General features: G+C 58.7%; 37 protein-coding genes and 1 pseudogene. 18 read left to right on the plus strand and 20 right to left on the minus strand.

Annotated features, from left to right (window positions below; all coding sequences use genetic code 11):
• From gltS to ABI171_RS00800, 3 genes are all read left to right on the plus strand, one after another.
• On the plus strand, positions 1-888 hold an 888-nt coding region (gltS, locus tag ABI171_RS00790), incomplete at its 5' end, for a sodium/glutamate symporter (RefSeq protein ID WP_348090723.1).
• A gap of 150 nt (positions 889-1,038) precedes the next feature.
• Positions 1,039-1,620, plus strand: a complete 582-nt coding sequence (locus ABI171_RS00795) for a GNAT family protein (protein WP_348090724.1) — start codon at positions 1,039-1,041, stop codon at positions 1,618-1,620.
• A gap of 49 nt (positions 1,621-1,669) precedes the next feature.
• Complete coding sequence (locus tag ABI171_RS00800) at positions 1,670-2,686, plus strand: transporter (RefSeq protein ID WP_348090725.1); 1,017 nt, start codon at positions 1,670-1,672, stop codon at positions 2,684-2,686.
• A gap of 470 nt (positions 2,687-3,156) precedes the next feature.
• Here ABI171_RS00800 and ABI171_RS00805 read toward each other — a convergent pair whose 3' ends face one another.
• Positions 3,157-3,939: a substrate-binding domain-containing protein gene (locus ABI171_RS00805; RefSeq protein ID WP_348090756.1), complete on the minus strand. Its 783-nt coding sequence runs from the start codon at positions 3,937-3,939 to the stop codon at positions 3,157-3,159.
• 219 nt (positions 3,940-4,158) lie between these two features.
• On the opposite strand from ABI171_RS00805, the gene ABI171_RS00810 reads away from it, so the two are divergent.
• Together ABI171_RS00810 and rarD are read left to right on the plus strand one after the other, a co-directional pair.
• On the plus strand, positions 4,159-4,362 hold the full coding sequence (locus tag ABI171_RS00810) for a hypothetical protein (protein WP_348090726.1): 204 nt from the start codon (positions 4,159-4,161) through the stop codon (positions 4,360-4,362).
• Positions 4,363-4,405: 43 nt separating this feature from the next.
• A pseudogene (gene rarD / locus ABI171_RS00815) lies at positions 4,406-5,322 on the plus strand (EamA family transporter RarD).
• Positions 5,323-5,339: 17 nt separating this feature from the next.
• Here rarD and ABI171_RS00820 read toward each other — a convergent pair.
• The gene (locus ABI171_RS00820; RefSeq protein WP_348090727.1) at positions 5,340-5,762 is read right to left on the minus strand and encodes an ACT domain-containing protein; all 423 of its coding nucleotides are present in this window, start codon (positions 5,760-5,762) and stop codon (positions 5,340-5,342) included.
• A gap of 156 nt (positions 5,763-5,918) precedes the next feature.
• Between ABI171_RS00820 and ABI171_RS00825 the strand changes: the two genes are divergently transcribed.
• From ABI171_RS00825 to ABI171_RS00835, 3 genes are all read left to right on the plus strand, one after another.
• Positions 5,919-6,629: an HAD hydrolase-like protein gene (locus tag ABI171_RS00825; RefSeq protein ID WP_348090728.1), complete on the plus strand. Its 711-nt coding sequence runs from the start codon at positions 5,919-5,921 to the stop codon at positions 6,627-6,629.
• A gap of 64 nt (positions 6,630-6,693) precedes the next feature.
• Positions 6,694-7,323 (plus strand): glutathione S-transferase family protein, encoded by a 630-nt coding sequence (locus ABI171_RS00830; RefSeq protein WP_348090729.1) that lies wholly within the window; start codon positions 6,694-6,696, stop codon positions 7,321-7,323.
• A 111-nt stretch (positions 7,324-7,434) separates the two neighbouring features.
• On the plus strand, positions 7,435-8,829 hold the full coding sequence (locus ABI171_RS00835) for an MFS transporter (RefSeq protein WP_348090757.1): 1,395 nt from the start codon (positions 7,435-7,437) through the stop codon (positions 8,827-8,829).
• A gap of 2 nt (positions 8,830-8,831) precedes the next feature.
• Here the strand turns inward: ABI171_RS00835 and ABI171_RS00840 are convergent, their stop codons facing one another.
• From ABI171_RS00840 to imuA, 3 genes are read right to left on the minus strand one after another with little or no spacing between them, the layout of a single operon-like run.
• The gene (locus ABI171_RS00840; protein WP_348090730.1) at positions 8,832-12,014 is read right to left on the minus strand and encodes an error-prone DNA polymerase; all 3,183 of its coding nucleotides are present in this window, start codon (positions 12,012-12,014) and stop codon (positions 8,832-8,834) included.
• A gap of 34 nt (positions 12,015-12,048) precedes the next feature.
• Complete coding sequence (locus ABI171_RS00845; RefSeq protein WP_348090731.1) at positions 12,049-13,539, minus strand: DNA polymerase Y family protein; 1,491 nt, start codon at positions 13,537-13,539, stop codon at positions 12,049-12,051.
• The gene (imuA, locus tag ABI171_RS00850; protein WP_348090732.1) at positions 13,472-14,257 is read right to left on the minus strand and encodes a translesion DNA synthesis-associated protein ImuA; all 786 of its coding nucleotides are present in this window, start codon (positions 14,255-14,257) and stop codon (positions 13,472-13,474) included. Before imuA ends, ABI171_RS00845 begins: the two co-directional genes overlap by 68 nt.
• Before the next feature lie 322 nt (positions 14,258-14,579).
• On the opposite strand from imuA, the gene ABI171_RS00855 reads away from it, so the two are divergent.
• Entirely contained in the window at positions 14,580-14,834 is a 255-nt protein-coding gene (locus ABI171_RS00855) for an XRE family transcriptional regulator (protein WP_348090733.1), read from the plus strand.
• Here ABI171_RS00855 and ABI171_RS00860 read toward each other — a convergent pair.
• The 3 genes from ABI171_RS00860 to ABI171_RS00870 all read right to left on the minus strand — a co-directional run bounded on the left by ABI171_RS00860 (position 14,816) and on the right by ABI171_RS00870 (position 17,203).
• The gene (locus ABI171_RS00860) at positions 14,816-15,529 is read right to left on the minus strand and encodes an amino acid ABC transporter permease (RefSeq protein WP_348090758.1); all 714 of its coding nucleotides are present in this window, start codon (positions 15,527-15,529) and stop codon (positions 14,816-14,818) included. The genes ABI171_RS00855 and ABI171_RS00860 overlap by 19 nt on opposite strands.
• A 2-nt stretch (positions 15,530-15,531) precedes the next feature.
• Positions 15,532-16,284 carry an amino acid ABC transporter permease gene (locus tag ABI171_RS00865; protein ID WP_348090734.1) on the minus strand — a complete coding sequence of 251 codons (753 nt, stop codon included), beginning with the start codon at positions 16,282-16,284 and terminating at the stop codon, positions 15,532-15,534.
• A 103-nt stretch (positions 16,285-16,387) separates the two neighbouring features.
• Positions 16,388-17,203 (minus strand): ABC transporter substrate-binding protein, encoded by an 816-nt coding sequence (locus ABI171_RS00870; RefSeq protein WP_348090735.1) that lies wholly within the window; start codon positions 17,201-17,203, stop codon positions 16,388-16,390.
• Between the two features lie 227 nt (positions 17,204-17,430).
• Here ABI171_RS00870 and ABI171_RS00875 point away from each other — a divergent pair, with 227 nt between their 5' ends.
• On the plus strand, positions 17,431-18,189 hold the full coding sequence (locus ABI171_RS00875) for an SDR family oxidoreductase (RefSeq protein WP_348090736.1): 759 nt from the start codon (positions 17,431-17,433) through the stop codon (positions 18,187-18,189).
• Positions 18,190-18,220: 31 nt separating this feature from the next.
• Here the strand turns inward: ABI171_RS00875 and ABI171_RS00880 are convergent, their stop codons facing one another.
• Positions 18,221-18,790, minus strand: coding sequence for a flavin reductase family protein (locus ABI171_RS00880; protein ID WP_348090737.1), 570 nt, complete (start codon positions 18,788-18,790; stop codon positions 18,221-18,223).
• A 321-nt stretch (positions 18,791-19,111) separates the two neighbouring features.
• Complete coding sequence (locus ABI171_RS00885; RefSeq protein ID WP_348090738.1) at positions 19,112-19,384, minus strand: hypothetical protein; 273 nt, start codon at positions 19,382-19,384, stop codon at positions 19,112-19,114.
• 172 nt (positions 19,385-19,556) lie between these two features.
• On the opposite strand from ABI171_RS00885, the gene ABI171_RS00890 reads away from it, so the two are divergent.
• The 4 genes from ABI171_RS00890 (at position 19,557) to ABI171_RS00905 (ending at position 24,219) form a co-directional block, all read left to right on the plus strand.
• Entirely contained in the window at positions 19,557-19,739 is a 183-nt protein-coding gene (locus ABI171_RS00890; RefSeq protein WP_348090739.1) for a hypothetical protein, read from the plus strand.
• 9 nt (positions 19,740-19,748) lie between these two features.
• On the plus strand, positions 19,749-19,901 hold the full coding sequence (locus ABI171_RS00895) for a hypothetical protein (RefSeq protein ID WP_348090740.1): 153 nt from the start codon (positions 19,749-19,751) through the stop codon (positions 19,899-19,901).
• Positions 19,902-20,151: 250 nt separating this feature from the next.
• A complete protein-coding gene (gene mgtA, locus ABI171_RS00900) occupies positions 20,152-22,911 on the plus strand; it encodes a magnesium-translocating P-type ATPase (protein ID WP_348090741.1) in 2,760 nt (919 codons plus the stop codon).
• A 120-nt stretch (positions 22,912-23,031) separates the two neighbouring features.
• Positions 23,032-24,219 (plus strand): porin, encoded by a 1,188-nt coding sequence (locus ABI171_RS00905; protein WP_348090742.1) that lies wholly within the window; start codon positions 23,032-23,034, stop codon positions 24,217-24,219.
• A gap of 58 nt (positions 24,220-24,277) precedes the next feature.
• Here ABI171_RS00905 and ABI171_RS00910 read toward each other — a convergent pair whose 3' ends face one another.
• The 7 genes from ABI171_RS00910 to ABI171_RS00940 all read right to left on the minus strand — a co-directional run bounded on the left by ABI171_RS00910 (position 24,278) and on the right by ABI171_RS00940 (position 31,926).
• A complete protein-coding gene (locus ABI171_RS00910; protein ID WP_348090759.1) occupies positions 24,278-25,288 on the minus strand; it encodes an SIS domain-containing protein in 1,011 nt (336 codons plus the stop codon).
• A complete protein-coding gene (gene nagA / locus ABI171_RS00915; protein ID WP_348090743.1) occupies positions 25,281-26,408 on the minus strand; it encodes an N-acetylglucosamine-6-phosphate deacetylase in 1,128 nt (375 codons plus the stop codon). Before nagA ends, ABI171_RS00910 begins: the two co-directional genes overlap by 8 nt.
• On the minus strand, positions 26,405-27,325 hold the full coding sequence (locus ABI171_RS00920; protein WP_348090744.1) for a BadF/BadG/BcrA/BcrD ATPase family protein: 921 nt from the start codon (positions 27,323-27,325) through the stop codon (positions 26,405-26,407). Before ABI171_RS00920 ends, nagA begins: the two co-directional genes overlap by 4 nt.
• Before the next feature lie 43 nt (positions 27,326-27,368).
• Positions 27,369-28,490: a sn-glycerol-3-phosphate ABC transporter ATP-binding protein UgpC gene (gene ugpC / locus ABI171_RS00925; RefSeq protein ID WP_348090745.1), complete on the minus strand. Its 1,122-nt coding sequence runs from the start codon at positions 28,488-28,490 to the stop codon at positions 27,369-27,371.
• Positions 28,491-28,530: 40 nt separating this feature from the next.
• Positions 28,531-29,424, minus strand: coding sequence for a carbohydrate ABC transporter permease (locus ABI171_RS00930; RefSeq protein WP_348090746.1), 894 nt, complete (start codon positions 29,422-29,424; stop codon positions 28,531-28,533).
• Between the two features lie 12 nt (positions 29,425-29,436).
• The gene (locus ABI171_RS00935) at positions 29,437-30,360 is read right to left on the minus strand and encodes a sugar ABC transporter permease (protein ID WP_348090747.1); all 924 of its coding nucleotides are present in this window, start codon (positions 30,358-30,360) and stop codon (positions 29,437-29,439) included.
• A 303-nt stretch (positions 30,361-30,663) separates the two neighbouring features.
• Positions 30,664-31,926: an ABC transporter substrate-binding protein gene (locus ABI171_RS00940; RefSeq protein WP_348090748.1), complete on the minus strand. Its 1,263-nt coding sequence runs from the start codon at positions 31,924-31,926 to the stop codon at positions 30,664-30,666.
• 414 nt (positions 31,927-32,340) lie between these two features.
• Between ABI171_RS00940 and ABI171_RS00945 the strand changes: the two genes are divergently transcribed.
• From ABI171_RS00945 to ABI171_RS00955, 3 genes are read left to right on the plus strand one after another with little or no spacing between them, the layout of a single operon-like run.
• Positions 32,341-33,696, plus strand: a complete 1,356-nt coding sequence (locus ABI171_RS00945; protein WP_348090749.1) for an ABC transporter substrate-binding protein — start codon at positions 32,341-32,343, stop codon at positions 33,694-33,696.
• Positions 33,693-34,406, plus strand: a complete 714-nt coding sequence (locus ABI171_RS00950) for a response regulator transcription factor (protein WP_348090750.1) — start codon at positions 33,693-33,695, stop codon at positions 34,404-34,406. Before ABI171_RS00945 ends, ABI171_RS00950 begins: the two co-directional genes overlap by 4 nt.
• Positions 34,407-34,410: 4 nt before the next feature.
• Positions 34,411-35,898 carry an ATP-binding protein gene (locus ABI171_RS00955; protein ID WP_348090751.1) on the plus strand — a complete coding sequence of 496 codons (1,488 nt, stop codon included), beginning with the start codon at positions 34,411-34,413 and terminating at the stop codon, positions 35,896-35,898.
• A gap of 19 nt (positions 35,899-35,917) precedes the next feature.
• Here the strand turns inward: ABI171_RS00955 and ABI171_RS00960 are convergent, their stop codons facing one another.
• The 3 genes from ABI171_RS00960 to ABI171_RS00970 all read right to left on the minus strand — a co-directional run bounded on the left by ABI171_RS00960 (position 35,918) and on the right by ABI171_RS00970 (position 38,375).
• On the minus strand, positions 35,918-36,343 hold the full coding sequence (locus ABI171_RS00960; RefSeq protein WP_348090752.1) for a cupin domain-containing protein: 426 nt from the start codon (positions 36,341-36,343) through the stop codon (positions 35,918-35,920).
• A gap of 197 nt (positions 36,344-36,540) precedes the next feature.
• Positions 36,541-37,437: a LysR substrate-binding domain-containing protein gene (locus tag ABI171_RS00965; protein ID WP_348090753.1), complete on the minus strand. Its 897-nt coding sequence runs from the start codon at positions 37,435-37,437 to the stop codon at positions 36,541-36,543.
• A gap of 512 nt (positions 37,438-37,949) precedes the next feature.
• Positions 37,950-38,375, minus strand: a complete 426-nt coding sequence (locus ABI171_RS00970) for a DUF4019 domain-containing protein (RefSeq protein ID WP_348090754.1) — start codon at positions 38,373-38,375, stop codon at positions 37,950-37,952.
• A gap of 332 nt (positions 38,376-38,707) precedes the next feature.
• On the opposite strand from ABI171_RS00970, the gene ABI171_RS00975 reads away from it, so the two are divergent.
• Positions 38,708-40,797, plus strand: a 2,090-nt coding sequence (locus ABI171_RS00975) for a TonB-dependent siderophore receptor (RefSeq protein WP_348090755.1), incomplete at its 3' end; no start/stop codon positions are given.

Genomic DNA, 40,797 nt, shown 5'->3' on the forward strand with positions numbered 1-40,797 from the left:
GACGCGATCGGCATCGGTATGGCAAAGATGATGGGGCTCGATCCGTTGATCGGTTTGCTGGGCGCTTCTATTTCCCTGTCCGGCGGTCACGGTACGGGCGCAGCCTGGGGACGGGTGTTTTCCGAGCGTCACGGTTTGGCGGCGGCAACTGAAATTGCAATAGCCTGCGCCACTTTCGGCCTGATACTGGGCGGTCTGATCGGCGGACCGGTGGCGGGTTTCCTGGTCAAGCGGGTCAAACTTCCGAGCGCCGAGGCCGCGAAGGCGGATCACGACCGCACGCCGCTAAGCTTCGAACAACCTAAGGCCGAGCAACTGATCACGCCGCAAGCCTTCATCGAGGCGCTGGCGCTGATCGCCGTGAGTCTTTCGGCGGGCACCCTGATTGCCGGCCGGCTCAACGGCACTGCGTTTGAATTGCCGACTTTCGTCTGCGTGCTGTTCGTTGGCGTCCTGCTGAGCAACGGTTTGTCGCTGCTGGTCGGCTACAAGATTTTCGAGCGCGCCATCCTGGTGTTGGGCAATGTCAGCCTGTCGTTGTTCCTGGCGATGGCGTTGATGAGTCTGCGCCTGTGGGACCTGGCGTCGCTGGCCTTGCCGGTGCTGCTGATCCTGGCGGTGCAGGCTGCGGCCATGGCGGCTTATGCCGTTTTTGTAACGTTCCGCATCATGGGCAAGAACTATGACGCTGCGGTGCTGGCAGCTGGCCATTGCGGCTTCGGCCTGGGCGCGACGCCGACCGCGATCGCCAACATGCAGGCGGTGACCGACCGCTTCGGCCCATCGCCGCTGGCGTTCCTGGTGGTGCCGATGGTGAGCGCATTCTTCATCGATATTGCGAATGCGATTGTGATCAAGTTGTTCCTGGCGTTACCGATATATAACTAGCCCAGGACAACGCATCGTGGCGGGTCCGGATGAGGCGCAAGCCGGATCGAGGCAAGAGGTGCACATTTGCGGTGTCTATGCCAACCCTGTGAGCCTCATGTATATTGATGATTCTCATAGCCCATATGAATATCCGTCATCAGCTCAGAAATGCCTCTACCACTTATCGGCCCCCAAATTCAGCTCCGGCTTCTGCAGGAATCCGATGCAGCCGCACTCGTTGCGGCCGCAGCGGATGGGGAGCTATGGAATCTTCCCTTTACCGTCGTGCCTTCGGCGCTGACTGTCGACGCCTGCATCGAGACTGCTCTCAAGGGTTACCGGGCCGGCACCGTGCTGCCGCTTGTCACGGAAATGAAAGCCGGCGGCCAGGTCATCGGCGCTACCCGGTTCTGGAAAATCGACCGCATTAACCGCAAAGTGGAAATCGGCCACACCTGGATTGCCGCATCGTGGCAGCGCAGCTTTGTCAATACGGAAGCCAAATATCTCATGCTGCGTTACGCATTCGAGGAACTGCGCTGTGTCCGGGTCCAGTTCCAGACCGATGAAATCAATGCGAAGTCGCGTGCGGCGATTCTGCGGCTCGGCGCCCAGCAAGAGGGCATCATTCGTCACGAAAGAATCATGCCGGACGGGCGCAAGCGTAACTCTGTGCGCTTCAGCATCATCGATGACGAGTGGGCGGCGGTGAAGAGCAATCTGGAGGCGCGCTTGCAGCGCCAGGCGTAAAGGCCGGATGAATTGTAGTTACCCTGTTTTTTGACTGACTGGAGAAACGATGCAAACCGTCACACTACCTTACGGCTCGGATCAGAGCGGCCTGGTATGCGGTTATTTATTCAGTGACGGCGGATGCGGTCAGGCGATCGAATCGGAACAGGCGGAAGCCTGGCTGGCCGAGCGCGAACAGCACTCCGGCCAGTTCATCTGGCTGCACTTCAACCTGGCGAATACCGCCAGTGAAAAATGGCTGGGAAAACATACCGGGCTGGCGCAAGAGTTTTACCAGAATCTGCATGAAGAGCAGCGATCAACCCGCATCGAGCTGGTCGACGATGTCCTGATCGCAGTCATCAATGACGTTCTGCATGATTTTTCCTTCGATCCCGCGGATATTTCCACACTCTGGCTGCATGTCGATAAACAGACCGTCATCAGCGCGCGCCTGAAGCCGCTGAAGGCAGTCGATCGCCTGCGCAATGCGGTCAAGAGTGGCGACGCGATTCGTTCTTCGGTCGAATTGCTGACGCATCTGCTACGTGACCAGGCCGACATACTGTCGAAAATTGTGCGCGACGCGATTCAACGGATCGACGGCATCGAAGACAAACTGCTGGCAGGAACCCAGAATAACAAACGCGCCAACCTGGGCGAGTTGCGGCGCGTGCTGGTGCGCTTGCAGCGTTTGCTGGCGCCAGAGCCGGCAGCGCTGTTCCGTCTGCTGCAGCGGCCGCCTGGCTGGATTGCCGAGCTTGATTCGCAAGAGCTGCGTCATGCCACTGAAGAATTTTCAGTCGTGCTGCATGACATGGCCACTCTGCAAGAACGCATCAAGCTGTTGCAGGAAGAAATGGCCGCACGCGTCAATGAAAGCAATAACCGCAGTCTGTTTGTACTGACCATCGTGACGGTGCTGGCGCTGCCGATCAATATCATTGCCGGTCTGCTTGGCATGAATGTGGGCGGGATTCCGCTAGGACAGGATCCGCAAGGTTTTTGGATCATCGCGGGAATCGTGGCGACTTTCACGGCGGTTGCCGGCTGGCTGGCGTTCAGGAAGCGTGGCGATGATTGAGATCCGCCATGGTTCCGGCCAATTCAGTCAAGGATAAAAATGACACAGATATTTCATCGGAACAGCTTTTGAAATCAATTAATATATTTGCTTCGAGCAGGGATATTTGCTGATCCGGGGATCCGCTGCGGGAGAGCTTGGCTTGATTGTTTATCGTTTCTTGAGATTAAGCTGTGGCAAATGCAGTAGTACATCTTGCGCGGCCACGCTCCTGCAAGCATCAGTCTTGCAGATTTAATTACGTCCCTGTATGCGCGCCGGTTTCTGCTCAAATTTCTGCTCAATGACGATACCGTCCAGAGTCCGCTGGCATTCACTCACGTGAATCACGCCAAGCTGTATCCGGGTGCAGATGTGGGTGGCGACATGTGGGTAGCGTTTACTGGCGCCAGCAATAGCCGGTTGTATCGGCGTGGATATCGCCGTTTTCTGTTATTCCCCCATGCTGTCAGGTGCATGCCTGGTTAATGTCATTTGGGCGCGGATGACATCGAATCCAGGCCGCTGCGCCGGATCTCATCCTGCGCAGCCGGCGACGCCAGATAGTGGATCAGGTTTCTGGCTGCCTCAGGATGTGCGGCATTGCTGGGAATGCCGGCGGCAAAGGTGGTAATGCTTTGCGCTTCCTCTGGAAGTTTCCCGGCGAAGTCCGCGCCGCTCACCGGCAGCAGTTCACTGACCTGCTGGAATCCCAATTCATATTCGCCTTTGGCGACCAGGCGGGCTACCGGATTTCTTTGAATCATGTGCGCCTTGCCTTTAACCTGGTCCTCAATCCCGAGCAGCTTGAACAGCCTGGTTTCTATGTAGACGCCGCTGGCGCTGTCTGAATAGGCGATGGACTTTGCGTTCAACAAGGTTTGCCGAAGGGCGGCCATGGTGCTGATATCCGGTTTGGCGGACCCCGCCCTGACTACCATGCCAATCCGCGAATCCGCCAGGTTTTGGCGGCTGTCGGCAAGCACTTTCCCTTGCTTGATCAAATCATCCAGGGCGTAACCGACCATGATCACGACGTCGGCCGATTCGCCGCGCGCCAGCCGGTTGGGAATTGCTTCGGGAGCGCTTCCCATCGACGGCCCCCAGGTCGTTTTCAGGGTATTGCCGGTAGCTTGTTCGAATGTGGGGCCGAGCGCCTTGTAGGCAGCGGTAAAGCCGCCGGAATTCATGACGTTGATGTCTTCGGCCCGGGCATTGCCGGAAATCTGGGCAATGCCAAGGACAAGTCCGGCCAGCCAGAAGGAAAATTGCATTTTGCGGCGCATGGCGATTTCCTGTTGTTAATTTACCAATGACGGGATTTTTAATGATAGCATGACAATATATTATCTAGAAGTCCGGCCATCGTTCTGATGCGCTGACAAGCCCGGAGGCGAGTAAAATACCGGCGGCAGAGAACACGCCGCTGGCGTCGGGTCGTGAGCGTAGTGTTGTCAGACTGCTATAACATGATGGTTTTTACTGGAAAAATGATGGCAAAGAAAAATGAAGAGCTGGATCCTGAAACACTGGCGCTGATCAATTGGTGCATCGAAGTAGAAGGCTTTCTGGTGGCGGGCGGCGCGACGATCGAGCAGGCGCAGGAACATATCGAAGAGCAGGTGGAGTGGTTTACCGATCAGTTCTATGACGGCTTGACGCCGGAACAGGCTGCCAAAGAAGCGTTGGCGGATTGAAAACCGCGCGATTGCGGCTGCAATTGTTACCGGGCCGGATTCAGTGAGCCAGCATGAAATAGGACGCGGCATCGGCTTGTCGGTCGGCGCCTCGATGCTGTTCGCCCTGTTGTCCGGCTATACCAGGTTGCTGGCGCCGCTCGATGGCTTGGATATCTTTGCCTGGCGGGTGGTGTGGACTTTGCCCGGCGCGCTGGCGCTGCTGGTCTTGCGCCGCCGCTGGCCACAGGCGCGTGTCTTGCTGCAGCGGCTGCGGCGCGAACCCCTGACTTGTCTCGCCTTGCTGGTGGTGGCGTCTTTGCTCGGGGTGCAACTCTGGATTTTCTTATGGGCGCCATTGCACGGCCGCGCGCTGGAAGTCTCGCTGGGCTATTTCCTGCTGCCGTTGACGATGGTGCTGGTCGGCCGTTTCTACTATCACGAACGGCTGGATATCTTTCAATGGCTGGCGGTCGCCTGCGCCGTGGTCGGTGTGCTGCATGAGCTGTGGATGACGCGCAGTTTTGCCTGGCCGACGCTGGTGGTGGCGCTCGGCTATCCGCCTTACTTTATTTTGCGCCGCAAGATCAATGCCGATCCGGTGGTGGCGTTCGCGCTGGAGCTGGCCTTGTTGCTGCCGCTTGCGCTAGCCATGCTGTATGCGCGCGATTCCTTCGTCGTGATTGCTCACCGGCCGGACATGTGGCTGTTGTGGCTGCCCGGTCTGGGCCTGTCACGGTGGCGTTGGGTGCTTATCTGGGCGCCAGCCGGCTGCTGCCGATGGCCTTGTTCGGCATCCTTGGTTATGTCGAGCCGGTGTTGCTGGTCGGTGTTGCGCTGGTCTTTCTCGGCGAAGCTTTGGCGCCGGGACAACTTGCGACCTATATCCCTATCTGGTGCGCGGTGGCATTGACGGCCGTCCACAGCGTCCGCCTGTTGCGCAAGGAGCGCAGTACGCCACGTTCCGACGCGGCGCCGTAACCCTCCGCAGGACTGGCTTAGGCTGCGCTGTTGCCCGCGTGGCGTTGCGCCAGCGCGGTCAACACTGCCAAGGCCTGGTCAGCTCGCGCGACCGGTACAAATACATGATCGTGACAATAAGCGGCAAGCACATTGGCGCTGATGCCTGATGTTGTCAGCTCGGTCGCCACCGCGGCGGTGAGCCCGACCGCGGCAAGGCTGGAGTGGACATTCAGCGTAATCATGGCGAATACGCCGTCATAGGCTAGCCCGGCGCTGTCGGCGGCTGGTTGCCGCAGGATCAGCGTCAGGCCTTCTTTTTCCTGGAACGATGCGACCGGCTCCAACGCCGCATGGGCGCCATAGCGGCCATCCGGGATGCAGCAGAAAACATACAGGCCATCGCTGGCGAGCGGGCTCATGGAGCCGAGCAGGGTATCGAGATCGGTGATTGCGCTCATCGGCTGGAAGGAAGGGATTTGTCAGCCGCCATGATACACGCACAATACACGCACGCTACACGGCCAGCCTCCGAAGTCATCGTCCTGTCATAAGACTGCTATATGTTGACGGCAAGAATCACCTTGGACGCCTTGGCTCTCCCTGACGGATAGATCATGTACAAAAACAGCAAGCGATTAATCATTCTTGATGCAGACGGCACGACGATCGATGCCTATAGCGCCATCGACAAGACGTTTTCCCGGCACGGCATGGAGATCGGCGATGAAGAACGCTTCCAGAAGCGGCGCCGTTTGTTCAAGTATCTGGGCGGCTTGAAAGAGTTTCCGGCCAACCTGAAAAAACAGATCGGCAAGCAGAACCGCAAGCAATTGATTGCCACGCTGACCGAGGTTTACCGCGAAGAGGCCAAGCTCTATCCCGGTATTGCCGAACTGGTGCAAAGCCTGATCGCGGCGCCCGACATTGCGGTCGGCCTGGTGACGCGCAACATGACCAACGATCCGGAGCAAACGCTGCGGCTGTTGTTCCGACGGCATGATATCGATATCGACGCTTTGGATTTTTTTGCGCACGTGCCATTGCACCTGGAAAAAATGCAGGAATTCCGATCGATCAGGGAGCGCATGGATATCAACCCGGCGCGTGGCTACATCTGTGGCGATGAGCACAAGGATTACCTGGCCGCGATCGGCTCCGGCATGCATCCTTTCATGGTTTCCTACGGTTTTGAGAGTTACAAGCGGCTGATCAAGAAATTCAGCGTGCCGGATGAAATCATTTCCCGGTCACCCGAAGAGTTTTGCGGGCGGGTGCGGCATGCCATGGACTTGCCGGATTTCCTTGAGCAGAAGAGCGCAGCGTAATCCGACCTGACGGCGCAACTCCCTGTTAGAATTTATCTTCCAAAAGATGGATTGGCGGGGATGCATGTATACACTCTATGGCTTCAAGGGCTGCGGCTCCGCAGCAGTGGAACTTGCGCTGGAACTGGCCGGGCTGCCTTACCGCCTGGTCGACGCCGCTTCCTGGGAACCCGGCTCGGCAGTCGATGAACTGCAACAATGCAATCCCCTCAGGCAGATTCCCACACTGCAGCTGCCGGACGGCAGCGTACTCACCGAAAGCGCGGCGATCCTGCTGCATCTTGGACTCAAGCACCCATCCGCACGACTTTTGCCCGACAACGAAGGCCAGCGCGCGCAGGCAATCAGAGGCCTGGTGTTCATCGCCGCCAACTGCTATGCCGCGATTGGCGTGATCGATTACCCGGAACGCTGGTGCGTCAATGCCGATGAAACGATCAAAGAACAGATCCGTCAGGGCGCGCGCGAGCGCCTGTATCGTTATTGGGAAATCTTTGCCGATACCTATCCGTCCAGCCCCTTCCTGAACGGCGACCAGCCCGGCGCGCTGGATCTGCTGGCGGCGGTGGTCACCAAGTGGTCGGGAGCAAGGGGGCATATTGCTCAGGCAAGGCCGGCTTTCCTGAAACTGATAGAAAGTATAGAAGCACATCCCAAAGTAGCACCGGTATGGCAGCGTCATTGGAACAGTTAATTTCGCCATAGATTTCTCGCAATACCCATCCGTTGGCACAGACTACGGATTTACACAAGAAAACGGAGACCCATCGTGCAGTCACAAAACGCGTTGTCTGAAGACCAGTTGATGAAGAAAGTGGCGTGGCGTTTGATGCCATTGCTGATCGTGATGTTCCTGGTGTCCTTCATCGATCGCCAGAATGTCGGTTTCGCCAAGCTCGACATGGTGCACGCCCTGCACATGAGCGAGGCCGCCTATGGCCTGGGCGCCTCGCTGTTTTTCATCGGTTACCTGCTGTTTGAAATCCCCAGTACGCTGGCGTTGCACAAATACGGCGCGCGGGTATGGCTGGCGCGCATCATGTTTACCTGGGGTGCGGTAACGATACTGCTCGGCTTCACCAGTTCGCTGCCCATGTTTTATGTGCTGCGCTTCATGCTGGGGGTGGCTGAAGCGGGGTTTTATCCGGGGGTGATCTATTACATCACGCTCTGGTTTCCACAGATATACCGGACCCGGGTGCTGGGCGTGTTCACGCTGGGGAGTGCTTTGGCCAACATGCTGGGCGCACTGGTCGGCGGCTTGCTGTTGAACCTGAACGGCACGCTGGGGCTGGCCGGCTGGCAGTGGGTATTCATCGCCACCGGCGCGCCGGCGATATTGTTGACATTGATCGTGATGGCGTATCTGCCGGGTTCGATCGATGAAGCCAATTTCCTGTCTGCCGCGCAGAAAGACAAGCTGAATGACATGATGCGGCGCGATGCGCCCGCCAACGCCACGCATGGCAATCCGCTGGCGGCCTTATGGGATGTGCGGGTGCTGCTGTTTGCCGCCACGTACATGCTGATGTCGACCTCGCTGTACGGCGTCACCTACTGGCTGCCGACGCTGGTAAAAGGCTTTGGCGTCAGCTCCACCATCAACGGCTTGCTGAACATGATGCCGTGGGGGCTGGCGGTATTGTTGCTGCTGTGGTTGCCTGGCAAGCTACGCCATGACCGCGTGGTGTACAAGGCGATTGCAGCCATCGGCTTGCTGGGACTGGTGTGCTTCGCCTCCAGCGCGCTGCTGGATTCGAATGTGCTGCGCTTTGGCGCGCTGATGGTCGGCGGCGCTTGCATCACCTTACTGTATCCGTGTTTCTGGTCCTTGCCGCCAAAATTCTTTCAAGGTGCGCGCGCCGCCGCCAGTATCGCCGCCATCAATTCGATCGGCAACCTGGGCGGATTCTTTGGCCAGAACCTGATGCCCTATGTCGGCAAGGTCACGCATAGCAATGTTACGCCGATGCTGGTGCCGGCGGCTTGCCTGGCGGTGCTTGGGGTGGGCGGGCTGGCGGCGATGAACTGGCAGCGCAAGCGCGATGCGGCCCAAACCTTGGCCCAAGCCTTGGCGCATGACGAAGGTCTGCAGCGCGCGGTGGCGGTGCAGGAAGACGGCAGCGAAGACCCGGGGGCAGGCATCGACCAGATGCTCGACCTGCATCCCGATCATATGCACATGCCGCCGCAGAAATGAAATCAGTGAAAGTCGCGGCTGCTGGTGTCCAGCTTGCCCAGCAGCGGCGACAGGTCGAGCAGGCGTTTGGCCACCAGATGGCTGACGCCATCCTGGGTTTGCCAGACGCCATATACGCCCATCAAGGTCGCAGCCCGTAATTCCTTGCGCTGCTGGTCGGCCAGGTCGGGCCAGACCACCACATTGACGGTGCCGGTTTCATCTTCCAGTGTGACAAACACCACGCCTTTGGCAGTGCCGGGCCGCTGGCGCACCGTGACGATGCCGCAGCCGCGCGCCAGCTGGCCGTTGGCAAAGGTGTTGAGCACATCGGCCGGCAGGAAGCGCTTGGTGCCGAGTTTTTCGCGTAGCAGCGCCAGCGGATGGCGGCCCAGGGTCAGGCCCAGCGTGTGATAATCGTTGACGATGTTTTCCGCTTCTCCCGGCGCTGCCAGCAACAGTTCTTCCTCATTTACCTGAGCCTGTTTCAACAAGCCTTTTTCAGGCGCGCTGACCAGCGCCTGCCACAAGGCCTGGCGCCGATTACCGGAGAGCGGGGTGAGCGTGCCCGCCGCTGCCAGTGCTTGCAATTGATCGCGCCTGAGTCCGCTGCGCAAAGCCATGTCCTTGAGATCGCTGAAGGGACGCACCGCGCGCGCGGCTTCAATTGCCTCGGCGTTGTCGAAGCTCAGGCCGCGCACCAGATTGAGTCCCAGCCTGACGGCCGGTCTGGCTGCGCTCGTAGGCTCTAGCACAGCTTCCCAGTTGCTGACGTTGATATCCACCGGCAGCACGTCGACGCCATGCCGGCGCGCATCCTGCACCAGTTGCGAGGGCGTGTAAAAGCCCATCGGCTGGCTGTTCAACAGGGCCGCCAGGAAAGCTTCCGGCTCGTGGCATTTGAGCCAGGAACTGGCGTAGGCCAGCAGGGCGAAACTGGCGGCGTGGCTTTCCGGGAAGCCGTATTCACCGAAGCCCTGGATCTGGCTGTAGATGGCTCTGGCGAAGCTTTCTTCATAGCCTTTGGCGACCATGCCGTCGATCAGCTTGCGCTCGAATTTTTCGAGGCCCCCTTTACGCTTCCATGCCGCCATCGAACGGCGCAATTCATCCGCTTCGCCTTGGGTAAAGCCGGCTGCGATGACGGCTATCTGCATTACCTGTTCCTGGAAAATCGGTATGCCCAAGGTCCGTTCCAACGCTGGTTTCAGCGCATCCTTGGGATAGACAATATCTTCCTTGTCCAATTTCCTGTTTTTGAGAAAGGGATGCACCATGCCGCCCTGGATCGGCCCCGGCCGGACGATGGCGACCTGGATCACCAGGTCGTAGAACTTGCGCGGCTTGAGCCGCGGCAGCATGCTCATCTGGGCCCGGCTTTCAATCTGGAACACGCCGATGGTGTCGGCCTTGCAGATCATGTCGTAGGTGAGCGGATCTTCGCGCGGAATATCCTGCATTTCAAACGTTTCGCCACGCTGGAACGCCACCAGCGCCAGCGCCCGTTGCAGCATCGACAGCATGCCCAGCGCCAGCACATCCACCTTGAGGATGCGCAGTGCATCCAGGTCGTCCTTATCCCATTGCACCACGCTGCGATTGGCCATTGCCGCATTTTCGATCGGCACCAGCCGCGACAGTTTGCCGCGTGAGATCACGAAGCCGCCCGGGTGCTGCGACAGGTGGCGCGGAAAACCCATCAGCGTATGCGACAGTCCTGCCCAGTGTTCGGCAATCGGGGTTCCGGGGTCGATGCCGAGTTCGCTGAAATTCTGTTGCAGCTGCTGTTTGTCATCCCACCAGCGCTGCGATTTGGCGACCTGGTCGACCAGGCCGGGATCGACACCCAGCGCCTTGCCGACATCGCGCAGAACGCTGCGCGGCCGGTAGCTGATCACCACGGCGGTCAGCGCGGCGCGGCGGCGGCCGTATTTTGCATAGATGTACTGGATCACTTCTTCGCGCCGCTGATGTTCGAAATCGACATCGATGTCGGGCGGTTCATCGCGTTCCTTGCTGATGAAACGGCCGAACAGCAAGGTGCTGCGGGTAGGATCGACTTCAGTGATGCCAAGGCAATAGCACACCGCCGAATTGGCCGCCGAGCCCCGTCCCTGGCACAGGATGTTTTGCCGGCGGGCGAACTGGACGATATCGTAGACCGTCAGGAAATACGCTTCATATTGCAGTGAATGGATGATATCCAGTTCATCTTCCAGCTGGTTTTGCACTACCGCCGGAATGTCATCGGCATAGCGATTGCGTGCGCCGATATAGGTTTGCTGGCGCAGGTAACTAGCCGCGGTGTGGCCCACCGGCACCACTTCATCCGGGTATTCATAGCGCAGTTCGTCCAGAGAAAAATTGCACCTGCCGGCAATGTCTACGGTCGCCGCCAGCGCCGCAAGGGGGTAGAGATTAGCCAGCCGCAGCCGGGCGCGCAGATGCTGTTCCGCGTTCGGGGCCAGGGCGTAGCCGCAGGCGGAAACCGGCTTGCCGATGCGGATCGCGGTCATCGTGTCCTGTAGCGGCTTGCGCGAGCGCCGGTGCATGCAGACGTCGCCGGTAGCCACCACCGGCAAGCCTTGTTCCTGCGCCACTTGCTCGATCACGGCGCGTTGCTGTTCATCGCCAGCCTGGTGCAGCAAGGTCAGGCCGAGCCAGCCGCGTCCTGGAAAGTTGTTGCGTAGCCAGCCAGCCTGGCGCGTCAGCGTGTCGTTATCGACGCCATGCACGGGAAGCAGGATCAGCAGGCAGTCGGGCAGTTGGCGCAGATGGATATTGTCGGCGTCGGGATTATCCAGATCCTCCGTCGTCAGTACATAATGGCCTTTGCCGGCGCGGCTGCGCGCCAGCGTGATCAGTTCCGACAGGTTGCCGTAGCCTTCGCGATTCTGTGCCAGCGCGATCAGCGAAAATGCCGGACCGCCATCGGCTTCATGCAGCTGGAACTGGCTGCCGATCAGCAGTTGGAGTTTGTGTTTTTTTGCTTCGACATGCGCGCGCACCACACCCGCCAGCGAGCATTCGTCGGTAATCGCCAAGGCTCGGTAATCGAGCTGGACCGCCCGCTCTACCAGTTCTTCGGGATGCGATGCGCCGCGCAGGAAGCTGAAATTCGAGACGCATTGGAGCTCGGCGTATTCCGGCAACAGGCCCGGAGCAAGCTCCGACGACGGTGCAAAAGGGGAAATTTCTTCCATCATCGCTTATCTCGCTCTATGATCTCGATCCATGCAGTCAGGCGAACAAGCCGTGCAGGAACCAGTGGATTTCAGCGCCGCTGCGTTCCCGGTAGATCCAATAACAGGCGGCGTCTTCGCCTTCAGCGATGAAATAATCGCGCACCGCCGCCACGCCATCCCACCAACTGCATTCGATACGCTCAGGCCCGGCGCGCAGCCGTAAAGGCGAACCATAGAAAGGGCGGTGATTGCGGATCGTCAAGGCCAGCGGTGCTTTCAACAGCCAGAACGGGCGTTGCGGCTGGATGCTGCGGACGGCGTCGTCCGCGGTCCGCCGGACCTGGCCGGTGGCTGCTTGCCAGGCGTTGGCGATTTCCGGCCTGTGATCAGCGTATGCCGCAGGCTGCAGCACGTTCTCGCTACCGAGCCGTGCGCTTAACAGTTCCAGCAAGCGTGCGTAGGCGCCTGGCGCGCCACCCGGTTCGGGAAACAGCGAAGCAGTCGGCGGCAGCATTGGCGCTACCCGGGTGGCTTGCAGGCGCAAGGCAATCACCGGGGCATCGAGCTGCAGCCGGCCCAGCCGTTCTTTCAGCAAACGCAGCAGATGCTCTTCATGCCAGGCTGCTTCGGCCAGGGAAATTTCCAGTGGTGTCGGCGCTATCGCCTGGCGGCCGCGCTCATGTTCCAGCGACAGCGTGAAGCAGGATACCGCCAGCTGTTGCGCCACCAGCCAGCCTGTCATTTGCAGGATCAAGCGACGCGCCGCAAACAGCACTGCTTCGGCGTGTTCGATCCGGTCCGGCAATTCCAGCCAGGCGGAAAAAGAAAGCGGCGCTTGTACCCATTCAAACATTTCCGGCGCAACGCCATAGGCGCGGTCCAGGCTTTCCAGCACATGTTTGTCGCTGCGCCGCTGCAAGCCGGCGCGCGGCAGCTTGCGGATGTCGGCCAAGGTCTGGCAGCCGATGCCTGCCAGCCATTCCTGGTACGGGCGCGCTGCAGGCAAAATCATGAACGGTAAAGCATCCAGCCGCCGCTGCATGCCTGCGATGCGCAGGCTGCGCCGTTGCCGTGGCAAAGGCGGAGTGCGATGCTGGCGACGGTAGCGGGCCAGTAGCCACGCGCCCTGGGCCGTCGGCGCCATGCTCAGTTGCAGCGTGAAGCCGAGCGCCTGGATGCTGTCGCGGATGCGGCGGCACAGCGCCAGCCGGCCGCCGAAAGCGCTCAGGCTGGCGCTGACGTCGAGCAGCAGCGCATCCTCTTCCGCATGCGCGACTTCCGGTGTGTACTGCAATAGCGTCAGCGCGATATCGTCGCGTGCGCCTTGCTCGCGCGTCGTTTCGCGTTCGCATAGCAAGGTCTCCGGCGCCAGCGCCAGCGCGCCGCCGCGGCGCATGCCCGGCCGCACGCCGGCGGCAGCCGCGCCGGCGGTCATGGTCAGCACCTGGTCATGCTCCATGACGGCAAGCATGCAGGGCTTAGCCCAGCGCGGGCGCAAGGTTTCCAGCGCCAGCAACGGAAGATGTATGCCGATCCAGATAGCCATGATGAGGTACTGCCGAAGAAGGTAAAAAAATAACGGGAGCTGCGACCGGAGCAAGTTCATGAATGATCGCGGGCAGCGGTAGGTAAAACGTCTGTTCGTGTTGCGGGCCTTTGCGTTTGAGCAGCTGGATCTCGACGCCGTTGCGCGCCGGCTGCAACGACAGACGCAAAGGCGAGGGCGACGATTCGTGCGCGGCGCTCAGCGGGCGGATCATCCACAGCATGGTGTCGCTGGCTTGCGCCGCCAGATGTAGGCGGCGCAAGGCTTCGCCGCGAATCTGGGTTTGCCATATCAGCAACGCACCGCAACTGCCGTTACGCAAGACCTGTTCCGCCGACCACAAGACATCGGTGCTGCGCGCGGCTTTAATCCACAGCAATTTATCAACAGGCAGTCCCGCGCCATGCCATGCGGCGATCTGCGGCAGGTGCGGCGGCTGCAGCAGCACGATCCGGCGCTGCTGTGCAATCCGCGTCAAGGCTGGCTGCAGCAACCGCATTTCGCCGCAGCCGGCCTGGTGCAGCAGCAATTCGATCAGCGCCGAATGCGGCCAGCCGCCATTCGGCAGTTCCCGGTCCAGCGCCGCATGGCCGGAAGCCGTGACCACACCCTGGTAAGACCCCATCTGATCCGCGCGCCACAAGGCATGCGGCAAGGTCGAAACGACCGATTGAACCGCAGCGGCATGGCTGGAGAAGGGGTTGGCAGAATAGGGCATGACGGAATGGCTACGAGGTTTAACTTAAGAGATGAAATATTATACTGTATGTATGTACAGTATAAATTCAATCTGGCGTTAGTCAATCCACGTATCGGCTGCCGGCCAGGCAAAGATTTTTATCTATGTTTGGGTATAACTCATGTTGTCGTCCTTTTTAGGGGCTCTTCGCGGATTTCCGGGGAATTGACAGATAAAAATCCTTGTCCGCCGAAAACACGGAAACAAACCTGGGTTTTACGTGCCTTCCGTGTTTTCCGTGGGCAAAGATGTTGATCCTTTAAGATTGAAAGCGGTCATCGCATTGCAAAGGGAGTAAAGAGTGGGCCAGAAAATCACCATTGAAGGTATCGAGGTCGAACTGGGCAGCGACAATCCTTATGCCGACCTTGGCCTGCCTGATGTCGGCGAAATGCTGGTCAAGGCCAAGCTGTCAGAGATGTCGCGCGGAAAATTCAGAGGCATCAGCCAGGCCAAGATGATTGCGTGCCTGAACTGCCTTGGACGCGACGTGGAAATCGTGGTGAAGAAAGCCAGCCGCAACGCCGTGGGCGACACTCAGGTAGTGGTGGCCTGAACCAGCTGGCTATTCCGGGCAGAGCGGAAATAATCCGCCACCCGATTGGCAAACCACCCCAGCCCCGAGCACAGCAGAAAATAAATCAAGCCGATGAACATGAATATCTCGGCCGGATAAATCATGACCCGGCTATTTACCTGCGCCGCTACAAACGACAATTCACCAACCCCGACGATGTAAGCCAACGAGCTGTCCTTGATCAACGTCACCCACTGGTTGACGAAGGAAGGCAGCATCATCTGCAGCGCCTGTGGCAACACGATATAGCGCAACACTGCCACGCGCGTCATTCCCAATGACAAGCCGGCATCCCATTGGCCGGTCCGGATGCCGCTGATTCCCGCATGTACCGAATGCGCCAGATAAGCGCCGCCAATCAAAGCCAGGGCGCACATTACCGATAGCACGCCAGGCACATCGATATGGAACACAATCGGCAGCAAAAAATAAGTCCAAAAAATCAGCATCAGCACTGGAATCGCCCGAAAGAAGCCTAGCACCATGGTCAACAGCAGGTTCAGCCAGCCGCGCGATAACGATAAGCCGATGCCCAGCGCCAGGCCTAGCGCCGCCGAAGCCAGAGCAGAGCCGATGCTGAGCAATACAGTCAGGGCGGCGCCACCCAGCGGCCCGTCGGGATAGGCGCCCCATAGCAGATACGGCAGATTGTCCGTCAGCACACCGAGTTGCATGCTCATCGCTGGCCGCCGTTATCGAGTCTTTGCCGACGCTGAATCAGTTGCCCGATAGTTTCCAGCAAGGCGATGGCAGCGATGTAAAACAAGGTCGCCACGCCGAACGCCTGGAACGTCTTGAAGGTCTGCGCTTCTACCTGGCGCGAGGTATAGGACAGTTCAGCCAGGCCGATGGCCATGGTCAGGGACGTGTTCTTGATGATGTTCATGTACTGGCCAAGCAGGGGAGGCAAGGCAATGCATACCGCCTGCGGCAGGATCACGTAACGCAGGACTTGCCAGCGGCCGAAGCCGAGTGCGGCCCCCGCCAGCCGCTGCGCTTCTGCCACGCCGCGCATGCCGGCGCGAATTTCCTCGCTGATGTAGGCAGCGGAATACAGGCTCAGACCGAGCACTGCGCAGAGTAGTTCGAACGAGGGCCATGTCAGGTTCAGGTACGGCCCCAGCGCCACGCTGTGCACCGTATTCAGCCATTCTCCGGAGCCTTCCGGCAGCAGGCTGGAGACGCCGAAATACCAGAAAAATAATTGCACCAGCAGCGGCGTATTGCGGAACAGGGACAGAAAGCCATTGGCCGGTAGCGACAGCCAGCGACGATGGCTGGAACGCGCTGCGGCAATCACGATGCCGAGCAAGGTGGATAGCACGCTCACTACGGCGGAAACATAGAGCGTCATCGACAAACCGTCGATTAGCCAGCCTATGTATTTCGGGGCCAGCATTTGCCCAAGAAGCGATTGAAACTCAGTCATTTTTACTTTACTGCTACTAACGGGCCGAAGCGGTCCTAAACAAAAAAGCACCGGCAAACCTCAGGATTGCCAGTGCAAGACAGACATCAAGCAATTGAATCGGTCAGTTCTGGCTCAGCTTGGTATCGCCGATCTTGAACAAGCGCGGCAACGGCGACTTGCTGTCGGGACCGAACCATTTATCGTAGATCTTGACGGCGGTGCCATCCTTTTCAAATCCGCGCAGGGTATCGTTGAGCGTATTCACCAGCCGGGTTTCACCCTTGGGTACGCCGACGCCTTCATATTCTTCGGAAATGGCGAAGGCTGGGATTTCATACTTTTCCTTGTCTGGAATGTTGGCCAGCAGTGCGATCAGCTTGGAGCCATCCTGGGTAATCGCCTGGACATTGCCATTGCGCAGGGCCGCCAGGGCGAACGGCGTATCGTCGTACAGCACGACCTTGGCGGCAGGATATTTCTCGCGCAAAGTGGTTTCCATGGTGGTGCCTTTATCGGTGCCGATCCGCAGTTCGGGAATCTGGGCAGCATTCTTCAGCACGCCTTTTTTGCTCAGGAACTGCTGGCCGGAAGCGAAGTAAGGGATGCTGAAATCAATCACCTGGGCGCGTTCCGGATTGATCGTGAAATTGGCGAACACCAGATCGACTTTGCCGGAAGTCAGCAGCGGAATACGGTTGGCTGGATTGGTCGGCACCAGCTCTACCTTGACGCCGAGTTTCTTGGCGACTGCGTTGGCGTAATCGACATCCAGGCCGATGATCTTGTTGGTCTTCTGGTCGACAAAACCGAACGGCGGATTACCGTCGAAAGTAGCGACGCGCAAGACGCCGGCTTTCTTGATGTCGTCGAGCTTGTCGGCGTGCGCCAGGCCTGACAGCAAGGTCAGGCCGGAAAATAAGATTGCTGTTGATTTCATTTTTTATAGTCCCTGTTAGTGTTCCCGTTTGTTTCGCATATTCCCGATATTCAGGCAGATCGAAAAATCGATCACCATGCAGAGAAGATTAACAAAACAAAATCATGCAGTGAACGACCAAAGTCGCATTTGAATATTACAAGTTTGCAGGCGATGCGCGGGCCTGTCGCGGGCTGAAACCGAAACATCGTTAGAATAAGGAAAATAATCACACGGGAGTACGGGAAATGGCAGTCAACAAGAAAGTCGCATTGGTCACCGGCGCAGGTTCCGGGATCGGCAAGCACATCGCCCTGGCCTTGTTGCGCAACGATTACAGTGTGGTGCTGGCAGGGCGCCGCATCGATGCTTTGGAGGAAACCATGGCAGCCGCCGGCGCGCAGGCCGCCCATGCAATGCCTGTATCGACAGATGTCAGCGACCAGGCTTCGGTCAGGGCATTATTTGAATCGATCAGACAGCAGTTCGGCCGCCTGGATTTGTTGTTCAACAATGCCGGCATTTTTACCAAATCGGCATCGCTGGAAGAGGTCGATTTTGAACAATGGAAGGCCTCCGTCGATGTCAACCTGACCGGCGCTTTCCTGTGTACGCAGGAAGCGTTCAAGATCATGAAAGCGCAAACGCCGGGCGGCGGCCGGATCATCAACAACGGATCGATCGCGGCCCATGTGCCGCGACCTAACTCAGTGGCCTATACCGCCACCAAGCACGCCATCACCGGCCTTACGAAATCGACTTCGCTGGACGGCCGTAAATACAATATCGCCTGCGGCCAGATCGACATCGGCAACGCCGCTACCGACATGACCGAGCGGATGGAGCAAGGCATCCTGCAAGCGAACGGCCAGGTGGCGGTCGAGCCGACCATGTCGGTCGAGAATGTCGCCAATGCGGTGCTGTACATGGCCAGCCTGCCACTGGATGCGAACGTTCAGTTCATGACGGTGATGGCGACCAACATGCCGTTTATCGGTCGCGGCTAAGCGTACAGGCTTGCCGTGAATTGAATTTTTATTACGGCTTCAACTTGACGTTAAAGGCTTCGCCGGTAGCGAAGAAGGCGCCGCCGGACAGATAGTGCAGCGAATGCAGGTCTTCACTGGGGAAGTGCCAGCGGCCTTCCGAAAACGCTGCGGCATCAGCCCGAGCGGCGACCACCTCGGCGATGAACAGGTCGTAGCGTTGCTGGTTGTGCGGCTCCGGGATGACCTTGCATTCCAGCCACGCCAGGCAGCCGGACATCAGCGGCGCGCCGATTTTTTGCGATGGAAATGTCGCGATATCCAGTGCCGCGAACTTGTCGCCGTCGCGTCCTGAGCTTGAACCTACCGCCAGCGTCTGTTCAGCCTGTGCCCGGGTCGGGATGTTCAACGCAAATTCACCCGAGGCATCCACCAGCTCGCGCGTCAGCGTGCTTTTATCAATCACCAGCAATACCTTGGGCGGATCGAAATCCAGCGGCATGGCCCACGCCGCCGCCATCACATTGCTGACGCCGGCATGGGCGCTGGTGACGATGGTGGTAGGGCCGTGATTCAACAGGCGATAGGCTTTGGCCAGTTCTACGGCTTGGATGTTTTGCATGACGGTTTCGGGAATGGGGTTCGAGCGTACAGTTTATCCGACTGCGGGATTTTCGGCGCGATGGGCTGGATTGCCACAGCCGGAGCCATGTTTCAGGTAATGGGGTGATATTCAAAATAGCCGGATTTATCCTTGACAGGGGCGTTCTTTCATCGATAAACTTCGGGCATTGCATTATATGGAGGTCCTTGTGGACTCTGGTTCTAATAGTAGAAGTGGATGGGCGATCTGCCCGGCACAACACGCATAGTAATAGCAGACCTCCTTCCGCTATGACTCTGCGTACACCGAGTTGTAGATGCGATCAGCAAGACCGCGCTTTCAATCCCCCATCCAATCATTTATCCATTTGTTCCATCGTTCTGCCGCGCAGTGACGTGACTTTTCGCGCCCGTCTTTATGGCTGTGTCCGCGCTGACTAATCGCGTCCTTGCACTTGCTGAATGTCGGTTCGAGGAGATTGGCATGGCCCATTTTTCCAGGCACGTCGTTGCCACCCAACGCTGGATGAACGTTGTTGTTCATCCAGTCCGCCCACCAGCTGCCGGTTGCTCTGGCTACCGCTCCAGCGCGTTTATAAAGGAATGTTGACATGGACTGTCCCCCCAGTTGTCCCTTACGTAAAACATCTTTAATACGCAAGCAGGGCGCCAGCATTTCCAGTCTGTTGCATAGTCAACGGCTGTAGTCCGCCGTCCTTGCTCGCCTTCGATCACGGTTCTCTCCCTGGAGAGCCGCTATGCAAACACGTCTGTCGAGGCCAATCATGACTATCAAATCATTCATCAACGCTCAGAAAAAGCGTGCTGTTGAAGCATCATCCAAGGGCTGGACTTTCGGCTGGACTCCGTCCCAGGCCGCCAGCCACGCCCACGATATGTGCTCCCGGCAATCACGCCAGCCGGCCCGGAGCTGCGGCATGTACGGCACGCTGATAAGCGGTCGCTAGGGAGCAGGCGTGCATCAGCAATTTTTAAATGCAAGAAGCGCTGTGTTGCTGGCGCTGCTTGCGGCGCTGGCCTGGTTGATTATCCTGCTGAACCTGTTGCCACCACTGGCGGCGCACGGCAAGCCGCATGCACATATGGCGCCGATCTTCACGCCGCATTAAAAAGCCGCTCTCGTCGCGTTACGGGAGTATCAGCCCAACCCTTTGTCATTGCAAGGATCACCATGGAAGACGACAGCGAAGGTGGCGATAGGCCGCCCGCTTGGATAGTCGGCACGATAACCACAGCGGGCGACCTTCGTCCCAGTTTTTTTACCAACCGAACACGCTTAGCCGTGGCGCGGCAGGGGATAGTATTGTCTGAGTAAAGACAGAATTTTCCCGTGCCGCCCATGCAGCACAGGAAAATCACATGAATTTGACACCCAAGAATAAAGCGGGCAAGCCCACGCGAAAGCAGAAAGGATTCGTCTCCGGATCCTCTGCGCCGGAACAGAAAATCTCGATGCGCGTTGTCGAAGAATCCGGCAAGCCGATCCAGGCGACTTTCAATCGCACAAAAAGCTCGCCTTTCGGCCTGTTTTCCCATGATACCGCCGAGCGCCTGCAACGCTCCGGTCCGAACGAAGTCGCCCACGACAAGGCGCCGCACGCCCTGGTCCAGCTTGTCCTGGCTTTCAAAAATCCTTTTGTCATCGTATTGCTGATACTGGCGACCATCAGCTACATCCTCGATGTCTACCTGGCAGAACCTGACGATCGTAGCTGGAAGGGCGTCGTTATTTTGCTGACGATGGTGAGCATCAGCAGCCTTTTGCGTTTCTTCCAGGAGTATCGCTCCAACAAGGCGGCCGAACGCTTGAAATCCATGGTGCGCACCACCGCCACCGTGCTGCGCCGTAGCAACGACGCCGCCAATCCCAAGCGCCAGGAAATCCCGATGCGCGAGCTGGTGGTGGGCGACGTCGTCAGCCTGCAGGCCGGCGACATGATTCCGGCGGATATCCGCCTGTTTTCTTCACGCGACCTGTTCATCAGCCAGGCGGTGCTGACGGGAGAAGCGCTGCCGGTCGAAAAGTACGACACGCTCGGTGCGGTGGCGCAAAAGTCGGCAGATGCCACGGTCGACAGCCAGGCCGATCTGCTTGACCTGTCCGATATCTGCTTCATGGGGACCAATGTCGTCAGCGGCACCGCGACCGCCGTGGTGGTCGCTACCGGCGCCAATACCTATTTCGGTTCGCTGGCAAAAAACGTGGTCAGCCACAAGCGCATAGAAACCAGCTTCGACCGCGGTGTCAGCAGCGTTTCCTGGCTGCTGATCCGCTTCATGCTGGTGATGGTGCCTATCGTGTTCATGATCAACGGCGTCACCAAAGGCGACTGGATGTCGGCCCTGACATTCGCGCTGGCGGTGGCGGTCGGCCTGACGCCGGAAATGCTGCCGATGATCGTTTCGGCCAACCTGGCCAAAGGCGCCATGGCGATGGCGCGCCGCAAGGTGGTGGTGAAGCGCCTGAACTCGGTGCAGAACTTTGGCGCCATGGATGTGCTGTGCACCGACAAGACCGGCACGCTGACGCAAGACAAGATCATCCTGGAACGGCATCTCGACATCAATGGCGACAAGGATGAAAGCATCCTGCAACTGGCGTGGTTGAACAGTTTTCATCAGAGCGGACAAAAGAACCTGATGGATATCGCGATCGTCAGCCACGCCGATGAACGCGGTGCGGCCGCCAAGCCTGTGCAGTACAGCAAAATCGATGAAATGCCTTTCGATTTTGTGCGGCGTCGCTTGTCGGTCATTGTGCAAGACCAGGACGGTGCGCAGCTGATGGTGTCGAAAGGCGCCGTGGAGGAAATGCTGGCGGTGTGCAGCCATACGCAGGAGGGTAATGAAGTACGTCCGCTGGATGGCACGGCGCGCGCAGCGCTGTTGGAAAAAGCGCAGGAATACAACGAGGAGGGCTATCGCGTATTGATCGTGGCAACGCGCCAGATTGCCGCTGCAAACGCCAAAGCGCAGTATAAGACCGAAGATGAAGCCAGCCTGGTGGTGCGTGGCTTCCTGACTTTCTTCGATCCGCCGAAAGACTCCGCGGCGCCCGCCATCCGTGCCTTGCAAGAATACGGCGTCGCAGTCAAGGTGCTGACCGGCGATAACGCCATCGTCACGCTCAAGGTCTGCCGCGATGTCGGACTGGATCCGGGTACGCCGTTGTCCGGCCAGGAAATTGAAGCGATGTCGGAGCAACAGTTGAATGAGGCGGTGAAATACACCACCGTGTTCGCCAAACTGACACCGCTGCAGAAATCGCGGGTGGTCAAGGCCTTGCAGGCCAACGGCCACACTGTCGGTTTCCTCGGCGACGGTATCAACGATGCGCCGGCATTGCGCGACGCCGACGTCGGCATCTCGGTGGACAGCGGCGCCGATATCGCCAAGGAAACCGCGGACATCATCTTGCTCGAGAAGAGTCTGATGGTGCTGGAGGAGGGGGTGGTCAAAGGCCGCGAGACCTTCGGCAATATCCTCAAGTACCTGAACATGACTGCCAGTTCCAATTTCGGCAATGTGTTTTCGGTGCTGGTGGCCTCGGCCTGGCTGCCTTGGGAACCGATGCTGGCGGTGCATCTGCTGATCCAGAACCTGATCTACGACATTTCGCAGATGATGCTGCCGTGGGACAAGATGGACGAAGATTTCCTCAAGAAGCCGCGTAAATGGGATGCAGGAAATATCCGCCGTTTCATGATCTGGATCGGCCCGACCTCTTCGGTGTTCGATATCACCACGTATATCCTGATGTGGACCGTATTCGGCGCCGGCGCAATGTATGCGGCTGACGGCGGCAGCGCAGGCCAAAGCATCATGAATTCCGGCTGGTTCATCGAAGGCCTGGTGTCGCAGACGCTGGTGGTGCATATGCTACGCACGCGCAAGATCCCGTTCATCCAAAGCACTGCAGCGCTGCCGGTGTTGCTGTCTACCGCAATCGCGATTGCGATCGGCTGCTACCTGCCGTTCTCGCCACTGGCGGAATCGATCGGCTTTGTCGCCCTGGATAAATCGTATTTCTACTGGCTGGTCGCCACCATGGGCGGCTACATGATCCTGGCGCAAACCGTGAAGACCATATATATCCGCCGCTACGGGCAGTGGTTCTAGGGCTTCATCAACTCACAGCAAACCAGCTGAACATCGACAGGCAATTGGCAGCTGGATGCATTCCATCCGGCTGTCGGTTTGCGCATTCGTAAATTGTGGAAAAATTATCGGAATATAAATATGAAAGTCTTATTGAGTGTAATCGGCGGCAGCTGCGCCTTGGCGTTTTCTTCGGCGGCCCAGGCCCAAACTGCCGTGCCGGATGTCGACAAGAAAATTGCCGGCGCAAGTTCTGTGGTTTTCTATGGCGTGCTGGACGCCGGCCTCACCTTTGTGAATAACGAAAACGGGCATCGCAATACCAAGCTGGACACCGGGGTGATGGAGCCTAGCCGCTGGGGCGTGAAAGGGGCGGAGGACCTGGGCGGCGGACTGCGCGCCGTGTTCCAGCTGGAGAGCAGCTTCAACCTGGACGACGGCTCCTTGTCCTCGCAAGGCACGATGTTTGATCGCGTGGCCATGGCGGGCCTGGCAAACCGCTACGGGCAACTGACTTTGGGTACGCAGTACGACCTGGTCAATGACTATGTCACGCCCTTTAACATCAGCGCCGGCGCCAGCGGCTACGCTTCCCACCAGGGCGATTTCGACCGCATCGCCGGCAACGCCATCCAGCGTTCGGTCAAATTCTCCAGCGCCGATTTCGAAGGACTGACATTTGGCGCGCTATATGCATTCGCTGACAAGACCTCGCACCCCGACGAAAATGATGTGGAAGGCGGCGGTAGCGGCAGCGCCTGGAATATCGGCGTGCATTATGCCAGCGGTCCATTTTCTGCCGGCGCTGCCTACATGCGCCTGAATACGCCGCGCGGAACCCAGGCAATCGGACCATATCAAAGTCTGGGGTTGACCAGTTTCCTTGGACAGCCGACATTTACCATCGACCCCGCCAGCGACGACAAGGCCCCACTTAAAAACATGGCCATCGACAGCCAGAAGATTTTTGCCGCCGGCGCCGCTTATGACATGGGCGATTTCACGGCGATGGCAAATTTTGCGAATATCGAATTCCGAGGTTTTGGCCGGGCATCGGATTTGCGCCTGATAGAAGTCGGAGGCCGCTACCATATCAGCCCGGCGCTTGACGGCACGCTGGGTTATCAACGCATGCATTTTGAAGATACGAAGGCGAACCAGTTGTCGCTAGGCTTGGACTATCACATGTCCAAACGCAGCGATGTTTACGTGTCGGCAGATTATCGCCGGGCGTCGAGCGGGGTGAACGGCGTGATCGGAAATTCGTTCGCGCCATCGAGCAATAGCGCGCAGGGATTGCTGCGGATTGGGATGCGCCACGTGTTTTAGCGCATCGCACGCAGGTTGGGTTACTTCGCTTAATCCAGCCTGCGCATTGGTTCCGATGCTACTGGGTCTTTGTGACTTTGCTCAAATGCCGAGGCTGGTCCGGATCCATGCCGCGTGCTACAGCCAGTTGTGCCGCCATGACGTAGAAAGCCTGGATCGCCACGATCGGGTCGAGATCCGGGGTTGCCGCGACCGGCAAGGTGAGGTCGCGTGCGGCGACGTCTTCCGGCGCCGCCAGCAACACCTTGGCGCCGCGGCCGCGCATTTCGTCGGCCAGTTTGAGCAAGCCCGCTTGCGTTGGTCCGCGCGTGGCGAAAATCAGCAATGGATAACCGTCGTCGATCAGAGCCATCGGACCATGCTTGATTTCGGCGCCGCTGAAAGCTTCGGCCTGGATCGCCGAGGTTTCCTTGAATTTCAACGCCGATTCCAAAGCCAGCGGCAAGCTGATGCCGCGGCCGACCACCATGATGCGCGAAGAGGGCGCCAGCACCTCGATCGCCGGGCTCCAGTCGAGCTGGGTGGCGGCGGTCAAGGCTTGCGGCAAGGCTTCGATGGCGGCCAGGAAAGCCGCATCGTCCTGCCAGTGCGCGGTGAGCCGTGCGGCAGCTACCAGGCTGGCGATAAAGCTCTTGGTGGCGGCGACGCTGAGTTCGGCGCCGGCATGCAGCGGCAGCGCCCATTCGGCGGCGTCAGCCAGCGGCGACGTTGCGTCATTGACCAGCGCAACCGTGGTGGCGCCGCTGTCGCGAAAATAGCGGATCGGTTCGATCACGTCGGGACTTTGGCCTGATTGCGAGATGGCGATGGCGAGCGCGTCGCGCGCAATCAGCGGCGCTTTGTTGAGCGTCACCAGCGATAGCGGCAGCGAGGCGACGATGCGGCCAAGGCGCGCCATGATCAGGTAGGCGCAGTAATTGGCGGCGTGGTCGGAACTGCCGCGCGCCACGGTCAGGATGCTGGAGGGCGGCGCGGCTCTGAGGCGTTGCCCGAGGTCTGCATAGCGGTCGCCATCCCGGCTGAGCTGCAAGGCAACATGTTCTGCTGCCGAGCGGGCTTCTTTAAGCATCAACGAGGTCAATTTTTTCTCCTTCTACATATACGGCTTTGAGTTTGAGCTGGCGGTCCAGCACCAGGATATCGGCGAAACAGCCCTCTTTCAGGCGTCCGCGTTCTTGCATGCCGAGGTAATCGGCCGGATAAGTGGAGACGCGCAAAGACGCCTCGGCGATCTCCAGTCCGAGCGACACCAGGTTGCGCAAGGCCTGGTCCATGGTGAGTGTGCTGCCGGCCAGGGTGCCGTTGTCCAGCCGCACGCCGCCCAGGCACTTGTGCACCACCTGGCGGCCCAGCATGTAGTCGCCGTCGGGCATGCCGGAGGCGGCGGTCGAATCGGTGACGCAATACAGGCGCGGAATGGCCCGCAACGCGGTCTTGATGGCGCCCGGATGGACATGCAGCAAGTCAGGAATCAGTTCGGCGTATTCGGCATGCGCCAGGGCGGCGCCCGCCATGCCTGGCTGCCGATGATGGAATGAACTCATCGCATTGAACAGGTGGGTGAAGCCGGCCGCACCGTTTTTCAGGGCGGCGACGCCGTCTTCATAGGTACCCAGGGTATGGCCGATTTGCACTCGCATGCCGAGTTGCGATAGTGTTTTTACCAGCGCCATGTGGCCGTTGATTTCCGGCGCAATGGTGATCAGCTTCAATGGCGCAAAGCTGCGCAGCCAGTCGATCTGCTCGACCGATGCCGCAATCGCGTAATCCGGCTGGGCGCCGAGCTTGCCCGGATTGATGTAGGGACCTTCCAGATGTGCGCCCAGCACCCGGGCGCTGCCCGCGCGGCGGCCACGGCATGCCTTGCCGATGGCGCTCAGCGCTGCTTCCAGCTCTTCCGGCGGTGCGGTCATGGTGGTGGCCAGCATGCTGGTGGTGCCGTGCCGAGCGTGCAGGCGCGATACCACATGCACCGCATCGCCGGCTTCCATGATGTCCTTGCCGCCGCCGCCATGCACGTGCAGATCGATAAAGCCCGGGAGGATATAGTCGCCCTCGGCCGGCGCTTGCTCCAGCGATTCGCCGCGGATCTCTGTGATCATGTCGCTGAAGCCGATGCTGCCGGCGACCCAGCCTTCGGTGGTCAGGACATTGCCATGCAGTTGGGTCGGGTTGTTGCTGGTATTCATACGGTTTCTCCCGCGAACTCGGTTGCAAGTTGTCGGCGTAATAATAGTAGTGCACCGGTTGCAGCGTCGGCGCGCGGCGTGATCGCGCGTGATTTCAAAGGTTCCGGCAGATAGGCCTGGAGCGGTGTGGCGAGACCGCCGCAGAGGGCGATCGGCAATTGGTGCGTTGGATCCAGCGCACGCGCAATCTCGGCGATTTCTACCCCGGCCTTGCGCAAGATTGTCTGCGCAGCCTGGTCCTGGGCGGCATGGGTTACCACCAGCGGCGCCAGCTGGGCGAAGATGCTTTGATTGGCGCTGTTGACCCAGGCGATCACCCGTTGCCGGTTCTGGTCGTTACTGAATTCATCGGCCCCGCCGCAGAAACGAATGATGGCTTTGGCCAGCGGTCCGGCTTCAGCACGGCCATCCAGCGCCCGTTCGACATGGTTGGCGGCGCGCAGGCCGATCCAGCCGCCACTGGCTTCGTCGCCGGTCTGGAAGCCCCAGCCGCCGACTTCACGGCGGCTGCCGTCGGCCAGCAAGACTTCGCCGACGCTGCCGGTGCCGATGGCGACCACGACGCCAGGCTGCCCCAGATGGGCGCCGAGCAAGGTGGTGAAGGCATCGGTGCCGATGGCCAGTGCGCCAAAACCGGGATTCTGCTCGGTAAACTGGGCGCCCCACTGCGGATTGTTGACGCCCGACAAACCGCAGCCGGCGGCGATCGCCTGATACGGCGGGCGCGTAATGCCCGCCGCCAGGAAGGCGTTATCCAGCGCCGTGACGATGGCGCACCAGGATTTGCTGGTGCCATGCATCAGCGCCGATGGCCCGCTGCTGCCGTCGGCGACATGGCTGCCATCCGGCCGTTCGACCCGGATATGGGTCTTGGTGCCGCCGCCGTCGACGCCGATCAGATATTCGAATGCTTTCACTTCAGCTCCCACGCTCTTTTCAAGGCGCATAGTGTATCTATTTCTATTGTTTGGATGAAATCATATTTCCCGGTTTCAGCCGCTCCAGGGCCAGGCCCTGGGCGTCGAACACGTGGAAGGCGCTGCTCGGCGCAGACAAGGTAACGGTATCGCCGATATGCACCGGGTTGTTACCGTCGCCGCGCACCAGCAGGTCCTGGCCGTCTTGCAGCGTGACATAGATGAAGTTGGCTTCGCCCAGGTGCTCGACAATGCTGACTTTGCCGGTGAATACTTCGCCACTATGCGCGTTTTCCAGGATATGTTCAGGCCGCAACCCAACCGTGACGGCATCGCCGGCCTTGGTGAGGCCGGCAGCCACATCCGCACGGATTTCCTGGCCGTTGGCAAGCTTGACGCGCAGATGATCGGCTTCGACCGCAGCGACGTTGCCGGTGAACAGGTTCATCTTCGGCGAGCCGATGAAGGTCGCGACAAACAGGTTTTTCGGGCGCTGGTACAGCTCCAGCGGCGATCCGGCCTGCTGGATGAAGCCATCGTTCATCACCACGATCTTGTCGCCCAAGGTCATGGCTTCGACCTGGTCATGGGTCACGTAGACGATGGTGGCCTCCAGCTGCTTGTGCAGCTTGGCGATTTCGAGGCGGGTCTGGACCCGCAGGGCGGCATCCAGGTTGGACAGTGGTTCATCGAACAGGAACAGTTTCGGCTTGCGCACGATGGCGCGGCCGATGGCGACGCGCTGGCGTTGGCCGCCAGAGAGTTCGCGCGGCAGGCGGTCCAGCAGATGGTCGATTTTCAGGATGCCGGCGGCGTGGCGGATGCGCTGGTCGATGGCGGCCTTGTCGGCGCCGGCGATCTTCAGGCCGAACGCCATGTTCTTGTAGACGGTCATGTGCGGATACAGGGCGTAGCTCTGGAACACCATGGCGATGCCGCGTTCGGCCGGCGGCAGGTGGTTGACCACGCGGTCGCCGATCGACAGTTCGCCGCTGGTGATCGATTCCAGTCCGCACAACATGCGCAGCAGGGTGGATTTGCCGCAGCCGGAAGGGCCGACCAGCACGACGAATTCGCCGTCCTTGATTTCCAGGTTGAGATCGGCCAGCACGTTCTGCTTGCCGTCGTACGATTTGGTGAGTTGCTTAACACTTACGTTTGCCATGGGAGGTCTCGTCTTCTGCTTGGTTTTGCTTGGTTGCGTTTTACTTTACCGCGCCGGAAGTCAGGCCGCGAATCAGTTGCCGCGAGAATATGACGTACATGATCAGGATCGGGATTACCGCCAGCGACAAGGCCGCCAGTACGGAATTCCAGTCGGTCACATACTGGCCGATGAACTGCTGCACGCCGAGCGTGACGGTCTTGGTTTCATCCGACGGCGCCAGGATCAAAGGGAACCAGAGATCGTTCCAGGCCGGGATCATGGTGAATACCGCCACTGTCGCAATCGCCGGACGGATCAGCGGCAAGATGATCTGGAAGAAAATCTTGAATTCGCCGACGCCGTCGCAGCGCGCCGCATCCTTCAGTTCCTTGGGAATCTGGCGGATGAATTCGGACAGGATCATCACCGCCAGCGGCAAGCCCTGCGCGGTGTACACCAGGATCAGCGCGGTGCGGGTGTTGATCAGGTTCAGGCTGACCACCAGTTGCAGGATCGAGACGGTGCCCAGACGGATCGGGATCATGATGCCGAGCGCAAGGTACAGCGCCATCAGGCGGTTGCCGCGGAACTTGTATTCCGACAGCGCCCAGCCGGCCATCGCGCCGAACAGCACGATCAGCACGAGGGAGCCGAGCGTCACCGCCAGGCTGTTGCCGAAGTACAGCATGAAGTTGGTGTTGTGAAGCACCTTTTCAAAGCCGATCAGCGAGAACGAATCCGGTGTCGGGAATGCTAGCGGATTGTCGAAGATGGCGTCGCGCGACTTGACCGAATTGATCAGGATCAGGGCGATTGGAAACAGTGCGATCACCGCGTACGCGCACAACACCACGTGGACCCAGATGCGGCCCAGGTTGGCGAAGCGGCTGCGAACCACGACCGGCGCCGGAGTGGCGGCTGCGGTGGCAGAGAGCGAGGAAATGGAAGTCATGATCGGTCCTCGTTACAGTTCGTAGCGTGTCAGCTTGCGCTGCACAAAATAGAAGTAGGTGGCGACGCCCAGCAAGATCACCAGGAACATCAGCGTGGCAACCGCCGCACCCATGGTCGGGCTGCCGATCTGCGCCTGGTAGCCGAAGAAGGTGCGATAGAAGAAGGTGCCCAGGATATCGGTTGTGTAGTTCGGCCCGGCCAGCGCGCCCTTGACCGAATAGATCAGGTCGAAGGCGTTGAAGTTGGCGACGAAGGTGAGGATGGTCACCAGCCCCAGCGTCGGCAGGATCAGCGGCAGCTTGATTTGCCAGAAGATGCGGAACGAGCTGGCGCCTTCGGCATACGCCGCTTCCAGCACTTCTTCCGGTACCGCCAGCAGCGCGGCATAGATCAGCATCATCGGGATGCCGACGTATTGCCAGACCGAGATCAGGCCGAGCGTCACCAGGGCGGTGGTTTCTTGTCCCAGCCACGGCGCAAAGTAATCGCCCAGGCCGACGTGCTGCATCAAGCCTTCACCCACGCCCCACAATGGCGACAGGATCAGTTGCCAGATAAAACCGATGATCACGACTGATAGCAAAGTCGGCAGGAAAATCAGGGTGCGGTAAGTGCGCGCGCCACGCAGTCCTTTCAGGCTGAACAGGGTGGCCAGCAGCAAGCCGATCGGATTCTGCAGCAGCATGTGGATCGCGAAGAATTTGAGATTGTTCAACATGGCGTTCCAGAACGCCTTGGACCAGTCCGAATCGAACAGGATGGTATGGTAATTGGCCAGGCCGACGAAGCTGTGGACGCCGGCGTCGTTGCTGGTGTAAAAGCCGAGGCGCAGGGTATCCAGCAAAGGCAGGGCGCTGAACATGGAATAGATGATGACCGCTGGCGCCAGGAACACCACGATGTGCCAGGGGAAGGTCTTTTTTTGAAGATTCATTCTGGTTTTCTTTGAATGCAAGTTCACTCGCAGGCGCAACAGTCTCACGGGGGAGATCGTGAAACGACTCGGGCCCGCTGAGCGAACTCTGAAATACGAACGTGATGGCGGCTTATTATTGTGTGCGTATTTGTCTACGTATGCCGTTCTTCACGGGCTTACCTTGGCGGCAAGCCTTGGATGCCAGCGCAGTACCTCTAGTTCGGGATAGAACTAGGGCGCTACGCTAGCTGGCTTGTCAGCAAAGGGCAGGTCAATATTAACCCCATCCTTTGCCAAACGATAGCATTAATACAATAGCAATTATTGCTGCGGTTTATACCATTTGGCGAAGCCGGTCTGGATTTGCGCAGCGGCGTCCTTAGGCGCCAGTTTGCCGTTCAGTACCTGGGCGTTCACATTCCACAACTGGTTTTCCATGCTTGGTTCGCCGCGGTTCAGGATCTGTGCGTTGAGGCGGATGGTCGACGAGCAGGATTTGCGCCAGTCGATCATCTGCTTGGCGACCGGATCCTTGACCGAGATCAGGTGGTCCGACAGCGAGAAGAAGCCGGTGACTTTATTGGTGTAGATGTCAGCGAATTCTTGCGAACCGAGCCAAGCCAGGAACTTGTAGGCGTCTTCCTTGTTCTTGGACTTCTTGTTGACGCCCATGCCGATATCGTTGTGATCCGAGATGTAGCACTTGTCGCCGGCTTTTGGCACTGGCGGCGGGAATGCGCCCATCGCGATTTTCGAATTGTCGTTGAAATAGCCGATATCCCAGGAACCGGCGGGATAGATCGCTGCCTTGCCCAGTGCGAACTGGTTCTGGCTGTCGCCGTAGGTTTGCGAGCTGGCGCCTTTGGACAAATATTTGCCCAGTTTCGCTTCATATTCAAAGGCGTTGACGAATTGCGGATCGGTGAATTTCGCCTTGCCGGCGATCAGCGCCTTGCGTCCTTCTTCGCCATGCCAGTAGTTAGGGCCGGCCAAACCGGAAAAGACGACTTGCTCGGATTCCCACTGGTCGTTGGTGCCCAGCGCAAACGGTGCGTACTTGCCATTGCTCTTGATGGTATCCAGCACCTTGAAGAATTCGGCTTCAGTCTTCGGTGGTTGCAGGTTCAGCTCTTTGAAAATCTTCTGGTTGTACAGGAAACCGTGGATCACGGAAGCCATCGGCATGCAGAATGTGTCCTTGCCGTCATCCGATTGCCATGCAGTTTTGGAGGAAGCCGGGAAATGTTCCATGCCTGGTTTGCCGTCAAGCTTTTCCAGGTTGCCCTTCTTGTACAGCGACAGCGACACATCGAACGGACGGCAGGCGATCAGGTCGCCCGCGGTGCCGCCGGCAAGGCGTGCCGACAGGCTGGAGTCGTATTCGGTGGGAGCGCTAGGCGAAAATTTGACTTCGATGCCCGGATTTTTTTTCTGGAAAGCCGGGATCAGCACGGTTTCCCACAGGGTCTTGTCGTCGACGCGCCAGCTTTCGATGGTCAGCGTGCCGGCTTGTGCGGTGCCGAAGGTCGCCAGGGCGATCAGTACGGCGTTGCGGATGGTGCGAATTCGGTTGACCGTTTGCATCTAAGTCTCCTCTTGGATTTTTGTCGGATTGGTTTTTGCGGCTCCCTAGGTAAATATGTAGAGCAAACCGCCGCGAACAGACATTAGCACCATAAAAATTGTGCCGCCATCTTATGCGTAATTCATCCATGCAATTTCTATAAGGTATTGATTTTATTGGTTAAGTTAAAAATTAAACCAATTTCATAATTACATATCTTTACAGAGCCGACAATAAATTATCATCGTTCCAGACGAGTGGCGGCTTAAATGCCAGTGATGCGGCGATTTTGCGAATATAGATAAAATTACGAAAACTTACGTTTCTTTACAAAACGAGAAGACCGCTAACGTTGCAAGCGGGACTTGCGCTATAGTCACACGCGTTGTGGGGAGAGCAAACCAGTGTTTATAAAAAATATCAACAAGGCGCGCATGATTGATAGGCAACGCTCGGATAACAGGGGAAGAGTAAAAACCCGGCATACAGGATATCGCAGCTGGATCGCGCTATGCGCGTTTGCCTGCCTGTTTAATTACCCGGTCGGCTCTGCGGCGGCCGCTGCTACGCCGGTTTCGAACGGCAGCCAGCCGCCGGCTTCATTGCAGGTGCTTCACTGGTGGACCTCGGCCGGTGAGCGCAAAGCAGTTGACGTCATGAGCAGCAAGCTGGCGGAAGAGAATATCCAATGGCGCGATGCCGCGATTCCCGGCGGCGCCGGCCTCGGCGCCAGCAAGGTGCTGAAGAGCATGGTGCTGGCTGGCAAAGCGCCGGAAGCGACACAACTCAACGGCATCGTGTTTGGCGAATGGGCCGATCTCGGCTTGCTGCTGGAGCTGGATGACGTTGCGGCTCCCGGCAACTGGCAAAAGCTCCTGTTTCCTACTGTCTGGTCGCTGGTCAACAACCGTGGCCATGTGGTGGCGGTGCCGCTGGGGATACATCGGATCAACAACCTGTTCTACAACAAAAAGATCTTCGATCGCCTGAACCTGACGCCGCCCAAGACCTGGGCCGATTTCAGCCGCGTCGCAGAAAAGCTCAGGCAAGCCGGGATCACGCCGCTGGCGCAAAGCAGCGAAGCCTGGCAAGTCGCCACCCTGTTTGAAACGCTGGTGCTGGCGGAAAGCGGCCCGGCTTACTATCGCTCCCTGTTTGTCGATCTGAATCCGGCGGCATTTGGCGATCCGCGCATGACACATGCGTTGAAGCGTTTGCGTTCTTTGAAAGAATGGATGCCGACGCCGCTCAGGGAACGGCCCTGGCCCGAGATGACGCGCGAGCTGGCCAACGGCGCCGCCGCCATGTTCGTCATGGGCGACTGGGCCAAAGGCGAGTTGCTGGCGTGGGGGTTGAATACCGATCAGGATTTTTCTTGCAGTACGGTGCCGGGCACTGCCGACTATCATCTGTATAGTGTCGATACCCTGGCCATGTTTGCCGGCGATTATTCGCACCAGCCGGCGCAGGAGAAGCTGGCGCAGATCATCATGTCGCCGCCGGTGCAAACCGCATACAATCAGGTCAAGGGTGCGATCTCGGTATGGCGCTCGCCGGATCTGTCGAAAATGGATAGCTGCGCGCGCGCCTCGTGGAGCGCGTTCAGCAAGGGCAGTGCGTTCCAGGCGCCGAGCCTGGTGCACCGCATGGCCGCCGACGAAACCGCGAAAGATGCGATCATCGCCGAAGTGCATCGTTATTTCGTGGACGACAAGATGAGCGAAAGCGATGTCCAGCGCAAGCTTGCCAGCATTGCAAGGAGCGTGACGAAATCAGGAAAACAGGAATGATGCGCAAGATACTCATAGTCGATGATGACCAGAAAACCCGGACGCTGTTAAAAGCCTATCTGGAAAAGAACCAGTATGAAGTGCGCCTGGCGCATAACGGTGAAGCGTTCCTGGCCGAGTTCCAGCGCTATTCGGAAGAGTTGTCGCTGGTGATCCTCGACGTCATGCTGCCGGATACCGACGGTTTTGCCTTGTGCAAGGCAGTCAGACGCAAGTCGAATGTGCCGATCATCATGCTTACCGCCAGCTCCGACGAAACCGACCGCGTGGTCGGCCTGGAACTGGGTGCCGACGACTATATCGCCAAGCCCTACAGTCCGCGCGAACTGCTGGCGCGCATCAAGGCAATCCATCGCCGCACAGGGATAGACAGCGCCATAGCGCCGCGCTACTACCGTTTCGTCGGCTTCACGCTGGATACGGTGGAGCGCACCCTGAGCGATCCGGACGGCGCGCTGGTGGCGCTCACCGGCCTCGATTACCAGTTGCTGAAATATTTTGTCGAACACCCGGGCGACGTGCTCGACCGCGGTGTCCTGTGTGAAGAAACCCGCGGCCGCGATGTCGGCCCGCTGGACCGTTCGCTGGACGTGCAGATCAGCAAATTACGCTTGCGCCTGAACGATGGTGGCAAAGATCCGCACCTGATCAAGACGGTGCGCGGCGTGGGTTATGTATTCTCTGCCGATGTGGCGGCTTCGCAGATTTAACTCCATGTCGAAAGTCACCTGGTCGGCCCGGTACAACCAGCTGCTTTCCTGGCTGTTGCCGCACACGCTGCTGGGTCGTTTATCGGTAGTGATGGTATTCGGCGTGCTGGTGACACAACTGGCCGGCGGCCTGATCTGGTCGGCCCAGTTGCGCAGCAAGGCGGAAGTCGAAACCAAGACCGCCTCCCAGCATCTGGCCCACAGCGCCGCCAGCGCCATCCGCTTCTTCATGAGCCTGCCGGCGAACTACCGGCCGATCCTGATCCAGCAATTGCGCGAAATGGGCGGCACGCGCTTTTTCGTCAACACCAACGACGGTCCGATCACCATCCATAAAATTGCCGACAACCAGCTCGCCAACATGGCCCTGGGCGAAATCGGCAGCACGCTGAAAACCGACTTGCCGTTCCTGCCCGGGTTTCGCCTGGCGTTTGCCTGGCCGGATGACTTGATGGTGTCGACCGATGGCTTGAAGGTGGCGGATCTGCCGGACAGCTGGGTCCAGCATACTTTGCTGATCAAGCCCAACCCGGCGCCGGTGCTGGTGATCCAGACCGAGCTTGAGCCCGGCAACTGGCTCTACCTGGCGGCTCTGATGCCGAACCCTTATTTTCTCGATAGCGATAATCCCTTGTCGCCCGAACGGCTGTTGCTGCAAGCCGTGTCCTTGGCGACCGTGCTGCTGCTGTCGATCCTGGTGGTGCGCTGGACGACGCGGCCGCTGGCGGCGCTGTCCGATGCCGCCGAAGCGTTTGGCAAAGGCGAAGCGCCGCCGGAATTGCCGGAAACCGGCAGCCGCGAATTCATCAAGACCGCGCGCGCTTTCCGCGCCATGCGAGAACGCATCAAGCGCTACCTGGATGATCGCGAGCGCTTGTTTGTCTCGATCTCGCATGATTTGCGCACGCCCATCACGCGCCTGAAATTGCGTACCGAATTGCTGGACGACGAAGAATTGCGCACGGAATTCCATGAAGACCTGGATGAGCTCGACATGATGGTCAAGGGCGCCTTGCAGTCGGTCAAGGATAGCGATATCCATGAAAACCGCACCGAGGTCCGGCTAGATGCACTGATCCTGCGCATGATCCGCGACGCCCGCATGGCAGGGCACGAAGTGGCGTTCAGCGAGTCGGGTTTGACTGTCATGGCCAAGCCGCTGGCGCTCAAGCGCGCCATCGGCAACCTGTTCGACAATGCGCTGCATTACGGCCGGAAAGTGGAAGTCTCGGTCGCCAGCCTGATCAATGAATCCGGCCACAATATCCAGATCCAGATTCGCGACCATGGTCCCGGCGTGCCGGAAGAAGCTCTGCTGAGCCTGTTCGATCCCTACACCCGGCTGGAGCATGGACGTGACCAGAACGCCGGCGGCATGGGATTGGGACTGGGCATCGCGCGCAACATTGTGCAGGCGCATGGCGGCGAACTGCAATTGCGGAATCATCCGGATGGCGGCTTGGTGGCGACTATTGTACTGCCGGCAGACTAGAGGCCGCAGACGGGAAATCTCAGTTACCTTTCGGCGCCAGCCTGTCGATGAGGCGCCGCTGTCCGGGATTCTGGCGCCAGAATTCTGACAGATCTTCTTGGCTGGAAATCTTGAATTTATCGAACTCGAATGGTCCGCGGCATTCGCACGTCACCAGTCCGTATTCGCCGCTTGGATAGGCCCCAAACCAGTCGCCAAAGCTGATATTTTTCTCGATAACGACGTCGTTTTCGTAGGTCACTTCTTGTTCGGAGCGCCAGCGCCCGCCGGCATCTATCTTGGGGATGAACAAGCCGGCTCCCGAGATCAGCTTGAATATTTCCCTGGTGTCTTTCAGGCTGTGCCAGCTGGAAATGGCGTGCTCCGGCAGCAGGTAGAAAATCACCGTGCGGGTTTTATCGCGGATGAATTCGCGATAAAACCCGCCTTCCGGATGCGGTTCCAATGCAAGGCCAAGCTGAATGTGCTGCGCCGTCAGCCGATGATTCTCAGGGAGCTGACTGAGCGCTGCAATGTATTCCCTTATGTTGGACGCCTCGGCAGCGGCGCTTTGGCCGCCTGCCGACCTAGGCTGTGCTAATTTTTCAAGGTAAACGCTTAAATTCCGGATCAGTCTTTTTGGCGAGTACATTGATCTTCCTCTTAGAAAGCATAATTTTTCGCAACATGGAGAGCCGCCTCGCGCAGGTCGTGCCCGAGTTCGGAACGGATGCCGCCGCTAGGGTAGGCCAGGACATATTTGTAGGTGATATCTGCCTTGAACGGCCGTGTGACGACGCCATGCGGACGCCAGATCTTGGCCGCGAACGGCTCCACGATGGCGACCCCGAAACCGTTGGCGACCATCGCATAGCGGGTGTGCGAGGTATGCGTCTGGATCGTATAGTTGGGACGGATCGCCGCTGAGTTCAAAGTCGATAGCTCGCGGTCATAGGATTGCGCGCTGTTCGGCATCCAGCCAATCACGTTTTCACCATCCAGATCCTCCGGCAGGACGATCTCTTTTTGCGCCAGCGGATGCGTGGCCTGCATGGCGCACAGCACGGTGGCTTCCATGATCGGCTCGACTTCGATGCCGGCAAAAGGCGGAAACGCCAGGCTCAGCGCCATGTCGACCTTCAGGTCTTGCAGGCTGACCAGGATTTCCGGCACGGTGCAGCTGTCGATCTTGACCGAGACATCCGGGTGTTGCTTGAAGAAGCGTTGCAGCACTTCCGGCAGCAGGGTGGTGGACAACACCGGCAGGCAGGCAATCGTCAGGCCTTCCGGTGCTTCATGGCGGATATTGCCGGCCACCTGCATCAAGCGTTCCAGTCCCAGGAAATTTTCCTCGACCGCCTTGTAAAAGCGCACGCCGGCATTGGTCGGTTCAAGCCGGCCCTTGGCGCGGTTGAACAGGCGAAAGCCGAGATCAGCTTCGAGGTCGGCGATCAGGCGACTGATCGCCGGCTGGGTAACATGCATGCGGCGGGCGGCAGACACACTGGTGCCGGAAATCATCAGGGAACGAAAAGCTTCGATTTGGCGAAAACGAATCATGATGTTATGTCAATGCAAGAGTGAGGTCTCGTGTGTGCATGAAGCTGGTATCAGGTTGTCATGAAGCTGTCATTCGCGCTGCAACAAAAAAGCTATTAAGGCAGCAACAATGACGACTATAACAAACGGCTATGGCACATACAAATTTGTGAGTGGACATGATATTCCATTCTTGTGACACTGTGTGCACTGAAAATGTTGTTGTGCACCACAGCATTCAAGGATTGTCATATGGCGTCGCACGGATTTTTTTGATTGAACCTTGGTTCAATGCCTGATTCAATCAATGGTTACTCAGGCTGATGAGCATACTACGCCATCGGCTGATCTGAAGATTTCTGGTTATGCCCAGATTTGCCCACAAGGCGCCCTGTATTTAGAGATTTCGAGGCCCTCACAAGGTGGCTTTCGGATCCTGGGGTTGTGCCAAGCCACAAGCCCGCGCCTCTGTTTTTCCTGCCCGCTCATACTCCTTTTTCGTCTCGCGCTTTCCCCTGCGAATCTGTTCGCTGTCAGCGAATGAAATAACCCGAGACTTTCCAGCTGCCATCTTTTTCACGCATGGGCGTGATGGTTTCCTGCGCAGACTTTTTATTTTCAAACTGGGTCTCATACTGGATCACCACATATTCGCCATCTGGCGCACCAGGCAAAGTGGTCGCATATTCGGTGCTTTTGAGTTCGCGCGCCTTGACGCTGCCGAGCGGCGCTCGCAATGAGCGGATGCCGGTTTCCCAGGTGTTTTTTGCAATGCCGGTTTTAAAGAAAGTCCCTGCGCGCTCCCAGCTTTCGCCGTATTTGCCGGCATCGGTCAGCGCCATCCATGCAACGGCGGCTGTTTGCGCCTGCTTGATGATCTCGGTTTGCTGGTCGGCGGCAAAGGAGGGCGCCGCGCTGCTCAGTAGCGCAGCCGCGACGAGCGCCAGAATGGTTTTCATTTTAATTGTCCCCCGGATGAAGTTGCCGTAGGTTACGCTGAAGTCTCTTGCCACCGTCTGCAACGCGCGTCTGAGTACGATCAAATCATAGGGGTTGCGGCGATCATTTGCAATGTGTCCATGTTGTGGCGCGGTGTGTTGCCGAGCGGCAGCGATAAACGCGCAAAAACAACATGATATATCTTTATGTTGACGATAAAAATGAGAATCATTATTATCCAGCTCGTTGTTGATCGTCCCTCCGCCAGCCAGTATCTGCCGTTTCCGACCACGTCGCGTAGCAATTGAACAGCCAGTGCGATCCTGATTTGTGTCTCCGGAGAAAAAGCAGCATGGCCATCCTCGAACTTTCCAGCCCCCTTGATACCCGTCGCTTGACCTGCTCTGCCGCCGTGACTCTGGCCCTGGCGGCGCTGGCCTTGCCCGTCGCCTCGTACGCGCAACAAACCGACGCGTCCGCCGCCGACGAACATACGCTGGAATCGATCCAGGTCAGCGGCGACTGGCTCGGCACCGGCTTGCAAAACAGCGTCAAGCGCTACCCCGGCGCCCGCACCGTGGTCAAAAAAGAAGACATCGAGAACTCCGGCGCCTCCAGCATTGGTGACGTGATGCGCCGTATTCCGGGCGTCCAGGTCAGCGACAACTCCGGCTCCGCCGGCAGTTCGGTCGCGTTGAATATCGGCGTGCGCGGTCTGGCCGGGCGCTACTCGCCGCGCTCCACCGTGCTGCTCGATGGCATTCCGATGGCGGTCGCGCCATACGGCCAGCCGCAGCTGTCGTTTGCGCCGGTCAGCCTTAACAACATCGAATCGATCGATGTCGTGCGCGGCGCCGGTTCAGTCCGTTATGGCCCGCAGAACGTCGGCGGCATCATCAATTTCAAGACTCGTGCGATTCCGACCGAACCTGGATTTAACGGCGACGCCACGCTGCGCACCAATAACTACACCGAGGCGGGCGGCGCCAACCGCCAGTACAGCGCCTTCGTCGGCAGCCAGCTTGACAACGGTCTCGGCCTGGCCGTGCTGTATTCCGGCGTTGACGGTTCCGGCTGGCGTGCCAACAGCGGCGAGACGGTCAACGATTTCGCCCTGAAATACCGCTACCAGATCACACCGAGTTCGGAGATCTACGGCAAGCTGTCGTACTACGACGTGCGCTCGCAGACGCCGGGCGGCTTGACCGCGGCGCAATATGCCGCGAATCCTTTCCAGAACACCCGGCCTACCGATTTCTGGAGCGGTAACCGCAAGGCGGCCGACATCGGTTATCTGAACACGATTTCCGATACCCGGGAATTCGAAATCCGTACCTACTACAACGAGAGTTTCCGCCAGAGCACGCTGATCAGCGGCAAGAATCTCGGACATCAGCCGCGCACCTACCAGACGCTGGGAATCGAGCCGCGCTATACGCAGCGCTTCAGCATCGGCGGCAGCACCAATGACGTGACGGTCGGTTACCGCTATATCCGGGAAACCGGCAACGACCAGGTCTACAACTCCTCGGTCGCCACCGGGATTGCTACGGCGCCCTCCAGTTCTTTCGATAATTTCACCGGCGCCCACGCCGTCTATATCGACGACAAGATTTCGCTCGGCGACTGGCGCATCACCCCTGGCATACGTTACGAGCATATCCGCTCGACCCGCACCGATGTCCTTAGTGGTCCGGGCCCGATGTTCCCGATCGATAACAACAAGGCCTTGCCATCGCTCAGTGTCGCTTACCTGTTGAACCGGAACCTGACGCTGTTCACCAACTACAGCACCTCGTTCGGACCGGTCCAGAACACCCAGCTGACTGCCGCTATCGGCGGCAACCCGCTGGTGCCCGAAGTGGCGAAAACCGTTGAAGTTGGTGCGCGCTGGAAGAGCAGCCGGCTGTCGGCGGAGATTACGGCTTTCGATATCCGTTTCGATAACCAGATCCAGCAAGTGGCGGGCAGTTCGCCGGCGGTGTTCCAGAATATTGGCGCCACTCGCCACGACGGCATCGAAACCGCGATTGACTATGCCTTTGACAAAGCCGGTGCGCTGGCAGGATTGAATCTGTACGCCAATTACACCTATACCCGCGCGCTGCAGAAATCCGGCCCGACTTCCGGACTCGACGTACCGTTCTACTCGCGCAATACCGATACCATCGGCGCTCGTTACGCTGTTGGCGCCTGGGGTTTCGATTTGTCGACTACCCATCAAAGCCGCCAGTTTGCCGATAACGCCAATACCATCGCCGAAAGCGCGAATGGCGGCAACGGCGAGATTCCAGGCTTTCGCACCTGGAATGCGCAAGTCAACTGGAAGGTGTCTGGCTTGAAGGGCGCAGAGCTGCTGGCCGGCGTCAACAACCTGACCGACAAGCGTTATTTCACCCGCACTACCGATTCGAATATCGGCAAGCTGGTTGGCGCACCGCG

The organism is Collimonas sp. (genome assembly GCF_039923675.1).
Lineage (GTDB): Bacteria > Pseudomonadota > Gammaproteobacteria > Burkholderiales > Burkholderiaceae_D > Collimonas.

Excerpts from the sequence above, each read along its gene's own strand:
- ABI171_RS00795 (WP_348090724.1), top strand. The coding sequence starts at position 1,039 with ATGCCTCTACCACTTATCGGCCCCCAAATTCAGCTCCGGCTTCTGCAG.
- ABI171_RS00800 (WP_348090725.1), top strand. The coding sequence starts at position 1,670 with ATGCAAACCGTCACACTACCTTACGGCTCGGATCAGAGCGGCCTGGTA.
- ABI171_RS00805 (WP_348090756.1), bottom strand. The coding sequence starts at position 3,939 with ATGCAATTTTCCTTCTGGCTGGCCGGACTTGTCCTTGGCATTGCCCAG.
- ABI171_RS00810 (WP_348090726.1), top strand. The coding sequence starts at position 4,159 with ATGGCAAAGAAAAATGAAGAGCTGGATCCTGAAACACTGGCGCTGATC.
- ABI171_RS00820 (WP_348090727.1), bottom strand. The coding sequence starts at position 5,762 with ATGAGCGCAATCACCGATCTCGATACCCTGCTCGGCTCCATGAGCCCG.
- ABI171_RS00825 (WP_348090728.1), top strand. The coding sequence starts at position 5,919 with ATGTACAAAAACAGCAAGCGATTAATCATTCTTGATGCAGACGGCACG.
- ABI171_RS00830 (WP_348090729.1), top strand. The coding sequence starts at position 6,694 with ATGTATACACTCTATGGCTTCAAGGGCTGCGGCTCCGCAGCAGTGGAA.
- ABI171_RS00835 (WP_348090757.1), top strand. The coding sequence starts at position 7,435 with ATGAAGAAAGTGGCGTGGCGTTTGATGCCATTGCTGATCGTGATGTTC.
- ABI171_RS00840 (WP_348090730.1), bottom strand. The coding sequence starts at position 12,014 with ATGATGGAAGAAATTTCCCCTTTTGCACCGTCGTCGGAGCTTGCTCCG.
- ABI171_RS00845 (WP_348090731.1), bottom strand. The coding sequence starts at position 13,539 with ATGGCTATCTGGATCGGCATACATCTTCCGTTGCTGGCGCTGGAAACC.
- imuA (WP_348090732.1), bottom strand. The coding sequence starts at position 14,257 with ATGCCCTATTCTGCCAACCCCTTCTCCAGCCATGCCGCTGCGGTTCAA.
- ABI171_RS00860 (WP_348090758.1), bottom strand. The coding sequence starts at position 15,529 with ATGCAACTCGGTGTGCTGACGGACAATCTGCCGTATCTGCTATGGGGC.
- ABI171_RS00865 (WP_348090734.1), bottom strand. The coding sequence starts at position 16,284 with ATGACTGAGTTTCAATCGCTTCTTGGGCAAATGCTGGCCCCGAAATAC.
- ABI171_RS00870 (WP_348090735.1), bottom strand. The coding sequence starts at position 17,203 with ATGAAATCAACAGCAATCTTATTTTCCGGCCTGACCTTGCTGTCAGGC.
- ABI171_RS00875 (WP_348090736.1), top strand. The coding sequence starts at position 17,431 with ATGGCAGTCAACAAGAAAGTCGCATTGGTCACCGGCGCAGGTTCCGGG.
- ABI171_RS00880 (WP_348090737.1), bottom strand. The coding sequence starts at position 18,790 with ATGCAAAACATCCAAGCCGTAGAACTGGCCAAAGCCTATCGCCTGTTG.
- ABI171_RS00885 (WP_348090738.1), bottom strand. The coding sequence starts at position 19,384 with ATGTCAACATTCCTTTATAAACGCGCTGGAGCGGTAGCCAGAGCAACC.
- ABI171_RS00890 (WP_348090739.1), top strand. The coding sequence starts at position 19,557 with ATGACTATCAAATCATTCATCAACGCTCAGAAAAAGCGTGCTGTTGAA.
- mgtA (WP_348090741.1), top strand. The coding sequence starts at position 20,152 with ATGAATTTGACACCCAAGAATAAAGCGGGCAAGCCCACGCGAAAGCAG.
- ABI171_RS00905 (WP_348090742.1), top strand. The coding sequence starts at position 23,032 with ATGAAAGTCTTATTGAGTGTAATCGGCGGCAGCTGCGCCTTGGCGTTT.
- ABI171_RS00910 (WP_348090759.1), bottom strand. The coding sequence starts at position 25,288 with ATGCTTAAAGAAGCCCGCTCGGCAGCAGAACATGTTGCCTTGCAGCTC.
- nagA (WP_348090743.1), bottom strand. The coding sequence starts at position 26,408 with ATGAATACCAGCAACAACCCGACCCAACTGCATGGCAATGTCCTGACC.
- ugpC (WP_348090745.1), bottom strand. The coding sequence starts at position 28,490 with ATGGCAAACGTAAGTGTTAAGCAACTCACCAAATCGTACGACGGCAAG.
- ABI171_RS00930 (WP_348090746.1), bottom strand. The coding sequence starts at position 29,424 with ATGACTTCCATTTCCTCGCTCTCTGCCACCGCAGCCGCCACTCCGGCG.
- ABI171_RS00935 (WP_348090747.1), bottom strand. The coding sequence starts at position 30,360 with ATGAATCTTCAAAAAAAGACCTTCCCCTGGCACATCGTGGTGTTCCTG.
- ABI171_RS00940 (WP_348090748.1), bottom strand. The coding sequence starts at position 31,926 with ATGCAAACGGTCAACCGAATTCGCACCATCCGCAACGCCGTACTGATC.
- ABI171_RS00945 (WP_348090749.1), top strand. The coding sequence starts at position 32,341 with ATGATTGATAGGCAACGCTCGGATAACAGGGGAAGAGTAAAAACCCGG.
- ABI171_RS00950 (WP_348090750.1), top strand. The coding sequence starts at position 33,693 with ATGATGCGCAAGATACTCATAGTCGATGATGACCAGAAAACCCGGACG.
- ABI171_RS00955 (WP_348090751.1), top strand. The coding sequence starts at position 34,411 with ATGTCGAAAGTCACCTGGTCGGCCCGGTACAACCAGCTGCTTTCCTGG.
- ABI171_RS00965 (WP_348090753.1), bottom strand. The coding sequence starts at position 37,437 with ATGATTCGTTTTCGCCAAATCGAAGCTTTTCGTTCCCTGATGATTTCC.
- ABI171_RS00970 (WP_348090754.1), bottom strand. The coding sequence starts at position 38,375 with ATGAAAACCATTCTGGCGCTCGTCGCGGCTGCGCTACTGAGCAGCGCG.